Here is a 57,671-nt window from a genome sequence, read left to right as displayed (position 1 = left end):
AAAAGCTCGTGCATGAAATTTTAGCTATAGAGCAGGATTTTTCTCCTTTGAAACTTGCGCCAAAACTTTGTGCACCATCTTCGATCAAAGTGATATTTTTATCTTTTAAAATTTCTTCTAAAGCCCTTAAATCACTCATTTGTCCAAACATACTCACTGCTATAACAGCTTTGGTTTTTGGGGTTATTGCTTTTTGCACTGCTTCAAAATCAAGATTGTAATTTGATAAATTTATATCTACAAAAACAGGTTTTGCGCCTACTAAGGCCACAACTTCAGCTGTTGCTATGAAAGTAAAACTAGGCACTATAACTTCATCATCTTTGCCAATATCTAAGGCTCTTAAGGCAAGATATAAAGCACTGGTTCCACTTGAACAACCTATAGCGTGTTTAACACCTAAAAAATGAGCTAAATTTTGCTCAAATTCGTTAAGCTTTGTACCGCCTATAAAAGAAGAGCTTGATAAAACGCTTTCAATTTCAGCATTGATTTCATCTTTGTATGCGAGATATTGGGCTTGAAGATTGATAAAATTCATAAAAAACCTTAGAGAAATAAAATTAAATAAAAATGTTTATTGTATTTTAGTTTTACTTAATTTAAAGTAATTTTGGTATGATATGTTTTTATAAAAATTTCTTTAGGAAAATTCATGGATATTAGAAAAGCTTATTTGGATTTTTTTGCATCAAAAGGACATGAGATAACCCCGTCAAGTCCTTTAGTTCCTGATGATGCAACTTTACTTTTTACTAATGCGGGTATGGTGCCTTTTAAAAGTATATTTACAGGAGAAATTCCACGCCCAAACCCTCCACGCAAAACAAGCTGTCAAACTTGTATAAGAGCGGGTGGAAAGCACAATGACTTAGATAATGTAGGATATACCGCACGCCATCATACTTTTTTTGAAATGCTTGGGAATTTTAGTTTTGGAGATTATTTTAAAGAACAAGCCATAGCTTATGCTTGGGAATTTGTAACTGAAGTTTTAAAACTACCTAAAGACAGACTTTATGTAACTGTGCATGAAAACGATGATGAAGCTTTTAATCTATGGCAAAAACACATTCAAAAAGAAAGAATTTACAAATTTGGTGATAAAGATAATTTCTGGCAAATGGGCGATACTGGTCCTTGTGGTCCTTGTAGTGAGATTTTTTATGACCAAGGAGAAGAGCATTTTAACTCAAGCGAAGATTATATGGGCGGAGATGGAGATAGATTTTTAGAAATCTGGAATCTTGTTTTTATGCAATACGAAAGAAGTGCTGATGGAGTGCTTAGCCCACTGCCAAAGCCAAGTATTGATACAGGAATGGGGCTTGAAAGAGTAACTGCAATTAAAGAAGGTAAATTCAGCAATTTTGATAGCTCGCTTTTTATGCCAATCATCAATGAAATTTCAAAACTTTGCAATAAAACTTATATTTATGAAAGCGGAGCAAGTTTTAGAGTCATAGCTGATCATATAAGATCAAGTGTATTTTTGCTTGCACAAGGGGTAAGTTTTGATAAAGAAGGTAGAGGTTATGTTTTGCGTCGTATTTTGCGTCGTGCTTTAAGACATGGATATTTGTTAGGTTTTAAACAAGCTTTTATGTATAAACTAGTTGATGTTGTATGCGATTTAATGGGCGGACATTATAGCTATCTTAATGAGAAAAAAGACTTTATAAAAGAACAAATTCGCCTTGAAGAAGAAAGATTTTTAAGCACTATAGAAAATGGGATTGAAATTTTTAATGAAGAGCTTAAAAACACTAAAGAAATTTTTAGCGGAGAAGTAGCCTTTAAACTTTATGATACTTATGGTTTTCCGCTTGATTTAACGGCTGATATGCTAAGAGAAAAAAATCTTAAAGTTGATGAAGAAAAATTTGAACTTTTAATGAATGAGCAAAAAGCACGTGCTAAGGCTTCTTGGAAAGGAAGTGGAGATAAAACTGCAAGCGGAGATTTTAAAAACTTGCTTGAAAAATTTGGAGAAAATCATTTCGTAGGTTATGAAAAAGCAGAATGCGAAAGTAAAATTTTAGCCCTTTTAGATGAAGATTTTAAAGAAGTTTCCACCCTTAAAGATGCGGGTTGGGTGATGCTTGAAAACACACCTTTTTATGCAACAAGTGGGGGGCAAAGTGCTGATAGTGGATTTATAGCTAAGCGTGAAGTTTTAGATACGCAAAAGTTTTTTAATCTCAATCTTAGCTTTGTAAAAGCAGGCGAAGAACTAAAAGTTGGCGATATAGTTCATGCAAGAATCGATACAGAAAAAAGAGAGCAAATCGCACGTCACCACTCAGCTACTCATCTTTTACACCATGCTTTAAGAGAAATTTTAGGTTCTCATGTAAGCCAAGCAGGATCTTTGGTTGAAAGCAATAAACTAAGATTTGATTTTACTCATCATAAAGCTTTAAGCAAAGAAGAGCTAGAAAGCATTGAAAAAAGAGTCAATGAAATGATTATAAACTCAAGCGAAGCTATCTTAGAAAATATGCCTTTAGAAGAAGCTAAAAAAAGCGGTGCTATAGCATTGTTTAATGAAAAATACCAATGCAATGTGCGTGTTTTAACTCTAGGTGAAAGCAAGGAGCTTTGCGGAGGAACCCATGTTAAAAATACTGCTCAAATAGGAAGTTTTTACATAGTTAAAGAAAGCGGTGTGAGTGCTGGAGTTAGACGCATTGAAGCTGTGGTTTCTAAAGCGGCTTTAGAATTTGTAAAAAATCAATTTGAAGAACTTTTTAAAGCAAAAGATGAACTTAAAAATAATGATATTTTAAGCGGGGTTAAAAAGCTTAAAAATGAAATTTTAAGTTTAAAAAATGAGCTTAAAAATTCAAGTAAAACCGAGCTTGATTCTAAAAATATCCAAGGTGTTGAAATTTGCGTAAAACGCGTAGATAATGGCGATATTAAAGCTATGATTGATGATTTTAAAAATAAATTTGCTAAAGCGGTGATTTTACTTATTCAAGTAAAAGATGAAAAAATCACTTTAGCAGCTGGTGTTAAAGATGCACCTTTAAAAGCAGGAGCTTTGGTTAAAGAAGCGGCGCAAATTTTAGGTGGAAATGGTGGCGGAAGAGATGATTTTGCTACTGCAGGTGGAAAAGATTTAAGCAAAATCAATGAAGCTTTAAAACAAAGCTTAGAAACGATAGAAAAAGCACTTTAATGTTAATTCTTGCTTCAAGTTCCATTTCAAGAGCTAACTTGCTTAAAACCGCAAAGATTGATTTTAGGCAAGTTAGTTTTGATTATGATGAAAATTTAAATAAAAATATTTCACCTTTTTTATATGTTCAAAAAATAGTTCTTGAAAAAGAAAGACAATTTTTAAGTACTTTAGGCAAAGATTTTCAAAACCAAAATTTGCTTTTTGCAGATAGTATAGTTTGTATAGATGAAAAAATTCTTACCAAAGCAAAGGATAAAAAAGAAGCTTATGAAATGCTTGCTTTGCAAAATGGCAAGTATGCAAGTATTTTATCGGCTTTTTTGCTTGTAAAACCTGAAAAAAGAGTTTTTTCTCTTTCAAAAACTACGCTTTATTTTAAAAATTTTGATGAAAATGTTTTAAGAGATTATGTAGAAAATGATCTTTATAAAGGCAAGGCGGGTTGTATTATGTGTGAGGGTTTTCATCAAAATTTCATCACTCAACAAGTAGGAAATCTAAGCACTGCTTTAGGGCTTGATATCCAAACTTTAAAGGCTTATTTATGAAAATATTAAAATATATTTTTTCATTTTTTACTCTTTTGTTTATAGCTGGATTTATTTATGTGGCTTATCTTTTCACAAGTGCTGATACTGAGGGTTATACTTTTAAAGAATACAAACCTCCTCTTACAACACAAATTTACGATAGAAATGGCAAGCTTGTGGCTAATATTTTTGAACAGCATCGTTTTTACGCTCCTTATGAAGAGCTTCCTCCACGCCTTATAGAAGCTTTAGTTGCTATAGAAGATACAAGCTTTTTTGAACATAATGGAGTTAATATCGATGCCATTTTTAGAGCTGCTGTAAAAATCATAAAAAGCGGTGGAAAAACCATGGAGGGAGCTTCCACTCTTACCCAGCAATTTATTAAAAACACAGAATTAACCCCAGAAAGAACTATTACGCGTAAAATTCGCGAAGCTTTGCTTGCTTATAAAATGGAAACCATTTTAACTAAAGAGCAAATTTTAGAAAGGTATTTAAATTTTATCTTTTTTGGACATGGGTATTATGGAGTAAAAACCGCAGCTTTGGGGTATTTTCATAAAAATTTAAATGAATTAAGCCTTAAAGAGATTGCTATGTTAGTAGGTATGCCAAAAGCACCTAGCAGTTATGATCCTACAAAGCATTTAGATCTTTCCATCTCAAGAGCAAATAATGTTATTTCAAGAATGTATAATCTAGGTTGGATTTCAAAAGCAGATTATGATACAGCCATTAAAGAAATTCCGCAAGTTTATGATGATACGCTTACTCAAAATGCTGCTCCTTATGTCGTAGATGAAGTGATTAAACAATTAAGCCCTAATATCAAAGACTTAAAAACAGGTGGATATAAAATCATTTTAAATATAGACTTAGATGTTCAAAATATGGCGCAGAATGCTTTGAAATTTGGTTATGATGAGATAGTAAAACGCGATAAAGATGCAAATTTAAGCACTTTAAACGGAGCTATGGTCGTGGTAAATCATCAAAGTGGCGATGTTTTAGCTTTGGTAGGTGGGGTTGATTATGAAAAAAGTAATTATAACCGTGCTACTCAAAGTATGCGTCAACCTGGAAGCTCTTTTAAACCTTTTGTGTATCAAGTGGCGATTAATTTAGGATATTCGCCTATGAGTGAAATTGCTGATATTTCTAGAATTTTTGAAGGTGGAGCGGGTAATAATGAGGATTGGAAACCTAAAAATGAAGGGGGTAAATTTTTAGGTTTAATTACCTTAAAAGAAGCTTTAACAAGATCAAGAAATTTAGCTACCATTAATCTCGCACTTGATATGGGGCTTGATGTTCTTTATTCTAAACTAATGGAATTTGGATTTAAAGATATACCGCCTAATTTATCAATCGTATTGGGAAGTTTTGGTATTTCTCCTTTGGAGTATTCGAAATTTTATACCATGTTTGGGAACTATGGTACGATTAAAGATCCTCAAATTATCAGACAAGTTCAGGATAAAACCGGTAAAACCATCATGGAATTTAACTCAAATGAGCGTAAAGTCAGCGATGAAGCGCAAAGTTTTCTGGTTTTAGATATGATGAGAAATGTTGTTGAAAAAGGCACAGGACGTAATGCAAGAGTAAAAGATATAGAAATAGCAGGAAAAACAGGAACAACGAATAAAAGTGTTGATGCTTGGTTTTGTGGACTTACGCCTGAAATAGAAGCAATCATTTGGTATGGAAATGATAACAACAAGCCTATGCGTTATACAGAAGGTGGGGCTAGAACAGCTGCTCCTGTGTTTAGAGAATTTTTAACTCAATATATAGAAAAATTCCCTGATACAACTAGAAAATTTAGCATTCCTAATGGGGTTTATCGTGGAAATTATAAAGGAGAAAGTGCTTATTATACCACCAAATCACCATTGCCAAAAGCAAATATGAAATTTAATGAAAGCGAGATTATATTTTGAAAGTAGAAAGATCTACTTTCAAAATGATTAAGCTTTTTTGATGATTATTTCATCATCTTTTGCATCAATGATAATGCTATCATTTTCATGAAGTTCATCAGCAAGTATCATATCGCTTAATTTATCTTCTATAAGATCATAAATAGCTCTTCTTAAAGGTCTAGCACCAAAATCAGGATCAAAACCATTTTTAGCGATTAAAAGGGCTGCATTTTCGCTTAAACTTGCTTTTATTCCCTTGTTTTCTAAGCTCATTTGCAAATCTTTAAATAAAAGCTTAACTATTTCATAAGCTTCATCTTTTCCAAGTGGATTAAAGGTGATAATATCATCTAAGCGGTTTAAAAACTCAGGTTTAAAGAAATTTTTTAACTCATTTTTTACCGCATCTTCTTGTTCTTTTCCGCTTAAATTCATAATAGCACTTGAGGCAATATTAGAGGTCAAAATAATAATAGTATTTTTAAAATCCACTGTTACACCTTTGCTATCGGTTGCTCTACCATCATCTAAAATCCCTAAAAGCACATTAAATACATCTTTATGTGCTTTTTCAACTTCATCAAACAAAAGCACGCTATAAGGTTTTCTTCGCACAGCTTCAGTAAGCTCTCCACCTTCTTCATGTCCTATGTACCCTGGAGGTGCACCTAAGAGTCTTGAAACACTATGTTTTTCCATAAATTCACTCATATCAAAGCGAATCATTGCTTTTTCATCGTCAAATAAAAATTTCGCCAAAGCTTTAGCTGATTGTGTTTTTCCTACCCCTGTTGGCCCTAAAAATAAAAAGCTTCCTATAGGTTTATTGTCCGCATTAAGCCCTGCTTTGTTGCGTTTAATGGCTCTAGCTAAAGCACTTAAGGCCTTATCTTGTCCTATGACACTTTCTTTTAAATGTTTTTCCACTTCTAAGAATTTTTGTTTTTCAGAAGTTAACATTTTTTGCACGCTAATACCCGTCCATTTGCTTAAAATTCCAGCAACTAAATCCTCATCTACTTGATTTTTAAGTAAAACTTCATTTTCGCTCATTTTTTTCCATTTATCTTCTAAGATTTCTACTTCTTTTTCAAGACTTGGAATTTTTCCATATTCTAGCTCGGCTGCTTTTTGAAATTCACCTCTAGTTTTAGCTAAAGAAGCTTCATTTTTAAGCAGATCAATTTCTTTTTTCTTAGTGCTTATACCATCAAAAACACTTTTTTCATTTTCAAACTGTGAATTTAGGGCATTTTGTTTTTCTTTTAAATTGGCTAGTTCTTTTGCGATTTCATCGAGTCTTTTTTGATTTTTCTCATCATTTTCCATTTTTAAAGCTTCATTTTCAACTTCTAAAGTTTCTATATCTTTGCGTACTTTTCTTAAAGAACTTGGTTCACTTTCAATCTGCATTTTCAGTTCAGCTGCAGCTTCATCGATTAAATCAATAGCCTTATCAGGTAAAAAACGATCCGCTATATAACGCTTTGAAAGTTTAGCTGCAGTTACTAAAGCGCTATCATTTATGGTTATATTATGATGAATTTCAAGCTTTTCTTTTATACCTCTTAACATAGCCAAAGCCTCATTAACACTTGGTTCACCCACATTTACAGGTTGAAAACGGCGTTGCAAGGCTGCATCCTTTTCAAAATATTTATGATATTCTTTTAAAGTAGTTGCGCCTATGGTATGGAGTTCACCTCTTGCAAGAGCGGGTTTTAAAATATTTGCCGCATCCATGCTGCCTTCACTCGCTCCAGCTCCTACTATAGTGTGAATTTCATCGATAAAAAGAATGATATTTTCACTTTTTATCACTTCATTAACCACAGCTTTTAATCTATCTTCAAATTCTCCTCTGTATTTTGCACCTGCAATTAAAGCACTCATATCAAGAGCGATAACTTTTTTATTTTGCAAAGATTTTGGAACATCTTTTTTAATAATTCTTTGTGCTAAAGCTTCTACTATAGCTGTTTTTCCTACGCCTGGTTCACCTAAAAGTATAGGGTTATTTTTGGTTTTGCGTATTAAAATTTGCATCAAACGCTCGATTTCTTCTTCTCTGCCTATAACAGGATCAAGTTTACCCTCGCTTGCTTTTAAGGTTAAATCTATACCAAATTTATTTAAGCTATCTAAGGTTTCATCGCTTGTTTTGCTATCGATTTTGCGTCCCGCTCTTAGACTTTCAAGCTCTTTTTGAAATTCTCTTAAATCTAAAAATTGCGCCAAAATTTCTTTAATAGGACTTTTTTGACTTTCACTTATAAGCCAAGTATCCACACTTAAATAACTATCTCCATTAGCACTCATCAATCCTTTAGCATTTTCTAATGAATTTATAAGTTCATTGGAAAAGCGTATATTTTCACGGTTTACATTTGAACTCGTTGCAAGTTTTGAAATTCTGCTTTTAATTTCAAGTTCTAAGGCTTCTTTAGAAATATTTAATTTATTTAAAATTTGATTTAAAATACTTGCATTATCTACGCTTAAAGCCCATAAAAGATGTAAAGGTACAACTTCATTATTTTTAGAATGTATAGCTAAAGATGCTGCACTTTCAAGGTTTGAAAGCATATTATCAGTTAAAAAATCTTGTATATTTGCCATGTTTTATCCTTTATTTAGTTTATATACTTGACATTATATAACTTTAGTCATATAATGTCAAGTTAATTGAGTAAAATTTTTTAAATAATAGGACAAATGACTAATTTTAGATTATTTCATAAACATATCTATAGCCTTGTTTAATTCTTCTATACTTTGAATATCATTTTCTTCTACAGCATGTACCATACAATGAGCTAAATGTTCTTTTAAAACTACTTTTGCAGTATTGTTAACTTCGGCTTTTACGGCAGCAAGCTGGATTAAAATTTCACTACAGTCTTTGTCATTTTCAACCATTCTTTTAATAGCGCTTAAATGCCCTATGGTTCTACTTAGACGATTGCAAACTGCTTTAAGATGTTTTTGAGAATGTGTATGAGTATGTTTTTCTTGGCACATTGTATTAACTTTCTTTTTGGAATTTTTAGTCTATTTTAACATATTTTTAAGAATTTAAATTTATTTACGAAGTTTTAAGCAATTTTTATTAAAATTTACTCTTTAAACTAAAACTCAATGATGGAGCTTATTTTGAAAACAAAACGATTTTTTGCGGGTCTTGCAGGCTTTGCCACTACTTTTATTTTATGTCTATTTTTAACAAGTCATTTACAAGCTAAAGTTGATCAAAAAGAAGAGCAGGTTCAAAAACGCCTAGAAGCTTTAGATAAGCTTACAAAAACTCTTGCTATAGTAGAGCAATACTATGTGGATGATCAAAATATCAGCGATTTGGTGGATAAATCTTTATCAGGACTTTTAAGCAATCTTGATGCGCATTCTTCTTTTTTAAATGAAAAAGATTTTAATGATATGAAAATTCAAACCAATGGCGAATTTGGTGGCCTTGGTATAACCGTAGGTATGAAAGATGGTGCTTTAACAGTTGTTTCTCCTATAGAAGGAACACCAGCAGATAAAGCAGGGATAAAATCGGGAGATATTATTTTAAAAATTAATGATGAGGCCACTTTAGGAATTAATCTCAATGATGCGGTAGATAAAATGCGTGGTAAGCCAAAAACTCAAATCACTTTAACCATTTTTAGAAAAGGTGCAACAAAACCTTTTGATGTTACACTTACAAGAGAAATTATTAAGATAGAAAGTGTTTATGCAAAAATGATAGAAAATGAAAACATTCTTTATCTTAGGGTTACAAATTTTGATAAAAATGTTGTAGATGTGGCAAGTAAAGAACTTAAAAAATATCCTAATGTTAAAGGAGTTGTTTTAGATCTTAGAAATAATCCTGGTGGACTTTTAAATCAAGCTATAGGACTTGTAAATTTATTTGTAGATAAAGGTGTTATTGTTTCTCAAAAAGGACGCATCGCAAGTGAAAATCAAGAATATAAAGCCGATCCTAAAAACAAAATTTCTAATGCTTCTTTGGTTGTGCTTGTAAATGGTGGAAGTGCTAGTGCAAGTGAAATTGTAAGTGGAGCTTTACAAGATCTTAAACGCGGTGTTATTGTGGGTGAAAATACTTTTGGAAAAGGTAGTGTTCAGCAAATCATACCTATTAATAAAACTGAAGCTTTAAGGCTTACTATTGCAAGATATTATCTTCCAAGCGGGCGTACTATTCAAGCAGTGGGTGTAAAACCTGATATTGAAGTTTTTCCAGGTAAAGTAAATACTCAAGAAGATGGTTTTTCTATAAAAGAAAGCGACTTAAAACAACATTTAGAAAGTGAGCTTGAAAAAATAGATAAAAATAAAAAAGAAGATAAACAAGAAAATAAAGACAATAAAAATCTAATCAGTCAAAAACAAATCAATGATGACGCACAGTTAAAATCAGCTATTGATACTATTAAAATTTTAAATATCAAACAAGGACAATAAAATGACAAAAAAAGAAATGCTCTACGAAGGAAAAGGTAAAAAACTTTTCAAAACTGATGATGAAAATTTACTAATTAGTGAGTTTAAAGATGATTTAACTGCTTTTAATGCAGAAAAAAGAGGCAATGAAAGTGGAAAAGGTGCATTAAACTGTAAAATCAGTACTGAAATTTTTCATTTGCTCGAAAAAAATGGGATTAAAACCCATTTGGTAGAAACTATAAGCGATACAGAACAAGTGGTTAAAAAATGTAAAATTGTTCCTATTGAAGTTATAGTACGCAATGTTGCAACAGGTTCTCTTATAAAAAGACTGGGTATTAAAGATGGTACTGTGCTACCTTTTGCTTTGGTGGAATTTTGTCTTAAAGATGATGCCTTAGGCGATCCTTTTATCAATGATGAGCATTGTTTGATTTTAAATTTAGTGCAAAATGAAGCTCAAATTAGTGAAATTAAAAATATGGCTAGAAAGATTAACTCTATTTTAACTCCATTTTTTGATAATAAAAATTTAAGGCTGATTGACTTTAAAATCGAACTGGGTTTAACTAAAGATAATGAGCTTGTTTTAGCTGATGAAATAAGCCCTGATAGTTGTAGATTTTGGGATAAATTTAGCAATGAAAAATTAGATAAAGATAGATTTCGTCAAGATCTAGGTAATGTAAAAATGGCTTATGAAGAAGTTTTAAAAAGAATATTAAATTAAGGAAAAATATGGAAGTTATTGTAAATATTTCTTTAAAAAATGGGGTTTTAGATCCACAAGGCAAAGCGGTGGAAAAAGCTTTGCATTCTTTAAATTTTAATAGTGTTAAAGAAGTAAAAATAGCAAAACAAATCAAAATTTCTCTTGATGAGAAAGATGAAAAATTAGCCAAAGAACAAGTAAAAAAAATGTGTGAAGAGTTGTTGGTAAATAGCGTCATTGAAGATTATGAGCTTGTAATTGAGAAAGAGTAAAATGAAAGTTGCTATTATTAGATTTCCAGGGACAAATTGTGAATTTGATACAGCTTATGCCTTTGAAAAACTTGGAGTAAAAACGCAGATTGTTTGGCATGAAGAAAAAGAATTTGATGCAGATTTGGTTGTTTTGCCAGGCGGATTTTCTTATGGAGATTATCTAAGATGTGCAGCTATTGCAAAACTTGCTCCTGCTATGCAAGGTGTTTTTAATCATGCAAAAAAGGGAGGATATATCTTAGGCATTTGCAATGGTTTTCAAATTTTACTTGAAAGTGGTCTTTTAAAAGGTGCAATGAAGCATAACAACAATCTTAGTTTTATCTCAAAAAACCAAAATTTAAGAGTAGTTTCTAATGATAATGCCTTTTTGAAAAATTTCAAAAAAGATGAAATTATTAATTTGCCAATTGCTCATGGAGAGGGAAATTATTATGCTGATGAGGCCACTTTAAAAGAATTGCAAGATAAAGATCTTATTACTCTAAAATACGAGCCAAATCCAAATGGTTCTGTATTTGATATCGCAGGAATTTGTGATGAAAACAAAAAAATCTTTGGACTCATGCCACATCCTGAGCGTGCTTGTGAAAAAGTCCTAGGTAATGATGTAGGTTTAAAAATGCTTAAAGGCTTTTTATTTTGAAAATTTTATTAACTTTAATTTTTAGCGTTGTTGTATTGTTTGGCAGGGGTGAAATTTCTGTATTTAGTGGCCAAGATGAAAATATGCAAAAAGAATTACAAAAATTACCCCAAGAAGAACAAAAAATTTATCAAAATATTCCGCCAAGTGATGAAAACAATGACTTTGAAAGCAATGTAGATGATCCTTTTGTAGCTAAAGGGAGTTTGGTTCTTACAAATGATGAATATCCAAGTAGGGTATATGTTGGAGAAGTTTTTCCTATTACGATCTATGCTCGCACTACGGAAAATACAAAATTTGATTTTAACATAAGCGTAGAAAAAACCAACTTATCTTTTTTAAATCCAGATGCAAAATGGGAATTTATCAATAACGAATATAAAACAACTTTATGGTTTGAAGCTAAAAATTCAAACGCTAGTTTGAGTAAAATTTCTATCAAACTTCTTAGAAATAATGAAGCTTTTCAAGAGGCTAATATCAATCTTAATCCTATCAAATTTGAAAATACTTTATCCAATAAAGATTTTTCACACCTTGTGGCAAGTTCTTTGGAAATTAAAAAGGTTAAAGCGAGTTATTTTGATGATGCTAATATCATTATGATGGTAGAACTAAACGCAACCAATACAAATCTTAAAAGCTTTTTTATAGAAGGAATTCAAAAGCAAGGTATTGAAAATTTAAAAGGGGATTTTAATGCCTCTAGTGCTTTTTATTATGCTATTTTGCCATTAAGTAAAACAAATTTTGAATTTTCGTATTTCAATAAAGATAGTAAAAAGCTTGAAAATATAAATTTAAAATTAAAAATTAGTGACGATGAGATTAGCACTCAGAGTGATTTAAATCCTGTAAATAAAGACTTAAATATTTATAAACAATATACCTTATGGTTTTTAGCGATTTTATTTGGAGCTTTATTTGTATGGAGAAAAAATTACATTATTCTGGCTTTGGCAGTTGTTTGTTTTGCACTTAGTTTTCTTGTAGATACCAATACTCAAAATGCAATTATCAAGGCTGGTTCTAGGGCTAAAATTTTACCTACAGAGCCTTCAACTTATTTTTATACGGCAAATGTAGATGAAAAAGTAGAAGTTTTAGGCAAACGACAAAATTATATTAAAGTACTGTTTTCTGATGGAAAAATAGGTTGGGTTAATAAAGATGATTTACAAAAAAATTAAAGCTCTTTATTTTTGGATTTTTTTTGTTTTAAGCGTTGCTTTGGTGGTTTTTTGTTTTTGCTTTACAAAATCTCAAAACACACTTTGGAAAATCCGAAAAATTTGGGCTAAATTTCAAAGATATACCATCTCTTATAAACAAGAAATCATTGGTACTTTTAATCCACAAGCTCAGATGATTTTAATGAATCATCAAAGTGCTTTAGATATCATCGCTTTAGAAGAGTTATATCCTAAAAATTTATGCTGGATTGCCAAAAAAGAATTAGGAGAAATTCCTATTTTCAAAGTTGCTATGAAAAAACCAAAACTTCTTTGTATAGATAGAAAAAATCCGCGTGATTTAGTACGAGTTTTAAAAGAAGCAAAAGAAAGAATTAGTGAAGATAGGGTTTTGGCTATTTTTCCAGAAGGAACTAGATCTAAAAATGAAAAAATGCTTAAATTTCAAAGTGGAGCAAAAATTTTAAGTGAAAAATTAAATCTTAAAGTTCAACCCATTTTAATTGTGGATTCTGCAAAAATTTTAGACACAAAAAGTTTTAGTGCAAGCAGCGGAGTGCTTAAAATCATTTGTATGGATTTAGTCGATATAAATGATGACAAATGGCTTGAAAAGACCAGAAAAAAAATGCAAGAATTACTCGATCAAGAAAGAGCTAAGCTTTGCTAAATACCCTTTTAGTTGTTGGTTTTGGGGGATTTATAGGAGCAATCTTAAGAATGCTTTCTATTAATTTAGTGAATAAATTTTTTCCTTATTCTATCAGCTTTGGAACTCTTTTTGTTAATGTTTTGGGTTCTTTTATCATAGGATTTTTGTTTTCTTATGCACAAAATAAAGGTTTATCTCCTTTACTTAAAAGCTTTATAAGTACAGGTTTTTTAGGAGCTTTTACAACTTTTTCTACTTTTTCTTATGAAAATTTACTTCTTTTGCAAAGTGGAAGTTGTTTTCATTTTGCGTTAAATATTATCTTAAATGTCTTTCTTTGTTTATTTGCCGCATGGCTTGGTTTTATAATTTTCAAATAAATCTTTAAATTTACTTTAGAATTTGTATTTTTTGCTAAAATACCACTTTAAAAAATCACAAAGGAGACTAAAATGCAATTTCAAACCGAAGTAAATCAGCTTTTACAGCTTATGATACACTCTTTATATTCTAATAAAGAAATTTTTTTAAGAGAACTTATTTCAAACTCAAGTGATGCTTTAGATAAGCTTAATTTTTTAAGCGTAAGTGATGATAAATATAAAAGCTTAAAATTCGAACCTAAAATTGAAATCAAAATTGATAAAGATAAAAAAACTTTAAGTATTAGTGATAATGGTATAGGTATGGATAAAGATGATCTTATCAACAACCTTGGAACCATAGCAAAAAGCGGTACTAAAAGCTTTTTAGAAAATTTAAGCGGTGATGCTAAAAAAGATTCTCAACTCATAGGACAATTTGGAGTAGGTTTTTATTCTGCTTTTATGGTGGCTAGTAAAATCGAAGTTTTAAGCAAAAAAGCTTTAGATGATAAAGCTTATCTTTGGAGTTCTGATGCAAATGGTTATGAGATTGATGACGCAAGCAAAGAAGAACAAGGCACAAGCATTACTTTATACTTAAAAGATGATGAGTTTGCTAATACTTATAAAATCGAAAGCATTATAGAAAAATATTCCAATCATATTCAATTTCCAATTTTCATGGAAAAAGAAGAATTTACTCCTGCTAAAGAAGGCGAAGAAGAAGGAAAAACTGAACTTAAAATTTCTCAAATCAATAAAGCCAATGCTTTATGGAGAATGCAAAAATCAAGCCTTAAAGCAGAAGATTATGAAAGATTTTATGAGCAAAATTTTCATGATTCAAACAAACCTTTATTTTATCTTCACACTAAAAGTGAAGGAAAATTAGAATACAATTCTTTATTTTTCATACCACAAAATGCACCTTTTGATTTATTTCGTGTGGATTATCAAAGTGGCCTAAAACTTTATGTAAAACGTGTATTTATCAGTGATGACGATAAAGAACTTTTACCAACTTATTTGCGTTTTGTGCGTGGGATTATCGATGTAGAAGATTTGCCGCTTAATGTAAGTCGTGAAATTTTACAAGAAAATCAAATTTTAAAAGGTGTTAAAGAAGCTAGCGTTAAAAAGATTTTAGGTGAACTTGAAAAACTCAAAAACAATGATAAAGAAAAATACTTATCTTTCTTTAAAACTTTTGGTAAGGTATTAAAAGAAGGACTTTATGGTTTTGGCGGAGAAAAAGACAGTCTTTTAAAACTCATGCTTTATAAAAGCACTAAAGGTGAAAATTTACGCTCTTTAGAGGAGTATAAAAATGACCTTCAAGGCGAACAAAAGGAAATTTTTTATATAGCAGGAAATAATGAAAGTTTATTAAGAACTTCTCCTTTACTTGAAGAGTATAAACAAAAAAATATAGAAGTTTTACTTATGGATGATGAGATTGATTCTTTGGTAACTCCTATGCTAGAATTTGAAGGTTTAAAATTTGTAGCCATCAATCAAGTAGAAGATAAAAATGAACTAAGCGATGAAGAAAAAAATATTTTTGCTCCACTTGTAGCTAAATTTAAAGAACTTCTAAAAGATCAAGTTGAAGATGTAAGACTAACCAGTCGTTTAAAAGATAGCCCAAGTTGTATAGTTTATGATAAAAATAAACCTGATTTTGCTATGCAACAACTCTTAAAACAAATGGGTCAAGAGCAAAATTTCAAACCTATTTTAGAAATCAATCCAAAACACGCTATTTTTACAGGTCTTAAAAACAACGAAAATTTTAGTGCAGATATAGCAACACTAGTTTTAAATATGGCAAAACTAAGCGAAGGTATGGGGGTGGATAATCCTGCTGAATTTAATGCAAGTCTTACAAAAATTATCAATAAGGCTTTTTCATGATAGAAAATATCCCTGCAAGTCTTTGGACAAAGCAAGATTTAAACGCATATCAAATTTTTGATGTGCGTACTCCTTTAGAATGGGAAGAAGGTATTTTACCTAATGCGCAATGTGTGGCTTTATATGATAATCAAGGGCTTTTAAATGCTAAATTTTTAGATGAATTTCAAAGCAAAAGAGATGAAAGTAAAAAACTTGCTTTTATTTGTCGTAGTGGCCATAGAAGCATGGTTGCAGCTGAATTTATAGCTGAAAAATTGGGACTTGAAAGCATCAATTTAGATGGCGGAATGCTAGCCCTTAAGGGTTATTAATGCTAGGAATTTATTTACTCATAGCAGCTTTGTCTTTTTTAGCTCTTTATTTTGCTGTTAAAAAGCTTACTTTAAATATAGACGAGCAAACCCTTTTAGAGCCTATTAAAATGGATGTTTATCCGAAATTTTGCGATTTAATCGATGAAAAAATCAGAGAATTTAAAGAAAATGTCCAAAATACTAATTTAGCATTAAAAAATTCTGATCAAAAAGATGAATTTTTAGAAAAACTTGGGGATTTAAGCAGAGAGTTGACTTTCATACAAACCATGAATTTAAGCAATAAAAACGATAGTATCTGGCAAAATGAACTTTTTTCTTTTTTAAAGGAATTAGAAAATTTATTGCTTGAGTATCTAGAAAAAGGCGAAGAAGAAGCCGAAAATTTAAGAGAATTTCTGATGAATGAATTTGAAAAACTAAAAGGTTAGGCATTGCAAGAGGAAAGAAATTCTTTAAAATATTTTAAATTTATTTCATGGAGTATTTTTACTTTAGTTCTGATTTTTATTTTAATTCGTTATGACGAGCTTGCCAATCTTTTAGCAGGAGTGGCAATACTTCTTATTGGAATGACTAATTTAGGTATAGGTTTTAAAGCTTTTAGTGGTGGTTTGCTTGAAAAAATTTTAGCGAAGTCAACCGATACAAAGATAAAAAGTATACTTTTTGGTACTTTAAGTACTTTAATTATGCAATCTTCAACTTTAGTTTCTATTATTACGATTTCTTTTTTGAGCGCAGGGCTTATTTCTTTGGGTGCGGGCATAGGGATTATTTTTGGAGCAAATTTAGGAAATACGACAAGTTCTTGGCTGATTGTTGGTTTGACAAATATTAAAATTTCAATGCTAGCTATCCCACTTTTGATTATTGGAGTATTATTTTTCTTTCAAAAAGATAGTGTTTTAAAAGGTTTAGGTAATATTTTTATTGGTATAGGATTTTTCTTTTTGGGTGTGGATTATATTAAAAGTGGTTTTGAAAATTTTAAACATATAATTGATCTTTCTCGTTTTGATTTTGCTGGGTTTAAAGGAGTTTTTGTTTTTTTAGGATTAGGTGCTTTGCTTACAGGAGTTATACAATCAAGCACAGCTACAATGGCTATTATTGTCGCTGCTTTACTTGCAGGACAAATCAGTTTGGAAAATTCCTTAGCAGCAACTTTAGGCACTAGTGTTGGAGGAGTTGTAACGGCTGTTTTAGCTTCTTTAAGTACCAATATTGAAGGAAAGAAATTAGCGTTTGCAAATTGTATTTTTAATTTTGGTATAGCTTTTTTAATAGTGCTTATTTTTCCTTATTTTATACATTTTCTTAATTTTTTATCCATTGTATTAAACATAGAAGATATAGCTTTGAAAGTAGCATTATTTCACACTTTGTTTAATTTAATTGGTGTTGTGCTTTTTTCATTCTTTACTCCTCAAATTGTTCTTTTTTTAAATAAGATAGTAAAAGCTCCTAAAGATAAGAATAAAGACAAGCCTTTATATCTTGATAGTAGTTTGGTTAAGTTTAGTGACACAGCCATCGAAGCTTTAAGGAAAGAAAGCGAGCATCTTTATAACAATACCTATGCAATTGTTGCTCATGCTATAGGTTTTAGTCGTAAAGATATACAAAGTGATAAAAGTTTTAAAGAAATTTTAGAAAATAAAAAGTGGTTTAGTAAAAATGTGGATTTGGACTATTTGTATCAAACTAGGATAAAGGTTCTTTTTGAAGCTATTATCGATTTTTCAACTAAAGCACAAGTTTATATTAACGATGAAACAAAGAATCATAAAATTTTTACCTTTAAGATGGCAGCTAAAAATTTAGCCGAAACAACTAAAAATTTAAAAATTATCCAAGCAAATATTAAGAAATATTCTAGTTCTTCTAATGAATTTTTGGCTTTAGAGTACAATAAAATTAGATCGAATTTAGGAGAGCTTTTAAGAAGTATTGAAGAGCTTAGAGTGGTTGAAGATCGTGAAAAGCTTTATTTGATTATTAAAAATCTTCAAAAAGGAAAAGAAATTTTAAAAGAAATCGATACTTTAACCTTGAGCAATGTTGAACATCTTATTGCAGTAAGAAAAATCACAACAGCTGAAGGAATTTCAATACTTAATGATACAACTTTTGCTGCTAAGATTGCTGAAGAACTTATAGGTGCTGTTGAGGTGATATTTTCTAAAGATATATCAAACTAGTTGTTTGTGCTAGTTTGGTTATTGTCTTGTATAGGCGTTAGAAATTCTTCATTGATTAAAATATCAACAACATCTTTAAACATAGGCAAAGCACTTTGTGCAGCATAATAACTATAAGGTTTAGTAGGATGTCTTACGAGAACTCCTATGGTATAGGCGTGATTTAAATCATTTGCAAAACCAAAAAAGGATGCATTGTAGCGATTTGAGGTATAACCTTGTCTTTCGGCTATTCTTGCCGTTCCTGTTTTACCTCCTGCAATAATACCTTGTGTAATTGCCTTTTTTCCTGTTCCTTTTTCTATAACATTTATAAGAACATTTTGCATCGTTTTAGCGGCTTCGCTAGAAAGAATTTTTTCTTTTTTTATATCATCATCAAGATTTGTAAAGCGTCCATTTTGATAGAATTTTTCAGCTAAACGTGGTGTGATATAAAACCCATCATTGTTGAAAACATTATAAGCTGCAAGGAGTTGTATAAAGGTTGTTTTAAGTCCATAGCCATAACTTAAAACAGATTTTTCTATATCTCTTAAGCGCTTAGAATTTGGAATTTCTCCTTTTTGTTCATAGGGTAGATCAATACCACTTTTTTCGCCAAATTTAAATATTTTAAGTCCTGATACGATTTCTATATTGTTAAGCCTTTTAGCAATTTGTATCATGCCTATATTTGAAGAATATCTTATAACTTCCTCCATAGTCATTTTGTCCATTTTGTGATCGTCTTTGATGGTGAAACGTCCTAGCTTGTAAGAACCGCCATAAGTATTAATCACTTCATCCATTTTTATTTTACCAAGTCTTAAGGCTGTTGTAAAGATAAAAGGTTTGATAACAGAACCTGCTTCATAGCCGTATTCTATAGCGCTTGCATTAAGAACTGATAGATCTTTTCCACGATTTTGCGGATCATAGCGCCTTGAGCTTGCTAGAGCTAAAATTCTTCCTGTTTTGCTTTCCATTACTCCAACTATGATTTCATTGGCTTTTAAATCCTCATTTCTTTGATCTATAGCTTTCTCTATACTTTTTTGTAGTTTTAAAGAAAGATTTAAATATAAATCACAACCATTGATCTTTTTTTGTTGTAGTGAATTTAGATTTAAAATAATATTTCCACCTATATCTTTAAGTCCTTGAATTTTTTCATTTTGAACAGGACTTAGACATTCATCGTAGTATTTTTCTAAACCTTTAACTCCTATATTTTTTAAAATTCCACTTTCTGGATCTAATATCATTTTGGTATAACCGATAATAGGAGTAAAAGAATCTTTTGACATGTAAATTCTATCTTCTTCATGTTCGATGATATTTAATCCTCTTGTTTCAACTCTTCCAGAGTTGTTTGTAAAAGCTTTGAAAAAACCTTGTATATAAAGTTTTTTAGCAAGGTCTTTAAGATAGCTTGCTTGCTTGGAATCTAAGTTTTGCAAAAGAACAAAATTATAAGAGCGTTTTTTTTGATTTTGCATTCTTTTTTTAATATCTGCTACTTGATCGTTACTTATCCCACTATAAATTTGAAAAAGCTTTAAAAATAGATCAAATTTATCTTTGTTAATACTTCTAAGATCAATTTCAGCGCGATAAATTTGTTTAGAACTTGTGATAGTAAAATTATCTTTAGTTATAATCGATCCTCTTAGAGCAAGAGCGTATTGATCTTTTTCGGTGTTAGGTATATGACGTTTTGATGTAAGAAAAAAAGTAGAGCTGATAAAAATAATCATAAACAAAAGTGCCATGCAGTAGGCAAAGGCAACTTTTGAAACCCTATTTTTTTTATATTCTTGCATTAGGGTTTAAATTTGAGTTCTTGTGATTTCTTTATAAGCACTGATCGCTTTATTTCTTACTTCTAGCATAAATTTCATGCTGCTTTCAGCTTTAGTGATAGCTATAGCTGCTTGATGTAAATCTTTTACTTGTCCTGTGGCAATGTCCGTCATTGCAGCTTCTCCACTTTCTTGTGCTTTATTTAAATCATCGATTTCATTTTTAAGCATCTTGGCAAATTCATCACCAATTCCTCTGGAATTTTGACTTTTGTTGGTATTTGAAATATTATTATTTAATCTTAAATCATTAATATTGTTCATTTTTTATTATCCTCTTAATAAATCAATCGCACTTTGAGCTATAGTTTTTGCACTTGTAAAAGCACTTACATTGGCTTGATAAGCTCTTGTAGCTTCAATTAAATCTGCCATTTCAATAACAGGGTTTACATTTGGATACGCTACATAACCTTCAGCATTTGCATCAGGATGGCTTGGATCATACTTCATACGAAAATCTTTGTCATCTCTGACCACTTTATCCACTACAACACTTTGAATAGCGGGTTTAGCCTCTTCTGGTGAACTTGGATCATTTAAAGGATTTTCATATTTTAAAAAATTATTATCTTTGTTAATTTGCTCATTTAAAAGCTTATCAAAATCTGTTGCTTTAAAGATCACTTCGCGTCTTCTATAAGGCCCACCTTCAGCTGTTCTTGTAGTGTTTGCATTAGCTATATTAGAGCTAATAACATTCATTCTAAAACGTTGAGCACTTAAACCATAACCACTAATATCAAAATCACTTAAGTATGCCATAATTTACCTTTAACTTAATTTAGAGCTTGCATCAAGTATAGAGCTAAAGATATTGCTTTGTCTTCTTAAAACTCCATCAAGAGCTGTTATCATAACTGTATTTTTACTCATTTCTGTAGTTTCTACATCTAGATCAACAGTATTTGCATCATTTCTTGCTAAATGACCATCTCTTAAGTAAATAGTAGATTTATTAGGATCAGGGAATTTCCAAGGTTTTTGATGCCCTTCTTCAGTTACAGCTAATTGCAATTCTTTATTGTCATTTTTTTTGAAAATTTCATTTGCACGATTTACCAAAGCTGTTTCAAATTCAATATCTCTTGCTTTATAAAAAGGAGTATCAACATTTGCAAGATTGGCATTGATGAGTTGATTTCTTAGATTTCTACCCGCTAAAGCACCAGTGACTAGTTCTTTTGATTTAAATGGGTTAATCATTTTTTATCCTTTTTATAATTTTTAATATTAACAAGCAAATACCGTTCCAATTTAACTATTTTGTATAAAAATATCAAAATTATTTTCCTTTTTGTAAATTTATGGCTTTATTGTGATCATCTATATTTGTGCTAAAAATATGAACCCCAGTATTTTTATCACGCACAAAATATAAATAATCTGTCTTTAAAGGAAAAATAGCTGCACGAATAGCAGCTAAAGAAACATTGCAAACCGCTTCTTTGGGCAATCCTGTAAATTTATAGGTATTATAAGAGCTATTATCTTGTCTTATTCTTTGTGGGGTAACTTTTACATGGGAGTAAATTCCATAATTTAAAGTTCCATCCATTTGAAGCTTCATACCTTTTTTAAGTCGATTGTAAATTACACTTGCAACTATAGGCATTTCATTTTCATTAGCAGCTTCTTTTTGTATTACAGAAGCGATGATGATATATTGGTGCCATTTTTTTGGATTATAATCACCGAAAATTTTCTCAGAAGTTTTTTTATTGGAAATTTCAGCATAGTTTAAAAGCATTTGAATGAGTAGATTTTCTGTAATGCCTTTTGGGATTTTATAAGTTTCTGGTAAAAAAACTCCTTCATCATAAGGAGCTTGAGCTTGAAATTCTTTTAAAAGTATATCTTTATCAAGTCCAAGTTGTTTGGCTGCTTGTTCTAAAAAGATTACGCTTGTTTCTCCTGGGATAAGAGTAATGGTTTGAAGTGCTGCTTTAGCAATAGTAAGTTTATGTAGAAATTCAGCCCTATTTAAATCTTTAGTACCTATGTTGATCCAGCCTGATTGGGGGTGTCCTAAAAAAAATAAAATATATTTATCAATACTACTCATCTGATATTTATTTTGCTTTAAATATGTTATAATTTGAGAAATTGAACCTTGGGGAATAAATACCACAGAATTGCTTTTTAAAGGCTGAGTTAGATAATAAAAAATCCCCAAAAACAATATCAAAAAGAAGTTGCGTATGAAAAAGAAAATTTTATATATTGTTGTATTTTTTGTTGTGTTTATATTAGCTTTGTTTATAGTGCTTAAAAATGGGATTGTCATCTCTAGTATCCAATTTGATTTTTTAAAATTAGAACAATTATATATTAAATTAGATAAAAAATTAATTGTACGAGCAAAAAATATCACTATAAATGAGACTCAAAATTCCGAAATTTCATCACAAACTCACTCTTCTGATAATGCTTCAACAGAGATTTTAAAAATAACAAAAAATTTAAAATATCTATATACTTTTGTTGAAGAGATTGATATACAAAATTTAAATATAGAAGATAATCATGTGCGTATTTTATTTAAAGATAATGAATTTTTTATAGATAATGATTTATTATTTTTAAAATTAACATTACAGCGTCAAAATAAAGAACTTATAGCTGATATTAAAAAACTTTTATTAAAAGATTATGATTTAAATATTGATGGAAATTTAAGTATCAATACTAAGAGCGAGTTTTATTATTTTCAAGGTAGAGCAAGCGGAGAATTGCTTGACTTTAACGCAAGTATCTCTTACAAAGATAAAAATTTAGCTTATAAAATAGAAGATTTAAACATTAGAAATATTACGGAAATTTTTAAAAGAGTTAATAAAAGAATAGAACTTCCGCAGAGTTTAAATCTCTGGGTGGCATATAAGGCTAAGGGAGAATTTTATCATTTGGATTATTTGCAGGGCTTTATAGATTTTGCTAAAAATAATTATTATTTAGATAATATTAACGCATCAGGTTATGTTAATAATGTCAAAGTTCGTTTGGATGATAAAATGAATGCTATTGAAATTCCAAAACTCGATTTAAATTTAAACAAACAAAAACTTGATTTTGTTTTTAATAAAGCTTTCTATAATGGTGCTGATTTAAGTTCTAGCAAGGTTTATCTATATGATTTGTTCGATGAAAAAAAAGCTGGGATTTATTTGCGTATTAAGTCTGGTAATCTAAAATTTGATGAAAAACTTGCTAAAGCTTTAGAGGATTATCATTTTTCATTACCTTTTTATCAAAAAAGCGGAAAAATTAAAAGTGATTTGGAGCTTAAAATTGATTTTCATGATAAGGGTGAAATTTCTTATAGTGGTATTTTAGCTTTAGAGAATGCTAGTATTTCTTTGGCTGATTTTAATATTACAAAAGCATTTGTAATATTAAATCAAAATGATTTAAATATAGAAAATGCTAGTGTTAAAAATAGCTTTTTAGAGGCTGATTTTAATGCTAAATTTGACTTACAAAAACAGCAAGGAAATTTCAATACTCAGATTTCAAGGCTTTATTTTGATAATGGAGAGCTTTTAGATTTAAAAAATCAAAATGTAGAAGTAAAATTAGATTATTCGCAAAATGTTAACATTAGTATTCCTCAGTGGAATTTGATTTTAAATTTTAAAGATGGATTTGAGGCTAATCTTAATAATCCTAAGATTTTATTTTCATTTTCTCCATTACTTAAAAAGTTTGGGTTTATCGATGCTAAAAATGTTTATTATAAAACTTTAAATTTTAAAGATTTTAATGCAAGCGTTAATGATGCTTATTTTAAAAATAATTTACTTATCAACGGTCAAACTCCTTATGAAAATGATAGCTTTGATATTGTAAAAAATAAGGGCATTATCGAAATTCATACTCAAAGTGATACAGCAAGTGCTAAAATAAGTTCTGATAATAAAGAAATTCATTTAAAAAATTTAAGTTATATTTATAGAGAAGATTCTTCAAATTCAACATTTGATATTTCTACTAATACCCAAAATATTAGTTTTGGTGGAGCAAATGTAGCTTTAATTTTGCCAGATTCTAATAAAACTTTGGCTTTTGATAGGGTAGAGGCTGATTTAAAAGGCAATGCTTTGGATCTTAAAGGTTCTAGAGGAAATGCAAAATTTGATCTTTATTATTCTTCTAATGATTTAAATTTAAACATTAGCAATATTGATGATAATTATTTAAATGAATTTTTGCAAAAACAAGCTGTTCAAGATGGAGTATTTAACTTAAGTATAAAAGGAAGTGGATTGGAGTATTTTGATGGACAGATCGATTTTAAAAATACTTATGTGAAGGATTTAAAAGGTATAAATCAGCTTATTTCCTTTATCGATACTGTACCAAGTTTATTAATGTTTAAATCTCCAACTTTTAATCAAAAAGGTTTAAGCTTACATGATGGAAAGATTATTTTTAATAGAAAAAAAGATCTTTTGAGTGTTTCGGCTATTAATTTAAATGGCGATAGTGTAGATATATATGGTTTAGGATCAGCAAATTTAAGATTAAATACAGTGGATTTTAGCTTAGAGCTTAAAACTTTAAAATCAGCTTCAGAAGCTATATCCAAGGTTCCAATTTTAAATTATGTAATTTTAGGTAAAAATCAAGAAATTAGCACAAACTTAAAAATAGATGGAAGTATAGATGACCCTAAATTTCATACCGAAATTTTAACAGACACTCTAAAAACTCCTTTTAATCTTATTAAAAATATCATACAACTTCCTGCTAATTTACTTAATTAAAAATATTTAAAGTTTGTTTGAAAACTAAAACAAACTTTAAACTTACTCTTGCATTTTTTTTTATTTGTAATATACTTAAAAATGAAAATAAAAATAAGTATTTTAAAGGACTAAAAATGCAAATTACTTATACCTTAACAGATGAGTCGCCAGCTCTTGCGACTTATTCGTTTTTACCTATAGTGAAAGCTTTTTTAAGTAGGGCGCATATAGGAGTAAAAACCTCAGATATTTCTTTATCTGGAAGGATTTTAGCTACCTTTAGCGAGTATTTAAAAGAGGAACAAAGATGTGAAGATGCTTTGGAGCTTTTAGGCGAGCTTGTAAAAAGATCAGATGCAAATCTTATTAAAACTCCAAATATTTCAGCTTCTATTCCTCAGCTTAAGGCAGTGATTAAAGAATTGCAAGATAAGGGTTACATGTTACCAAATTACCCAGATGAGCCAAAAAATGATGAAGAATTGCAAATTAAAACAAAATATCAAAAAGTTTTAGGTTCAGCGGTTAATCCTGTGTTAAGACAAGGAAATTCAGATCGTCGTTCAACAAAAGCGGTAAAAGACTATGCAAAAAACAATCCTTATCGTGTGGTTGAGTTTAATCCAAACTCAAAAACTCGTGTTTCTTACATGAAAGAGGGGGATTTTTTCTCTAATGAAAAAGCGGTTTTAATCGATCAAGATTGTGTGGCTAATATAGAATTTACAAGTATTGATGGTAAAAGTGAAATTTTAAAAGAGGGTTTAAAGCTTGAAAAAAATGAAATTTTAGATGCTACTTTTATGGATGTGCAAAAACTTCAGGAATTTTATGCAAAAGAAATTAAAGCAAGCAAAGATGATGATGTGCTTTTTTCTTTGCATTTAAAAGCTACAATGATGAAAGTAAGCGATCCTATACTTTTTGGTTATGCGGTAAAAGTATTTTTTAAAGAATTATTTATCGAATTTCAAGATGAATTTGAAAAATTAGGTATTAATCCAAATAATGGTTTAAGTGAGCTTTTAAGTAAGATCGAAAATTCAAGCAAAAAAGATGCAATTTTAAAAAAATACAATGAAATTTTAGCTAAATCTGCTGATATTTCTATGGTAAATTCAGATAAAGGCATTACAAATCTTCATGTTCCAAGCGATGTTATCGTTGATGCTTCTATGCCTGCAATGCTTAAAAATGGCGCAAGATTGTGGGATAAGGAAGGTGAGGAAAGAGATACAAATGCCGTAATTCCTGATCAAACTTACGCAACTATTTATGAGGCGGTTATTGAAGATTTACATAAAAATGGCACTTTAAATCCTTCAAAACTTGGCAGTGTATCTAATGTAGGCTTAATGGCTAAAAAAGCTCAAGAATACGGTTCTCATGATAAAACTTTTGTGGCTAAGGAAGAGGGGACTTTTAAAATAGTTTCTAACAGTAAAGTTTTATTAGAACATAAGGTTAGAAAGGGCGATATTTATAGAGCTAATCAGGCTAAATTTGATGCGGTGTTAAATTGGATTGATTTAGGTATAGAAAGATCAGAACTTAGTGGAGCCGAGGCCATTTTTTGGTTAGATAGCAAAAGATCTAGTAATAAAATCATGATAACTTTGGTACAAAATCGTTTAAAAGAAAAGGGTAAAAATATAGCTATTTTAGCTCCAAAAGAAGCTTGTTTAAGAAGTTTAGAGTTAATCCGAGAAGGTAAAGATGTTATTTCTATCACGGGTAATGTTTTAAGGGATTATTTAACTGATCTTTTTCCTATTCTAGAGCTTGGAACAAGTGCAAAAATGCTTTCTGTTGTGCCTATGTTAAATGGTGGAGCTATGTTTGAAACAGGAGCAGGGGGTTCAGCACCTAAACAAGTAGAACAATTAGTCGAAGAAAATCATCTGCGTTGGGATAGTTTGGGTGAATTTTTGGCCTTGCAAGCAAGTTTGGAATTTTATGCAAATAAATGTAGCAATCATAAAGCTAAGGTTTTGGCGGAATGTCTCGATGAGGCTATAGGCGAATGGCTTGAAAATAATAAAGCTCCATCAAGAAAAGTTAAAGAAGATGATAATAGAACAAGTCATTTTTATTTAGCAATGTATTTTGCAAATTATTTAGCAAGACAAGCAAGTGATATGGAGCTTCAAAGCTTTTTTAAAGATATTGCCCTAGAGCTTTCTTCTAATGAAGAAAAAATCAGAGCTGAATTTAACGATGCACAAGGTGTGAAAGTGGATTTGGGTGGGTATTATAAATTTGATGATGAAAAAGCAAATAAAATTATGCGCCCAAGTGCAACTTTTAACGCTATTTTAGAAAAAATAGGACAAAGATGAAAATCACTATTATAGGGGCTGGCAATGTAGGCTCAAGCGTAGCTTATGCTTTGATTTTAAGAGAGATAGCAAATGAAATTGTTTTAGTAGATATCAATGAGGATTTACTTTATGCAAAAGAACTAGAGCTTACTCAAAGCATAGCTGCTTTAAATTTAAATATAGATTTACTTTGCACTAAAGATTATACTTATACTAAAAATTCAGATATAGTGCTTTTTAGTGCAGGTTTTGTTAGAAAAGATGGGCAAAGTAGAGAAGAATTGCTTCAGTTAAATACAAGTATTATGCTTGATTGCGCTAAAAAAATTAAAGATTTTACAGAAGATCCACTTTTTATTATTTTAACCAATCCTGTGGATTTTCTACTTAATACTCTTTATGAAAGCGGAATTTTTTCATCAAAGAAAATTATAGCCATGGCAGGAGTTTTAGACAATGCAAGATTTAAGTATGAGCTTGCCAAAAAACTTAATGTCAAAATGTCAAGCGTGGATACAAGACTTATTGGTTTTCATAATGATGATATGGTTTTGGTAAAATCTTACGCAAGTGTTAAAAATAAAAATATAAGCGAATTTTTAAATGAAGAAGAATTTGATGATTTGGAAAATGAAGTTAAAACAGGTGGAGCTAAAGTAATCAAACATCTTAAAACTTCAGCTTATTTAGCTCCCGCTAGTGCTTGTATAAGAATGCTTGAGTCTATAAGAAGTGGAGAGTTTTTACCTATGAGTGTGATTTTACATGGAGAATTTGGAGTGCAAAACAAAGCCTTAGGAGTGATGGCAAGATTAGGACTTGAAGGTGTGATTGAAATCATGAGATTAGATCTTAGTTTGCAAGAAAAAGACAAATTAGAAAAATCTTTAATCAAATATCAATATAAAGGAGAATAAATGAACATACATGAGTATCAAGCAAAAGCAATTTTTGCAGATAATGGTATCCCTACCTTAAAGGGAAAAGTTGCATTTAGCGTAGATGAAGCTGTGGCTAATGCTAAAGAATTAGGTGGTAGTGTTTGGGCAGTTAAAGCTCAAATTCATGCAGGAGGTCGTGGTCTTGGTGGTGGTGTAAAAATCGCTAAAAATTTAGATGAGGTAAAAGATTACGCAAGTAAAATTTTAGGAATGAATTTGGTAACTCATCAAACAGGAACTGAAGGTAAGCTCGTGCAAAAACTTTATATAGAAAGTGGTGCTAATATAGTAAAAGAGTATTATTTGGCTATTTTATTTAATAGAATGGCAGAGCAAATTACCATTATCGCTTCAAGTGAAGGAGGGATGGATATAGAAAAAGTAGCCAAAGAAAGCCCTGAAAAAATTGCAAAAGTAGGCATTGATCCACAAATTGGATTTAAAATGTTTCATGGACTTGAAGTAGCGAGATTTTTAGGACTTGATAAAGATGAAGGCAAAAAACTCATTTCCATGATAGCTAAACTTTATAAGCTTTACATGGATAAAGATATGAATATGCTTGAAATCAATCCTTTAATTAAAACTGCAGAAGGGGATTTTTATGCCCTTGATGCAAAATGCAGTTTTGATGATAGTGCACTTTATCGTCATCCTGAAATTGCTGAACTTAGAGATATTACCGAAGAAAATCCTGCTGAAAGAGAAGCGGCTGAATTTGGTTTAAGCTATGTGAAATTAGATGGAGATGTAGCTTGCATGGTAAATGGCGCGGGTTTAGCAATGGCAACTATGGATATTATTAATTATAGCGGTGCAAAACCTGCAAATTTCTTAGATGTAGGTGGGGGAGCTTCTCCTGAAACTGTTGCAAAGGCTTTTGAAATCATTTTAAGAGATAAGAATGTAAAAGTTATATTTATCAATATCTTTGGCGGTATTGTTCGTTGTGATAGGATAGCAAATGGAATTTTAGAAGCTACTAAGAATGTTGAGGTAAATATTCCAATTGTAGTGCGTCTTGATGGTACTAACGCAGCAGAAGCAAAGACAATTTTAGATAATTCAAATCTTAAAAATATCAAAGCAGCAACCAATCTTAAAAACGGTGCAGAGCTTGTAAAAAGTTTAGTAGGATAAGGATGGAAAATGAGTATATTGGTTAATAAAAATACAAAAGTAATAGTTCAAGGTTTTACAGGTAAAGAAGCAACTTTTCACGCTGAGCAATGCATGGCTTATGGTACAAATATAGTTGGAGGTGTTACTCCTCATAAAGGTGGACAAACTCATTTAGGTAAACCAGTTTTTGATACTGTTGCAGATGCGGTTAAAGCAACAAAGGCTGATGTGAGCTTGATTTTTGTGCCTGCTTTTGCTGTGGGTGATAGCGTGGTTGAAGCAGCTGATGCTGGTATTAAGCTTGCAGTTGTAATCACAGAGCATACGCCTGTAAAGGATATGATGTTTGCTAAGCAATATGCTAATAAAAAGGGTATGAAGATCATTGGGCCAAATTGTCCAGGTATTATCACTTCTGAAGAATGTAAGTTAGGTATTATGCCAGGTTTTATTTTTAAAAAAGGTTGCGTGGGGCTTATTTCAAAAAGTGGAACTTTAACTTATGAAGCTGCTAATCAGGTAGTTCAAGGTGGTTATGGAATTTCTACTGCAGTAGGAATTGGCGGTGATCCTATTATAGGTCTTGCTTATAAAGAACTTTTAAGTGAATTCCAAAAAGATGATGAAACTAGGGCTATTGTAATGATAGGTGAAATTGGCGGTAGTTTGGAAGTGGAAGCAGCTAAATTTATTAAAGAAAATATTAGCAAACCTGTGGTAGCATTCATTGCAGGTGCAACTGCTCCAAAAGGTAAAAGAATGGGGCATGCAGGTGCCATAGTAGGAAGTGCTGATGAAAGCGCTGCAGCTAAAAAAGAAGCTTTAAAAAGCTATGGAATTCATGTGGTGGATTCTCCGGCTTTAATTGGTGAAGAAATTCAAAAAATATTAGGTTAATAAAGGAAAAAACATGAGTATGACAGCTCCAAAAGATACACCTGTTTGGGTAGATGAGTATAGATGTAAAGCATGCAATATTTGTGTTAGCTATTGCCCCGCTGGGGTTTTAGCTATGCGCGATGATGTGCATGCAGTTTTAGGACAAATGATAGAGGTAGTACACCCTGAATCCTGTATAGGCTGTACCGAGTGTGAGACACATTGCCCTGATTTTGCTATTATGGTGGCAAAAAGAGATGAATTTAAATTTGCCAAACTTACTGCTGAGTCTAAAGATAGAGCTGTAGCCGTAAAAAATAACAAATACAAAAAATTAGCATAGGAAAAATAATGAGAGAAGTTATAGCAACAGGTAATGTTTTAATCGCCAAAGCTGCGATTGATTGTGGATGTAAATTTTTTGGAGGCTATCCTATTACCCCTAGTAGTGAGATAGCTCATGAATTAAGCCATATGCTTCCTGCAAATGATGGAACTTTTATACAAATGGAAGATGAAATTTCAGGTATTAGTGTGGCTATTGGTGCGGCAATGAGTGGAGTAAAATCCATGACTGCAAGCAGTGGTCCTGGAATTTCTTTAAAAGCAGAGCAAATAGGACTTGCATTTATTGCCGAAATTCCACTTGTGATTGTAAATGTTATGAGAGGTGGTCCTTCAACAGGTCTTCCAACCCGTGTAGCACAAGGAGATTTGTTTCAGGCTAAAGCACCAACTCATGGGGATTTTGCAAGTATTGCTATTGCTCCTGCAAGTCTTGAAGAAGCTTATACAGAAACCATTAGAGCGTTTAATTTAGCTGAAAAATATATGACTCCAGTATTTTTACTTATGGATGAAACTGTAGGGCACATGAATGGTAAAGCGGTTTTACCTGATTTAAAAGATATTAAAGTGTATAACCGTAAAAAATTTGAAGGAGATAAAAAGGATTACAAACCTTATGCAGCAGGAGAAAATGAGCCTGCAACTTTAAATCCTTTCTTTACAGGTTATCGTTATCATGTTACAGGACTTCATCATGGAGATATAGGTTTTCCAACTGAAGATGGAGTTATAGTGAAAAAAAATATGGAAAGACTCATAGGTAAAATAAAAAACAATCAAGAAGATATTTGTGCTTATGAAGAGTATATGCTTAATGATGCTGAATTTTTAATCATTGCTTATGGAAGCGTAAGTCGTTCAGCAAAAGAAGCTATACAAAGATTAAGAGAACAAGGGATTAAAGTGGGACTTTTCCGTCCAATTACTCTTTATCCAGTGGCTGAGAAAAAAATTGCTGAAGTTGTAAGCAAATTTAAAAAAGTAATGGTAAGCGAGCTTAATATGGGACAATATCTTGAAGAGATTGAAAGAGTAACTTCGCGTCGCGATTTTATTAGCTTACACCGTGCAAATGGTCGTCCTATCACTCCAAGTGAAATTATTGCTAAGGTAAAGGAGAATATATAAATGGCTTTTAATTATGATGAATATCTAAGAGTAGATAAAATGCCTACTCAGTGGTGCTGGGGATGTGGCGATGGTGTTGTTTTAAAATGTATTATCCGTGCGATAGAAAAACTTGGTTGGAATATGGATGATGTTTGTCTTGTTTCGGGTATAGGTTGTAGTGGTAGAATGAGTTCTTATGTAAATTGCAATACAGTTCATACTACTCACGGTAGAGCAATAGCTTATGCAACAGGTATTAAATTAGCCAATCCTAGCAAACATGTTATTGTAGTAAGCGGAGATGGCGATACTTTGGCAATTGGTGGAAATCATACCATACATGGTTGTCGTAGAAATATTGATTTAACCCACATTGTGATCAATAACTTTATCTATGGACTTACGAATTCTCAAACAAGTCCAACTACTCCAAAAGGTTTTTATACAGTAACAGCTCAATTTGGAAATATTGACCCTAATTTTGATGCGTGTGAATTAACTAAAGCTGCAGGAGCTTCTTTTGTGGCAAGGGGCAATGTGATTGAAGCTAATAAGCTTGAAAATTTAATTTACAAAGCTTTAGCACATAAAGGTTATAGTTTTGTAGATGTTTTTTCAAATTGTCATATCAATCTAGGCAGAAAAAACAAAATGGGTGAAGCTGTGGCTATGCTTGATTGGATTAAAAACCGTGTTGTAGATAAAGCTAAATTTGAAAGCATGGATTTTGAAGAAAGAAAAGATAAATTTCCAACAGGAATTTTACATGAGGATAATTCTCAGCCAGAATATTGCCATGCTTATGAAGAAGTGCGTCGTGCTGCTAAGGAAAAAAGAATGGTGGATTTAGGAGCTTTAAAATGAAATATCAATTAAGATTTGGCGGTGAAGGTGGACAAGGTGTTATCACCGCAGGAGAAATTTTGGCAGAAGCAGCTATTAAAGAAGGTCGCCAAGCTTTTAAGGCTTCTACTTACACTTCGCAAGTGCGTGGCGGTCCTACTAAGGTAGATATTATCATTGATGATAAAGAAATTTTATTTCCTTATGCTGTAGAAGGAGAGATAGATTTTATGCTTTCAACCGCAGATAAGGGTTATAAAGGTTTTCGTGGGGGTGTAAAAGAAGGAGGCATTATAGTTGTAGAGCCAAATTTAGTACATCCTGAAAGTGAAGATTATAAAAAATGGCAAATTTTTGAAATTCCTATTATTACCATAGCTAAAGATGAGGTAGGAAATGTGGCTACTCAATCAGTTGTAGCACTTGCAATTGCTGCTTATATGAGCAAATGTATAGATTTAGATGTTTTAAAAGAAACTATGCTTCATATGGTTCCTGCAAAAACTCGTGACGCAAATGCTAAAGCTTTTGATCTGGGTGTAAAATACGCTACTCAAGCAAAACCACATTCATGATAAATTCCGCACTATGCGGAATTTAACTTCTAAAATTTTATATATTGCAAATAAAATTTAAATTTTAATTATTTTAATTTAGCTACTTTTAACGATTAAAATTTTATAATCAAAAACTTATATTTTCAAGGAAAATTAATGGATTTTTTTGATGAAATGTTTAATAAAACTCCAAAAGAAAAATTTATAGAAATTATACAAAATGGAAATTTAGGAGCCTTAGAAAAAGTTTTTGAGGAATTTTTTGCTGATCATATTGCCATGATAGAACTTTTAGAAAAACAAGGTTTAACAGAAATGGATGTAAAAAATTTCATATTAGAAAATGGTGATTTCATAGAAGAAAGACAAAATGATATTTATATAGAATTAGGCGCAAAAATTTTAGGACACGAAGGCTAAAATTGTTTAAAATAAGCCCCTATCTAATTTGTATTTTTTTTATTTTTGGTAATGTTTTAGCATCTGAACCAACTTTTGATTATACTTATAAATTTATACTTAAAAAAGATGAGAGAGCTAGTGTGCAGATTAAAGAAATAGGCTATGAAGATAAGGTGCAAAATTTTGATTTTTATTGGACTTTGTTTGATAATACTAATATCATCGTACATTCGAAATTTCGCAAATATCCGCGTCAATTTGTGATGAGTTTAAGAAGAAATTTAGATTGGGTAACTCAAACTTTAATACCTGATTATACCAATCCACATATTGATAGAGCAAGACTGATTTTAGAATTTAGTGGTTATAATAAAGGTTTGGCAACTTTTACAGTTTATATAGAAGACAAGGAATCTCGTTTAATGGTAGAATTTTTAGATCCGAGAAAAAAAGCTTTACAAAATCCACCGCAAAACAATCAGGTTGTTCCTATGATTAATTTTAACGAACCTCAGGTAAAACCATTAACAAACAAAGAAAATAATAATAGCAATTAACAAGGAAAAGATAGTGCAAAAAATAGATGAATTAATAAAACAGTTTTTCCAAGAGCTTGACTATGAACCTATTTTAAATATGCTTTCAAATGTAAAATCAGGAAAGAAGTTACGTTCTAAATTATTATTAGCTATCGTAGATGAGAGTGAGATTGCTTTTAAAATTTGTGCAACTATAGAATTGATACATCTTGCTAGTTTGTTACATGATGATATTATCGATGAGAGTGAATTAAGGCGTGGAGCAAGATCTGTCAATGCTGAATTTGGTACAAAAAATGCTCTTATGTTGGGTGATATTTTGTATTCAAAAGCCTTTTATGAATTGAGCAAAATGGATGCTAGATTTGCAAGTATTATTTCAGATGCTGTTGTAAAGCTTGCTATAGGTGAACTTATGGATGTTGATTTGGGAGAGAAATTTAATATCAATAAAGAAGCTTATTTGAAAATGATTTATAATAAAACAGCTGTTTTGATCGAAGCAAGTGCGAGATGCGGAGCTATTTTGGCTGGATTATATGAAAAAGATTTTGCAGAATATGGAAAAAATTTAGGACTCGCTTTTCAGATGATTGATGATATTTTAGATATTAAGAGTGATGAAAAAATTCTTGGAAAACCTGCTATGAATGATTTTAAAGAGGGTAAGACTACCTTACCTTATATTTATCTTTATGAAAATTTACAAGAACAAGATAGGATATATTTGCAGACTTTATTTAAAAAAGATTTAAATGAAAATGAAAAAGAGTGGCTAAAAACTAAATTTGAAGAACAAAAAGCTTTGGAAAAAGCTATTTTAGAAGCTAAAACTTATGCAAAAAAGGCTAGCAAAGCGATTGAAAAATATGATAATAACAAGCTTAATGATATTATTAAAGCTATGATAGATAGGGAATTTTAATGTATTATTGTATATCTTTTACTCATAAAAATACAGATATTGCCTTAAGGGAAAAGTTAAGCTTTTCCAATGAAGCTAAAAAAAGTGAGTTTTTAAAAATTATCAGTACTCATAAAAATATTGAAGAATGTTTGGTTATAAGTACTTGCAATCGTGTTGAAATTGTTGCTTTTGTAAAAATGGCCTGTGCGGAGTTTATTGTTAAATCTTTGGCTTTGCTTTGTGATGTGGATAAAGATATTTTGCTTGAAAAAGCTGATATTTTTGAAGATAGTGGAGCAATCCACCATCTTTTTTCTGTAGCAAGTTCTTTAGATAGTTTGGTGATTGGAGAAACTCAGATAGCAGGGCAATTAAAAGATGCTTTTGCTTTTGCTGTAAAAAATAATTTTTGCGGAGTGCACCTTTCACGAGCAGTGCATAGTGCTTTTAAATGTGCTGCTAAGGTACGTAATGAAACTCAAATTTCTAAAAATCCTATTTCTGTAGCTAGCGTTGCTGTAGCAAAAGCAAAAGAACTTGCAGATTTAACGCAAAAAAAAGCTGTTGTTATTGGAGCTGGAGAGATGGGGGAACTTGCGGCAAAACATTTAATTGCTGCAAGTGCTAAAGTGATTATTTTAAATCGTGATTTACAAAAAGCCAAAGATTTGTGCGAGAGACTTGGTGTTTTAAGCGAATATGATAGTTTAGAAAATTTAAAAAAATATTTAAATCAATACGAGTTTTTTTTCTCAGCTACCAATGCACCAAATGCTATTATTACAAATTCTTTAATAGAAGAACTTCCTTACAAAAGGTATTTTTTTGATATTGCAGTTCCAAGGGATATTGATATCAATGAAAATGAAAATATATCTGTTTTTGCTGTAGATGATCTTGAGATTGTAGTTCAAAAAAATTTAGCACTAAGAGAACAAGAAGCTCGCATGGCTTATGGGATAATAGGTCGTGAAACAAGTGAATTTTTTAGGTATTTAAACGATTTGGCTTTGATGCCTATTATCAAAGCTATACGCTTGCAAGCTAAAGAATATGCAGATAAACAACTTGAAATTGCGTTAAAAAAAGGATATTTGAAAAAATCCGATAAAGAAGAGGCTAGAAAGTTGATTCATCAAGCTTTTAAGGCTTTTTTACACACGCCTACTGTAAATTTGAAACATTTACAAGGTAAAATGCAAAGTGATACAGTGATTAATGCTATGCGTTATGTTTTTGATTTACAAAATAATCTTGAAGGTTTAAATCAATATAAATGTGAATTTGATATGGAGAATAATGATGAGATTTACTAAATTTTATGCACCAAGTTTAAAAGAAGCGCCAAAAGATGCGAGTTTGCCTAGTCATATTTTTTTAACACGTGCGGGTTTTGTAGAACAAATTGGTAGCGGACTTTATAATTTCTTGCCTTTAGGAAAAAGAGTTTTGGACAAAATTAAAAATATAGTTAAAGAAGAAATGGATAAGGCTGGAGCACAAGAAGTAAATCTTAGTTTTATTACTCCTGCAAGTTTGTGGCAAGAAAGTGGGCGTTATAATGTTTTTGGAAAAGAACTTTTGCGTTTTAAAGACAGAAAAGAAAATGAATTTGTTTTAGGTCCAACACATGAAGAAGCTATGCTTTCTTTGGTAAAAAACAAAATCACAAGTTATAAACAACTTCCTTTGCATTTATATCAAATCGGACTTAAATTTCGTGATGAAGCAAGGCCTAGATTTGGACTTTTAAGATGTCGTGAATTTTTGATGAAAGATGGATATAGTTTTCATGCTAATGAAGAAGATTTAGGGCGTGAGTTTGAGCTTATGTATAAAACTTATTCTCAAATTTTACAAAGAATGGGACTTGATTTTAGAGCAGTTGAAGCTGATAGTGGGGCTATTGGTGGAAGCGGTTCTAAGGAATTTATGGTTTTGGCAAAAAATGGGGAAGATGATATTTTAATTTGTGAAAATTGTGATTATGCGGCTAATGTTGAAGCTGCAAAAAGAGCTAAAAAAATTTGTCAAGATGAGCGTCCTGAAGCAAATTATGCAAGTAAATTTCACACTCCAAATATTAAAACTATAGATTCTTTAGCGCAATTTTTTAAAATTAATGCTTTTTATACGATTAAAGCAGTGGTAAAAAAAGCTATTTATGAAAATGAAAGCAAATTAGTTGTGTTTTTTATAAGAGGAAGTGATGATTTACAAGAAATCAAGGCTCAAAATGCTTGCAATGCCCTTGAACTAGTCGATGCAAGCGAAGAAGAATTGGAAAAAGCTGGTTTAGTAGCTGGTTTTATAGGTTTTGTGGGATTAAAAGATATAGATTTTTATATAGATTTTGAGCTTGAAAACGAAAAACAAATGATTATGGGTGCGAATGAAAAAGATTATCATTTAATCGGCATTGATGTTGTAAATTTAAACAAAGATCGTTTTAAAGATTTGATTGAAGTTAAAGAAGGGGATTGCTGTGCTAAATGTGGAGCAAAATTAAAACAAAGCAAAGGTATAGAAGTAGGGCATATTTTTAAACTAGGACAAAAATATTCCAAAGCGATGAATGCAAATTTCTTAGATGAAAATGGCAAAAGTCAGCCTTTTTACATGGGATGTTATGGCATAGGTGTTTCACGCTTGTTGGCTGTAGCTATTGAAGCAAGTCATGATGAAAAAGGATGTATTTGGAATAAAACTTTAGCTCCTTTTGTGCTTGAAATTATTGTTTCAAATCTCAAAGATGAAAAGGCTTTAGAATTTGCCAATAAGCTTTATGAGGATTTAACCAATCTTGGATTAGAGGTATTGCTTGATGATAGAAATGAGCGTTTTGGGGTTAAAATGAATGATTTTGAACTTATGGGCTTTCCTTATGCGTTAGTTGTTGGTAAAGGATTAGAAAAGAATGAAATAGAGCTTATCCAAAGAGAAGGTTTGATAAAAGAACTTATAAAAACTGATGAACTTATGAAAATTCTTAAAAAGAAAGTGTTATGAATTATAAATTAAGTTTAAGTCCTTTGTTTGTACTTGAAATTATTGCAAGTGTGCTTTTTATAGTTTTTTTTGGTTTTGGTAATTTTTTGTTTTTCATACTTTTGAGTATGATTTTTGGGGTGGTTTTATTGGGTGTTTTTTGGAAAAATATGCTTGAATTTCAAATGGGTGGCTTAAAGGATATGTTAACACAATTTTCTTTTGTTATCGCAGGATTTTTGCTTGTTGTTCCAGGGATTATTACAAGTGTTTTTGGAATTTTTGTATTTTTCTTTGGTATTGCTTTGAAATTAATAACTAAATCAAAATATCAATACGCTAAGCAAGAGTATCAAAATTCTAATGAAGAAATCATTGATGTTGAAATTATAGAGGATAGAAAATGAAGCTTATTATCGCAACAAGAAAAAGTCAATTAGCCCTTTGGCAAAGTGAGCATGTAGCCCAAATTTTAAAAAATACACATCAAATTGAAGTGCTTTTAGAAGGTTTTAAAACAAAAGGTGATGTTTTGCTGGATTCTCCTTTGGCAAAAATTGGCGGTAAGGGACTTTTTACAAAAGAACTTGAAGAAAGTATGTTAAGAAAAGAAGCGCATTTGGCGGTGCATAGTTTAAAAGATGTGCCTAGTTTTTTTCCTAAAGGTTTAGTTTTGGCAGCGGTAAGTAAAAGAGAGCAAAGCAATGATGCCATGCTAAGTCAAAATTATAAAGATTTTCTTTCTTTACCAAAAGGTGCAAAAATAGGCACTACTAGTCTTAGACGCAAGATGCAGATTTTATTACTAAGACCTGATTTAGAGATTATTTCTTTGCGTGGCAATGTTAATTCTCGTATAGAGAAATTAAAAAATAATGATTTTGATGCGATCATTTTAGCTATGGCGGGAATTAAACGTTTAAACTTAGATAAGCAAGTGAATTTTGTTTATGAATTTAGCAAGGATGAGCTTATTCCCTCGGCTTCTCAAGGAGCTTTAGGTATAGAAAGCATAAATGATGAAAAAATTTTAGAACTTTTAAAATGTTTAAATGATGAAAATGCTTTGATTGAAACAAGCATTGAAAGAGAATTTATTGCTACTTTAGAAGGGGGTTGTCAAGTTCCTATAGGTATTAACGCAGAGCTTTTAGGAGATGAAATTTGTGTGCGTGCAGTGCTTGGACTTCCTGATGGAAGTGAAATTTTAAAAGATAAAAGAATGATTAAAAAGAATGATTTTAAAGGTTTTGGGGAGAGTTTGGCTAAGGAGTTTATTGCTAAAGGTGCTAAAGAACTTTTAAAAAAAGCTGAGAGCATGCTATGAAAGAATTTATTCAAATTTTAAAAGAAAATGATCTTTTAAGGGTAATTGAAGAGCCTGTAGATGTAGATCTTGAAATCGCTCATTTAGCTTATATAGAAGCTAAAAAAGGAGAAAAAGGTAAGGCTTTATTGTTTAAAAATCCTATAGATAAAAAATTAAATAAACAATATAAATTTCCTGTTTTGATGAATACTTTTTGCAATGAAAAGGCTTTAAATTTAGCTTTTGGGCGTGATTATGAAGAGGTGGCTGAAGAAATTTCAAAACTCACCAAGCTTCATATTCCTACGAGTTTTAAAGCAAAAATGGATTTTTTTATGAATTTGTTAAGTTTTAAAAATGTTCCTCCTAAAAGACTGAAAAAAAATAAAGCTTTGTATGATTATGAAATTTTAAACTCACTTGAAGAACTTCCTATACTAAAAACTTGGGAAGATGATGCGGGTAAATTTATCACCATGGGGCAAGTTTATACACAAAATTTAGATAAAAGTCAAAATAATCTTGGAATGTATCGTTTGCAAATGAGTGATAAAAATGAACTTTTAATGCATTGGCAAATTCATAAAGATGGAGCAAATTTTTATCACGAATATAAAAATGCTGGTTTTAAAAAAATGCCTGTAAGTATAGCTATAGGCGGAGATCCGCTTTATATTTGGTGTTCTCAAGCACCTTTACCTAAAGGAATTTTTGAACTTTTGCTTTATGGTTTTATTAAAAAAACTCCTGCAAAACTTACCCCTTGTGAAAATGGTATTTTTGTACCTTATGATAGTGATGTGGTTATTGAAGGTTATGTGGATTTAGAAGAGTTTAAAATCGAAGGTCCTTTTGGAGATCATACGGGTTTTTACACTCCTGCTGAACTTTTTCCTGTGATGAAAATAGAAAAAATTTATGCTAAAAAAGATGCGATCTATCAAGCAACGGTTGTAGGAAAGCCTCCTTTAGAAGATAAGATCATGGGGCTTGGTACCGAAAGACTTTTTTTACCTCTGCTTCAAACTTCAGTGCCTGATTTAATTGATTGTAATATGCCTGAAAATGGAGTTTTTCATAATCTTATCTTGGCAAAAATTGATGCAAAATATCCAGCTCATGCACAACAAATCATGCATGCATTTTGGGGAGTAGGACAAATGAGTTTTGTAAAACATGCAATTTTTGTAGATAAAAATGCACCTTCTTTGAAAGATTATGATGCTTTAATTCCTTATATTTTAAATCGTTTTGATACAAAGAAAATTTTAATTTCAGAAGGAATTTGCGATCAATTAGATCATGCTTCGCCTAATGCTTGTTTTGGAGGTAAAGCAGGACTTGATGCTTGTAAGGAAACACAAGTAGAAGAGCTTGAAATTTTAGAAGATGAAAAATTGTTAGAACTTTTTAAAACTAAGGTAGAGCTTTTAAATTTAAAGCAATTTTATAAAGAAAGCAAAAGTCCTATAGTTTGTATTTTGCTTGATAAAAAAGAAAAAATCGAACAAAGTTTTAATAAACTTTTAGAATTTAAAAAACATTTTAGGATTTTAGTATTTTTGGATACTGAAAATAAGCTTGAAAACCCTTATATGCTTGTATGGCGTGTGGTAAATAATATAGATGCTAAAAGAGATATTTTTATCAAAGAAGAAAGACTTGGAGTGGATGCAAGTGCTAAGGGTGAAGCCGAGGGTTATTTAAGAACTTGGCCTAAGCAAACAGATTGTACTAAAAGCGTGATAGAAGATTTAATCTTGCGTAATATCTTAGAAAATAATCTAGATCTTTTTAATAAATTTGAAATTTTTTAAGATAATTGAGATTTATTTTAAAATTTTGGCACAGTTTTTGCTTATTGTTTTTTTATATTGAAAAATAATTTTTTCTTTACTAGGTATTCATAAATTTATAAATTTGTCGATATAAGCTTTTAACTAGCAATAGGAAATTTTAAAAAGGATTTTAAAATGGAAATATCGAAGGCAAATGGGCAAATGGATACAGCTTTGGCAAACATTAGCCAAAGAACAAGTGAGACACAGGCTAGTTCAAACATTCAAACCGATAGAAGTCAAAGCCAAGGAGGCGATGATGGACAGCAACAAGGTGTGAATGAAAAGTTAGCTGATATTACAAAAAAGCTAAATGAACAAATGGATTCTTTAGATACTAATGTTCGTTTTGGTTATAGCGATAAAATTAATTCTATGTATATTAGCGTGACTGAAAAAAGTACTGGAAGGGAAATTCGTCAAATTCCTAGTGAAGAGGCTATGAGACTAGCTGAGTATTTTAGGGATGTGATAGGAATGATATTTGATAAGGAGAGTTGAAAATGGCATTTGGTAGTTTATCTAGTTTAGGATTTGGTTCAGGGGTTTTAACTCAAGATACTTTAGATAAGTTGAAAGAAGCTGAACAAAAAGCTCGCATTGATCCTTATACTAAAAAAATTGAAGAAAATACAACAAAACAAAAAGATTTAACTGAGCTTAAAACCAAACTTTCTACTTTTCAAGCAGCTGTATCGTCTTTAGGAGACTCTACGGCTTTTGCAAAAAGAAAAGTTGTTGCGAGTATCACTGATAATCCTCCTGCAAGCCTTAGTGTAACTTCAGGTGTTGCTTTGCAAAGCATGAATATCAATGTGACTCAACTTGCCCAAAAAGATGTTTATCAAAGCAAGGGTTTGGTAAATGATACAGGAATTATCAATGCAAATTTAAAAGAAGCTACAAATCTAACCTTTTTTTCTAACGGAAAAGAATACAGCGTTACTATAGATAAAAATACAACTTATAGTGATTTAGTAGATAAGATCAATACCGCTACAGGCGGAGAGATTGTTGCTAAGATGGTAAATACAGGAGAAAAAGGCGCACCTTATCGTTTAACTCTAACTAGTAAAGAGACAGGTGAAGATAGTGCTATAAGTTTTTATCCAGGTGCAAAAAATGCTGAGGGAAAATATGAAATAGATAATAAAGCAACAGAAGTTTTTGAAAGTCTTGGTTGGAAACTCGATGAAGAAGCTTTAAAGGATAAAGACTTTGATCCTGCTAAAAGCAAAAAAGGTGTTGGTATCATTGATGACGAAGAAAACCCTTTGCATATACAAAAAGCCCAAGATGCTAAATTTACCATGGATGGTATCAAGATGACAAGATCGAGCAATACTATAACTGATCTTGGAGTAGGGATTACTTTAACCTTAAACAAAACAGGTGAAATCAATTTTGATGTTCAGCAAGATAGTGAGTCTGTTACTAAAGCTATGCAAGATATGGTTGATGCCTATAATGACTTAGTGTTAAATCTTAATGCCGCTACAGACTATAATAGTGAAACAGGAACTAAGGGTTCATTACAAGGTGTGACAGAGGTAAATTCTATACGATCTAGTATCATTTCTGTGCTTTTTAAAACCCAATCGGTTGATGGTACTGTAGAAGATGATAATGGTAATAAGGTAAATACTAAAGTAATGCTTTCTTTGCAAGATTATGGTCTAAGTATGACTGACTCAGGGACTTTAAATTTTGACTCTTCTACTTTTGAAAGCAAGATGAAGGAAAATCCTGATTTAACTGAAAGCTTTTTTTCAGGCGTTACTCAGTATAAAGACATAAACTATACTGGTGATTTAATTAAAGAGGGCAGTCTTAGTGAGTATTTAGGGAGCAAAGATGAAGAAGGTAAAGGCATAAGTTTTGAATCTGGAAAATTTCAAATTGTTACGAATTTTGAAACTTATGATTTATCTAAAAATGCTGATGGAACTGATTTTAAATTAACAGGAAAAACAGAACAAGAAATGCTTCAAAATTTGGCTAATCATATCAATAGTAAAGGCATTGAAGGTTTAACAGTTAAAGTTGAATCTTATGATAAAGATGGAGAAAAAGGATATAAGCTTAATTTTAAAACCGATGGAAGTTCTGATTTTGCCATAAAAGGAGATAGTGAATTTCTTAAACAATTTGGCTTAAGCCAAACGAGCATTGCCGCTGAGGCAGTTGAAGGTGTGGGTGTTTTTGCTCAGCTTAAAACAACTTTACAAGGCATAACTGGTACAAATGGATCTTTAACAAAATACGATGAGAGTTTAACAAATGATACTAAGTCTTTAACTCAAACCAAAGAATCAACTCAAACTTTGATTGATACAAGATATGAAACTATGGCAAATCAATGGTTGCAATATGAGAGCATCTTAAATAAACTTAATCAGCAATTAACAACTGTAACTAATATGATTAACGCAGCGAATAATTCTAATAATTAAGGATAAAAAAGATGCAAAATAGTTTAGCTTATAATGCTTATTCTCAAAATCAAGCGGGGATAGAATCTCCGCAAAAACTTATTGAAATGCTTTATGAGGGGATTTTGCGTTTTTGTGCAAGAGCTAAAGTAGCTATAAGAAATGAAGATATAGAGCAAAGAGTGTATTTTGTAAAAAGGACAACGGCTATTTTTATAGAACTTATTAATACTTTAGATTATGAAAAAGGTGGAGATGTGGCGCATTATTTAAGTGGGCTTTATACAAGAGAAATTCAACTTTTATCTTTGGCAAATTTAGAAAATAACGAAGAAAGAATTAATGAAGTTATAAATGTAACCAAAGGTTTACTAGAGGCTTGGAGAGAAGTGCATAGTAATGAAACAATGGCTCAATGATTTTAAACTCGCATTAATTCAAGAAGATGTTAACAAACTTAAAAATTTACTTGATGAACTTGATATGAAAGCTTTTGTTAAAAATTTAGCCAAAAAATCGCCTTCAGAAGATTTTTTAAAAGAAAATGCAAATGATGTATTTTATCAAATTCAAGCTCTTTTACAAGAAGCTGTTGTACTAATTGAGCAAAAGAAAAAAACAAAAGCTGTTGAAATTCAAAAATTTCAAAAAGCGTTGACATATTTTAAATCTTAAAAAGCATAGCGATAAGCCGAGTTCTGTCTTGAATGCTCATTTATCTAGTTTTGTTTTTGCAAACAAAATCAAGCGAAGGGTTAAAACAAAGACGCTAACCATCCCTTCTTGCTGCACATTGGGTTTACATAGCCGAAATTGTTACCAAAATCGCTGGTGGGCTTTTACCCCGCCGTTTCACCTTTTCCACTTGTGTGGTAGTTTTCTTTCTGTTGCACTATCCCTTAGGTTGCCCTAGCCATCTGTTAGATGGAATGCTTGTCTTTAGCAGCTCGGACTTTCCTCTTCTAAAAAGAAGCGAGCATTTACTATGCTTTAAATTTAAATTTTAGCGTAATTTTACTTATTTTTTCATCAAATAAAATAATTTTATTGCGATATCAATCAAAATTTGATAAAATTATTTTTTATTTTTTAACAAAGGAAATTTATGGCATCTTATTCAATGGGTGATTTAAAAAAGGGACTTAAAATAGAAATTGATGGAATTCCTTTTAAAATAGTTGAGTATCAGCATGTAAAACCAGGTAAAGGCCCTGCTTTTGTGCGTATTAAAATCAAATCTTTTATTGATGGTAAAGTGCTTGAAAAAACTTTCCATGCAGGCGATAAATGCGAAGCTCCAAATCTAGAAGATAAAACCATGCAGTATCTTTATGATGATGGTGAAAATTGCCAGTTTATGGATACACAAACGTATGAGCAAGTAGCTATAAGTGATGATGATGTGGGTGAGGCAAAAAAATGGATGCTTGATGGTATGATGGTAGATGTGCTTTTTCACAATGGTAAAGCTATCGGCGTAGAAGTTCCACAAGTTGTTGAACTCAAAATCATCGAAACAGCTCCAAATTTTAAAGGTGATACTCAAGGATCAAATAAAAAACCAGCTACATTAGAAACAGGTGCGGTAGTGCAAATTCCTTTTCATGTGTTAGAAGGTGAAGTTATACGTGTTGATACTGTGCGTGGTGAGTATATAGAAAGAGCGAACAAATAATACAAAAAAAGCTTTTGGAGTATTCCAAAGCTTTTTTAAATTTATATAAAATTTATTTTGTTACTTAATTTCTCATTCTATTCTTAAAAATATTTTTTTAAACTTTTCTTCAATTTAAAATTTCTATAATATTCCTAATTTATATTGTGGAGATGGTTGATGGAATGGTTACTTCTTGCTTCTATACCTTTGATTGTTTTAGGTTTTGCTTTAAAGATTAATCCTTTTTTAGTGGTAACTTCAGTTGGAATTTATGCTGGACTTGTTTCAGGTTTTGATTTTGTTAAGGTTGTTAGTGATATAGGAAAATCTTTTGTAGATAATCGCTATGTTGCTATAATTTGGCTTATTTTACCTTTGCTTGCTGTTTTGGAACGCAAAGGCTTAAGAGAGCAGGCTAAAAATTTAATATCCAAAATAAAAGTTGCCAGTACGGGACGAATTTTAATGTGTTATTTTATTTTTAGACAAGTTACTGCAGCTTTAGGGCTTTTATCTTTAGGTGGACATGCGCAGATGATAAGACCTTTAATAGCCCCTATGGCAGAAGCTGCAGCTAAGCTTAAATTTAAAAACTTAACACATAAAGATAGTCAAAAAATCAAAGCTTTTTCTGCAGGAACGGATAATGTTGCTGTATTTTTTGGAGAGGATATTTTTATAGCCGTGCATTCTATTTTATTTATTAAAGCTTTTTATGAGAGCAATGGTATTATTGTTGAGCCATTGCATTTATCAGTTTGGGCTATACCAACTGGAATTTTGGCTTTAATTATCCATTGTTCTAGACTTTATTTATTTGATAAAAGATTAGAAAAAACTTATAAAGGGTTGAGTGATGATAAGTCTTGATTTACTTTATTATATTGTAGGAATTTTATTTTTAATTTTTGGAATTTTAAGTTTTTCTAATCAAGCTAAAGATATAAAATCAAGAATAAGCGGCGGGGTATTTTGGATAAGTTATAGTTTTACTTTTTTGCTAGCAGGAGTTTTGCCTCATTTTGTGATGGGTTGTATAGTGATTTTACTAGCACTTATAGCAGGGTTTAATTTATTAAAACCAGCAAAGATTGAAGTTAGCAAAGAAGAAAAAGAATACGAGATAAAACATGCAAATATTTATAAAAATAAACTTTTTATTCCTGCTTTAATGGTTCCTTTGATTACACTTATTGGGACTTTTTTATTTCCCCATTTGAGTTTTTTTGAAAATAAAAATGCTACATTGATGGCTTTGATTATAGGTATAATTATTTCTTCAGTGGTTGCTTGTTTTATGTTTAAGGCTTCTCCTAAAAGAGCCGTTAAAGATGCAGCACATACTATGGATCACATTAGTTGGGCGGCGCTTTTACCGCAAATTTTGGCTACACTTGGGGTAGTTTTTGTTTCTGCAGGAATGGGCGATCAAGTATCTAAACTTTTATCTAGTTATATTAGTTTAGATAATGCTTTTATTGCAGTAGCTGTGTATTGTATCGCTATGGCGATTTTTACTATAGTAATGGGCAATGCTTTTGCAGCTTTTCCTGTGATTACTGCTGCCATTGCTTTGCCGGTTTTAATCATACAAATGTATGCAAATCCTGCTATTATAGGTGCGATTGGAATGCTTAGTGGATTTTGCGGAACTTTAATGACGCCTATGGCTGCAAATTTTAATATAGTTCCTGCAGCACTTTTAAATTTAGATGATAAAAATGGCGTAATTAAAGCCCAGTTTATGTCAGGACTTGTTTTGCTTGTAGCTAATATCTTTTTAATGTATTTTTTAGCTTTTAGATTTTAAGGAGAAACAATGGAAAAATTTATAAAACAATTTAGCTTTATTGCGCTAGAAAATATTTTTAGAGAATTGCCAAATAAAATCACACATTCTTTTAATGATATCAATGATATTAAACCACCAAAACTTATGTATCCTATATTTTATGGTTCTTATGATTGGCATTCTAGTGTGCATTCTCACTGGCTTTTGGTGAAAATTTTAAAAGATTTTTCTCATTTTGCTCCAAAGGATGAAATCATCAAAGCCCTAGATTCTCAATTTACCAAAGAAAAAGCAGAAGGAGAGCTTAAGTATCTTCAAAACCCTGCGCACAAAGGTTTTGAAAGACCTTATGGATGGGGATGGTTTTTAAAACTGGCTTTGGAGATAAATTTACTTACTAAGGAAAATGACAAAGCTGAAATTTGGGCTAAAAATTTAGAAGGTATAGCTGATTTTTTTGTTAAAGAATTTAAGGAGTTTTTGCCTAAGATGGATTATCCTATACGAGTTGGAACTCATTTTAATAGCTCTTTTGCTTTGTATTTTGCTTTAGAATATGCAAGATTTAAAAAAGATCAAGAATTGGAGTATTGCATTATCCAAAGTGCTAAAAAGTGGTTTTTAAATGATAAAAATATGCAAGCTTTAGAGCCTTGTGGAGATGAGTTTTTATCTCCTGTTTTGATGGAAGCGGTGCTTTTAAGTGCTGTTTTACCTAAAAATGATTTTGTAAAATTTTTTAAAGCATATTTGCCAAATTTAGAAACAAAAGAACCTGCAACTTTATTTACCCCTGTGAGTGTGAGTGATAGGAGCGATGGTAAAATAGCACATTTAGATGGGCTAAATTTAAGTCGTGCTTGGTGTTTTAAAATACTTTCAAATTTTTGCGATGAAAATTTAAAAATTCTTTTAAGAAACAATTCTACAGAGCATTTTGATAAAGCCATAGCTCATATAGAAGATGATTATCTTGGGTCGCATTGGCTAGGAAGCTTTGCTTTGCTTGCTATGGATGTGGATATTTTATAAAAAATTTCATAAGATGAGTAAATTTGTTACTAAATAGATATTTTTTAAATTTATATTTTGTTTTTATGCTTTGAAAAATATATTTTTTGATATTATAAGCCCAATAATATTTTAAAGGATGATAATGGTTTTTTTAATCATCTCTAGTATTATAGTAGCCATCATTTTAGGCTATATTACTAGACATAATGTTGGAATTTTTGCTATGATTTTTGCTTATGTTATAGGAGCTTTTTTTATGGATTTGGCTCCTAAAAAAATCATAGCTTTTTGGCCTATTTCTATATTTTTTGTTATTTTTGCTGTTTCATTGTTTTATAATTTTGCAACCGTAAATGGAACTCTTGAAAAATTAGCTGGACATTTGATGTATCGTTTTGCTAATCATCCTTATTTGCTTCCTTTTGTTATTTTTGTGGTTAGTGCTATTATAGCTGCTTTAGGAGCGGGTTTTTATACGGTTTTGGCTTTTATGGCACCACTTACTTTTTTACTTTGCGATAAAATCGGTTTAAGTAAAATTGCTGGAGCTATGGCTATAAACTATGGTGCTTTGGGAGGAGCAAATTTTATGACTTCTCAAAGTGGGATTATTTTTCGAGGATTGATGGAAAATTCAGGTATTGAAGCAAATGAAGCTTTTGTAAATTCTAGTATTATTTTTGCTTTTACTATAATTTTGCCTATTATAGTATTATCTTTTTTTGTGTTTAATGCTTTTAAAAATAAGATGCAAATCAGTGTTATTTCAAAACCTGATCCATTTGATTATAAACAAAAAACTACTTTAATTCTCATGTTTATGATGATTATTGTTGTTTTAATCTTTCCTGTGTTAAATATTATTTTTCCACATAATGAGACAATTAGTTATTTTAATAAAAAAATAGATATAGCCATGATAGCCATGATTTTTGTTGCCATTGCTTTATTTTTAAAATTAGCCGATGAGAAACAAGTTGTTGCTTTAATTCCTTGGGGAACCTTGATAATGATTTGTGGAGTAGGGATGTTAATTAGTATAGCGGTTGAAGCGGGGGCTATAAAATTATTTTCAGATCTTGTAGAAAATGAGATCAATGTGATTTTTATTCCGTTAATAATGTGTGCTATTGCAGCTTTTATGTCGCTTTTTTCAAGTACTTTGGGTGTGGTTACTCCAGCGCTTTTTCCTATAGTTCCAAGCATTGCTGCAAGCAGTGGATTAAGCGAGGCATTGCTTTTTTCTTGTATTGTTATAGGGGCTCAAGCTTCTGCTATTTCTCCTTTTTCTTCTGGAGGAAGTTTAATTTTAGGATCTTGTCCTGATAAATATAAGGAAAAATTATTTAAAGATTTGCTTATTAAAGCTGTGCCTATAGGATTTATGGCGGCGATTTTAGCCACTATTATAATGAGTTTTATTTTATAAGGATAATTTAGTGAAGATTGATACTCATGCACATATATTTTTGAAAAAGTTAAATACGGTTGCAAATGCAAGATATAAACCTGATTATGACGCTAGTTTTAAAGATTATAAAGCAAATTTAGATCATTATGATTTTGATAAAGGGGTTTTAGTTCAGCCAAGTTTTTTAGGTGTTGATAATGAATTTTTGCTTCAGAGTATCGAAAAAGATGAAAATATAAAAGCTATAGTTGTGGTTGATGAAGGTATTAAATTTGATGAGCTTAAAAAACTAAAACAAAGAAAAGCTTGTGGAGTTAGATTAAATTTAATTGGCAAAGAATTGCCAAATTTTAAAAGTACGGTTTGGACTCAATTTTTTGAAAATTTAAGTAAGCTTAAAATGCAAATAGAAATTCAAAGAGATTTAGACAATAATCTTGTTGATATTGTTGAAAATTTAATTCCTTATGGTTGTAATATTGTTATCGATCATTTAGCAAGAGCTAATACAAACTTAACAAATTTAGAGGATCTAATTTGTTTAAAAAACTCTAGAATATTTTTTAAAATTAGCGGTTTTTATAGGGCAAAAATAGATTATGCTAATAATGAACAAGCTGTAAAATTTGCAAAGAAAATATATGAAATTTTAAAAGAACATTTTCCACTTAGCAATTTTGTTTTTGGAAGCGATTGGCCGCATACAAATTTTGAAGTAAATGTTAATTTTTCATCGGCTCTAGTAGCTTTCAATGAAGTTGTCGCATCTAAAAAAGAACAAGAGCAAATTTTGGGGGATAATGCTTGTGCTTTATTTGACTTTTAAGCTTTTTGTTTTATCCTAAAGATGTATTTTGCAATGCGTTCAAAATGTACCCTTAGATAAGGTTTATAAATTACAAAACCACCCAAAAGTCCTAAAATGCTTCCTATTACGACATCAATCAAACGAGCGAGTATCAATGTATCTGCATTTTCACTCATAAAATTAGCTGCTTCTGAAAGATAAGTAGCATAAGGAGTAAAGAAAATCATAGCTAAAGCATAGTTTCGATTGACTAAAAATTGTCCTATAAAAAACAAAGACATCATAAGTAAAACAAGCTCTATATTGTGAAATTGTTTAGATAAAAGCCACCATGCAAAACATACTCCTAAGGCCGTTCCTATGATACGTTGAATTTGTTTAATCCATATAGAGTTTAAAGTTACACCTTGCATAATAGCTGTGCAAGAAATGGCTATCCAATAACTTCTTTCAAGTTCTAAAAAAGTTCCTAAAAATATAGAAAAAGCCACAAAAGAACCCATAATCAAAGAATCCACAAAAACTGCATCAAAACCTATGTATTCTCTAGGTGGAATTTCGCCAGGTAAAGCATTTTTAAATCCATAAATCACAACGATAGAATATAACAAAGCCATTAAATTAGCCACCATTGCTCCAAGAAAAACAAGACCCACTAAAAAAATAAAATCCTTAGCTTCAAAAGGAGAATAAGCTCCTAAAACACAAGAAAATACAAAGAAGAAATATCCAGGTGCGCCAATGTTATAATATCTAATTAAAACAGAACTTCCCATGGCCACAAGTCCTATAGGGATGAAGGCAAAAACTGAAGGCAAAAAATGAGTTAAAATTCCTAAGAAAAAACTAGAAACTATGCCAAAAGAACAGCACATCACAACAGCCATTCTATGATATAAAGGAGTGTTTGGAACATATAAAAAAGATAAAGCTCCTATCATGGCAATGAGCCCATAGTTTAATTTTCCAAAAAATACACTAAACCCTAAAACTATACCCACACCCAAAGCCGCAAAAAAAGGCATTTGCCAAACTTGTTCGCTTGAATTTAGTTTAGCAATTTCTTTAAAGTGTTGCTTTAGTATTTCTAATTTATTCACTCTCGAATTTGTCCTTCCCCATTGATTATATATTTATAAGTGCAAATATCTTCAACCCCCATAGGACCTCTAGCATGCAATTTGTTAGTTGAAATTCCAACTTCTCCACCAAAGCCAAATTCTCCTCCATCACTAAAACGCGTTGAAGCATTAGCATAAATACAAGATGAGTTTATAAGGCGTTGAAATTTAGCGATATTTGAAGCATCATTTGAGATAATGCTTTCAGAATGCAAGGAGCTGTGTTTGTTGATATGCTCTATAGCTTCATCGCAATCTTTTACTAATTTTACACTTAAAGCAAAATCAAGCCATTCTGTATCAAAGGTATTTTCATTTGCTTTAAAAACTTCTAAATTTGAGTTGTTAAAATAAGCCAAAGCATTTTCATGAGCGTGAATTTTTACCTTAAATTTTTTAAATTCAGGGATTAAAAGACTTATAAAATTTTTAGCAATTTTTTCATGGATTAAAAGCGTTTCTAAAGCATTGCAAACACTTACTCTTTGACACTTTGCATTAAGGATTATTTTTAAAGCCATATCTAAGTTAGCACTTTGATCTACAAAAGCATGACACAAGCCCTTATCTTGCTTAATGAGAGGAATTTTAGTATTGTTTGCAATTTCTTGTATCATATTTGAACTACCGCGAGGTATGATCACATTGATTAAATCATCAAAAGTTAGAATTTGTTTGATCTCGTCTCTTTGAGTAAGCATGGCAAAACAATCTTGCAAACTAAATTCCTTAAGTGCTTTGCTAACAAGAGTAAATATAGCTTTGTTTGTAAATTTTGCTTCACTTCCACCTTTAAATACACAAGCATTAGAACTTTTTATCATTAAAGCTGCAATTTCAGCACTAAGACTAGGCCTTGCTTCGTAAATAACACAAATAAGTCCTAAAGGAATGCTTATTTTTTGTATGCTCAAACCCGCATAATTTTTCCAAGCTTTAGAAATTTTGCCTATAGGATCCTCGATGCAAGCGATTTTTTCTAGGCCTTCACAAAGAGTTAAAATGCGTTTTTCATCTAACAAAAGCCTATCTTTTATTGCTTCACTTTTTGTGAAATTTGCTATATCTTTTTCATTTGCTTCTAGGATAATTTTGAAATTTTCTCTTAAATTTTGAGCTAATTTTAAAATAATTTTTTCTTTATCTTTGGGTGTTAAGTTAAGTAGTTTTTGAGAATTTTTCTTAATATTTTCAAGCAAATTTCGCATTTTTAATCCTTTATTTACAAAAAACTTGATAAATTATACAAAAAAAATCAGAATTGAAAGGTAAATATAAATGAAAAAAATAGATTTAATTATAGTAGGTGCAGGTCCAACAGGCATAGGCTGTGCGGTTGAAGCCAAGCTTAAAAACAAAGAAGTTTTGATACTGGAAAAATCAAATAACATTTGCCAAACTTTAATGCAATTTTATAAAGATGGCAAGAGAGTAGATAAAGCTTATAAGGGATGCGAAGGAACTAATCATGGACATGTTCCTTTTGAAGATGGCACCAAAGAAAGCACTATAGAAACTTTTCAAAACGCATTGAAAGAGCACAATATAGAAATTGAATTTGGCTCTGAAGTTGAGAGTGTTAAAAATGAAAATGGAGTTTTTTTAGTAAGCACAGCTAAAGGTGTTTATGAGTGTAAAAACATTATCGTTGCTATAGGTAGAATGGGCAAACCTAATAAGCCTGATTACAAACTTCCTATGACTTTAACAAAAATCATTAATTTTAATGCCAATTCAGTTTTGGGAAATGAAAAAATTCTTGTTGTAGGTGGCGGAAATTCAGCAGCAGAATACGCTGTGGATTTGGCTAATTCAAATCAAGTTAGCCTTTGTTATCGTAAAAAAGAATTTACAAGATTAAATGATATCAATCTTAAAGATATTCACGAAGCTGGAAATTCGGGTAAAGTAGAGTTAAAACTAGGAATCGACATTAATGAAGTAGAAGATGATAGTGGCAAGGCTAAGGTAAATTTTACCGATGGTACAAGCGATATTTATGATAGAATCATTTATGCTATTGGTGGTTCTACTCCACTTGATTTTTTACAAAAATGCGGGATTAATGTTGATGATAAAGGTGTGCCTTTAATGGATGAAAATAAACAAAGCAATGTTAAAGGTATCTTTGTAGCAGGAGATATTGCTACTAAAAATGGAGCAAGTATAGTTACAGGGTTAAATGACGCTGTAAAAATTCTTTCCGTGCTTTAAAATTTAGCCTTTGGGCTAAATTTGACTTATTAATAAGTAAATTTTATAATTCTTATTATTTTAATTTAAATCTATGAAAATGCAAAATAAAATCAATACAAAAACAACAATAAGAACTTATCGTCTAAATTTCTATATTTTAGGACTTCAAGCACTATACTAGCGTCTTTAAAAATATTTTATTTTAATATTTTTAAAGGATTTATATGTCAAATATTTTTAGCACTTTAAGCCCTTTTAGGCTTTTTATAAAATGCGCCGTGCCAAATGTTATAAGCATGGCTTTTATTTCTTTTTATTATATAGTTGATGGAATTTTTGTTGGAAAATATCTAGGAAGTGATGCTTTAGCGGCACTAGCCTTGATTATTCCCTTTATTATGATGTCTTTTGCTTTGGCTGATATGATAGCTATAGGTTCAGCAGTGCAAATTTCTATGCATTTGGGTTTGGGCAAGAAGAATTTAGCTAGAAAGATATTTAGTTCTAGTATATTGATTATTTTTCTAATCTCTTGTTTTATTGGAATTTTGGAGTATTTTTTAGGACCTGTTTTGATTGATTGTCTAAATGTTAGTGATGAGATTAAAACTATGGCTAAAAAATGTATGTTTGTTTTTGCTTTATTTGCACCTTTTACCATGCTTTCTTTTGCCTTGGACAATTATTTAAGAATTTGTGGAAAAACAACCTATAGTATGATTATGAATATAATCATAGCTTTAAGTAATATTGTATTTGATTATCTTTTTATAGTTGTATTTGGTTGGGGCTTGTTTTCGGTAGCCCTTGCAACTTGTTTAGGAATTGTTTTAAGTGGTATTTTTGGAATTATTCCTTTTTTATTTCAAAATTTAGAGCTTAAATTCTCAAGTTTATATATAAATTTGAGAATTTTTAAAAATATTCTTTATAATGGAAGTAGCGAGTTTTTTGGCAATGTTTCGGGTTCTTTATATAGTATTTTTGCAAATTTTGTTTTATTAAAAATTTCTACCACTCAAGCCGTGGCAGCTTTTTCTATTATTTTATATATTGATAGTTTTATCATAATGCTTATTATTGCTATGGGGGATGCGATGCAACCTGCGCTTAGTTATAATTATGCTAAAAAAGATTTTTTAAGGATTAAAGCCATTATAAAAGTGGTATTTTTTGCAGGGGGAATTTTATCTTTATTTTCTATAGTGTTTATATTGATATTTGGAGAAAATTTGATAACACTTTTTGCAAAAGAAAATGATCAAGAATTTAAAACTTTTGCTTATACAGCTTTGATGCTTTTTGCTTTTAATTATCTTTTTGCATGGTTTAATATTCTAAGCGGTTCTTTTTTGACAGCTTTTAATAAGGCAAGCTTTTCTTTGGTTCTAAGTTTAACGCAAAATTTATTCATGCCTTTATTTTTTCTTTTGCTTTTATCCTATTTTATAGGTTTAAATGGAGTATGGTTAAGTCCATTTTTTGCTGAATTTTGTGTTTTGATTTTAGCTTGGATTTTTTTTAAAAGGATTTTTAAAGATCTATCTTTATAGTGGATAGATCTTTTTTAAATTTTATCAAAGGAGCTTTTTTAGAATTTATATCCTATTCCAGTTAAAACAACTTGATAGGTTTCATCATAAAATCCTATATCGCTATTTCTTTTTTCTATACCATAATTTGCAAAACCATAAAGTCCGTTATAGCCCAAAAATTGATTTTTAACAACTTTTAGATTAAGCTTAACTATATTACCGTCTTGTTTTTTGTGGAAGATAGGATCTGTTCCTACTGCTTCATATTTGCTAAGACTTAAATTTGGGGTGAAGATATAGTCATTAGCAAAAGCTAAATTTGCTCCCATGCTTAAACCATATCTTGAGTAACTTTGAGCTTTTCCATCTGCATCATTATAATCATAACTTAGTCCTAAATTTAACAAACTGTAATTGTAATTTAATTCAAACTCGTGATAATACCCCTCTCTTTTTAAAGAGCTGTACTCAACTGCGTCTTTATCATATTTGTTTTTGCTAAATAAATATGAAGCTGTAAATTTTCCTAAATCACTTTCGTAAAGTTGAGAGATTTTAAAACCATATCTATCAACACCAGTTTCTTCTCTATTGCCTGTTTGATAAGGATTTGCATAAGCTTTTTCTCTTAAAGAAGAGATTACAGAAAAAGAAGTGCTAAAACGCTCTAAATAAGCTTTTTCGTAACCTAAAGCTATACCGCTGATATCTCTTCCATTATAGTTTTTGATAAAAACTCTATCATTGTCTATAAGGTTGCCATAGTAAAGTTCTACACCGATAAAAGGAATAAAAGAAGAGTCCGAATTATCAGCATCATAACCACCTAAGTAATCACTATCTGCTAAAGTTGAAATATTACTTTTAATATCTCTTGCACCTACACCTATGCTTAAATTTCCACTAAAACCTTCTTGAAAATCTACAGCCATAGCTGACTGGGCTAAAATGGAAGCTAAAATACATGAAAATAAATGTTTTTTCAAGCGTTCTCCTAATAAAATAAATGTTATGATGATAATTGTAACTAACATTACTTTAAATATTTATAAAAAATTAAAGTTTATAATTTTAAGTTTTTTTAGATAAAATTTTTAAAACTATTTATAAGGAAATTTAGTGCAACAAGAATATTATGACTTGGATTTAGAACGAGCTATTTTAAGCAGTTGTATCATGAGTGAAGAAGCTTACGCTAGTATAGCAGGCGATATTAGCCCAAAAGATTTTAGTCTTAAAGCTCATGAAGATATTTTTAAAGCAATTATAGCTTGTAGCAACAACAAAGAGCCTATTTCTATAAGTTTTTTAAAAAAACATAAAAAAATAGATGAAGAGATTTTAGCAGAAATTCTTGCTACTCCTTCTATGATAGATTTGTCTGCTTATGTAAATGAACTTCGTGAAAAGTCCGTAAAAAGACAACTTTTGAGTTTTGCACATCTTTTACCAACTCGTATCAATGAAGATCGTGCCGTAAGTGAAATCGCAGATGAAATTGGTAAAGAAATTTTTAGCATTACAAATCGTGTGAATTCTAGAGATATTAAAGATGTTGATATGGTAATATCAGAACTTTTTGAAGAATTTAAAAAGCAAAAAACTTTAGAAAATAAAGGTATTATAGGGCTTGATACAGGTTTTGAAGGTTTAAATAAAATGACAAAAGGTTTTAAAGGGGGTGAACTTATAATAATCGCTGCGCGCCCAGGTATGGGAAAGACAACTCTTTGTTTAAATTTCATTGATAAGGTTTTAAGACAAAATAAAGGCGTGGCTTTGTTTTCTCTTGAAATGCCTGCAATTCAAATCATGCAAAGAATGCTATCTTCCAAAACTTCCATTCCTTTGCAAAAAATTTTAACTGCAGATTTAAACGATGACGAATGGGAGCGTTTAGGAGATGCTTGTAATGATTATAGTCAAAAGAAATTATATATTTACGATAGTGGTTATGCAACTATTGCTGATGTAAGGGCTATTTTAAGGCGTTTAAAATCCCAAGATGAAAATATAGGACTTTGTGTGATTGATTATATAGGGCTTATGATGAGTAATTCAAATTTTAATGATAGGCATTTGCAAGTGAGTGAAATTTCAAGAGGACTTAAGCTTTTGGCCAGAGAGCTTGATATGCCTATTATCGCACTTTCGCAACTTAATCGTGGTTTAGAACAAAGGGCAAATAAGCGTCCTTTGATGAGTGATTTGCGAGAAAGTGGAGCTATAGAGCAAGATGCGGATGCTATTTTGTTTGTATATCGCGATGAGGTTTATAGAGAACAAGAAGAAAAAGAAAGAGAGAATAAAGCTAAAGCTGAAGGCAAAGCTTATCAAAGGCTTTTTATACCAAATCCTATGCAAGAAAATGCTGAAATTATTGTTGGAAAAAATAGAAATGGACCTGTTGGAACTATAGAAGTTGTATTTTTAAAAGAAAAATCTTGTTTTGTAGATAAACCTATAGGTTATGAAACTACCGAATTTACAGGCTAGCTTTAATTAATATATATTAATTAAAAATATCTCACAAATAATTTCAATATTTAATCAAAATTTACTCTCATTAAATCAATTTTTTCTATAAAATAAAATTTAAATTCAAACCATATAGTTTTATAATAGTTA

The 57,671-nt window shown here is 30.8% G+C and carries 54 protein-coding genes, 1 other RNA gene and 1 pseudogene (1 of these 56 running past the window's edge); 44 read left to right on the top strand and 12 right to left on the bottom strand.

All coding sequences use genetic code 11. From position 1 onward, the window contains the following. On the bottom strand, window positions 1-541 hold the 5' portion of the coding sequence (locus ELQ07_RS07340; protein WP_088303900.1) for a DegT/DnrJ/EryC1/StrS aminotransferase family protein. The gene continues 533 nt to the left of window position 1, outside the view; only the first 541 of its 1,074 coding nucleotides appear in the window; the start codon lies at window positions 539-541; its stop codon lies beyond the left edge, outside the window. Between the two features lie 114 nt (window positions 542-655). Here ELQ07_RS07340 and alaS point away from each other — a divergent pair, with 114 nt between their 5' ends. The 3 genes from alaS to ELQ07_RS07325 are packed head-to-tail and all read left to right on the top strand — an operon-like array spanning window position 656 to window position 5,663. Beyond that, on the top strand, window positions 656-3,184 hold the full coding sequence (alaS, locus tag ELQ07_RS07335) for an alanine--tRNA ligase (RefSeq protein WP_134224946.1): 2,529 nt from the start codon (window positions 656-658) through the stop codon (window positions 3,182-3,184). Next, complete coding sequence (gene maf, locus ELQ07_RS07330) at window positions 3,184-3,735, top strand: septum formation inhibitor Maf (protein WP_070299690.1); 552 nt, start codon at window positions 3,184-3,186, stop codon at window positions 3,733-3,735. Before alaS ends, maf begins: the two co-directional genes overlap by 1 nt. Further along, entirely contained in the window at window positions 3,732-5,663 is a 1,932-nt protein-coding gene (locus ELQ07_RS07325; protein WP_002867666.1) for a penicillin-binding protein 1A, read from the top strand. The genes maf and ELQ07_RS07325 overlap by 4 nt, the downstream gene beginning before the upstream one ends. A 27-nt stretch (window positions 5,664-5,690) precedes the next feature. Here ELQ07_RS07325 and ELQ07_RS07320 read toward each other — a convergent pair whose 3' ends face one another. Both ELQ07_RS07320 and ELQ07_RS07315 read right to left on the bottom strand, forming a co-directional pair. Then, window positions 5,691-8,264, bottom strand: coding sequence for an AAA family ATPase (locus ELQ07_RS07320; protein WP_134224945.1), 2,574 nt, complete (start codon window positions 8,262-8,264; stop codon window positions 5,691-5,693). 111 nt (window positions 8,265-8,375) lie between these two features. Then, window positions 8,376-8,666 (bottom strand): metal-sensing transcriptional repressor, encoded by a 291-nt coding sequence (locus ELQ07_RS07315; protein ID WP_002855280.1) that lies wholly within the window; start codon window positions 8,664-8,666, stop codon window positions 8,376-8,378. Window positions 8,667-8,783: 117 nt separating this feature from the next. Here ELQ07_RS07315 and ELQ07_RS07310 point away from each other — a divergent pair, with 117 nt between their 5' ends. From ELQ07_RS07310 to ELQ07_RS07260, 11 genes and pseudogenes are all read left to right on the top strand, one after another. Next, window positions 8,784-10,118, top strand: a complete 1,335-nt coding sequence (locus ELQ07_RS07310; RefSeq protein ID WP_040966503.1) for a S41 family peptidase — start codon at window positions 8,784-8,786, stop codon at window positions 10,116-10,118. 1 nt (window position 10,119) lies between these two features. Beyond that, window positions 10,120-10,830: a phosphoribosylaminoimidazolesuccinocarboxamide synthase gene (purC, locus tag ELQ07_RS07305; protein WP_134224944.1), complete on the top strand. Its 711-nt coding sequence runs from the start codon at window positions 10,120-10,122 to the stop codon at window positions 10,828-10,830. Window positions 10,831-10,838: 8 nt separating this feature from the next. Further along, window positions 10,839-11,084 (top strand): phosphoribosylformylglycinamidine synthase subunit PurS, encoded by a 246-nt coding sequence (gene purS, locus ELQ07_RS07300; RefSeq protein ID WP_002857003.1) that lies wholly within the window; start codon window positions 10,839-10,841, stop codon window positions 11,082-11,084. Window position 11,085: 1 nt separating this feature from the next. Continuing rightward, a pseudogene (gene purQ, locus ELQ07_RS07295) lies at window positions 11,086-11,758 on the top strand (phosphoribosylformylglycinamidine synthase I). Further along, a complete protein-coding gene (locus tag ELQ07_RS07290) occupies window positions 11,730-12,926 on the top strand; it encodes an SH3 domain-containing protein (RefSeq protein ID WP_134224943.1) in 1,197 nt (398 codons plus the stop codon). The pseudogene purQ and the gene ELQ07_RS07290 overlap by 29 nt, the downstream one beginning before the upstream one ends. Next, on the top strand, window positions 12,907-13,599 hold the full coding sequence (locus tag ELQ07_RS07285; RefSeq protein ID WP_070316895.1) for a lysophospholipid acyltransferase family protein: 693 nt from the start codon (window positions 12,907-12,909) through the stop codon (window positions 13,597-13,599). Before ELQ07_RS07290 ends, ELQ07_RS07285 begins: the two co-directional genes overlap by 20 nt. Further along, window positions 13,593-13,961, top strand: a complete 369-nt coding sequence (gene crcB / locus ELQ07_RS07280; protein ID WP_134224942.1) for a fluoride efflux transporter CrcB — start codon at window positions 13,593-13,595, stop codon at window positions 13,959-13,961. Before ELQ07_RS07285 ends, crcB begins: the two co-directional genes overlap by 7 nt. 72 nt (window positions 13,962-14,033) lie before the next feature. Then, window positions 14,034-15,860: a molecular chaperone HtpG gene (gene htpG / locus ELQ07_RS07275; protein ID WP_070316894.1), complete on the top strand. Its 1,827-nt coding sequence runs from the start codon at window positions 14,034-14,036 to the stop codon at window positions 15,858-15,860. Beyond that, entirely contained in the window at window positions 15,857-16,174 is a 318-nt protein-coding gene (locus tag ELQ07_RS07270; RefSeq protein ID WP_002870957.1) for a rhodanese-like domain-containing protein, read from the top strand. The genes htpG and ELQ07_RS07270 overlap by 4 nt, the downstream gene beginning before the upstream one ends. After that, window positions 16,174-16,608: a hypothetical protein gene (locus tag ELQ07_RS07265; protein ID WP_002893739.1), complete on the top strand. Its 435-nt coding sequence runs from the start codon at window positions 16,174-16,176 to the stop codon at window positions 16,606-16,608. The genes ELQ07_RS07270 and ELQ07_RS07265 overlap by 1 nt, the downstream gene beginning before the upstream one ends. A 3-nt stretch (window positions 16,609-16,611) precedes the next feature. After that, window positions 16,612-18,381 carry a Na/Pi cotransporter family protein gene (locus ELQ07_RS07260; protein ID WP_134224941.1) on the top strand — a complete coding sequence of 590 codons (1,770 nt, stop codon included), beginning with the start codon at window positions 16,612-16,614 and terminating at the stop codon, window positions 18,379-18,381. Here ELQ07_RS07260 and ELQ07_RS07255 read toward each other — a convergent pair. The 5 genes from ELQ07_RS07255 to mltG form a co-directional block, all read right to left on the bottom strand. Then, window positions 18,378-20,186 (bottom strand): penicillin-binding protein 2, encoded by a 1,809-nt coding sequence (locus ELQ07_RS07255; RefSeq protein WP_070316892.1) that lies wholly within the window; start codon window positions 20,184-20,186, stop codon window positions 18,378-18,380. The genes ELQ07_RS07260 and ELQ07_RS07255 overlap by 4 nt on opposite strands. 6 nt (window positions 20,187-20,192) lie before the next feature. Continuing rightward, the gene (gene fliE / locus ELQ07_RS07250) at window positions 20,193-20,489 is read right to left on the bottom strand and encodes a flagellar hook-basal body complex protein FliE (protein ID WP_070316891.1); all 297 of its coding nucleotides are present in this window, start codon (window positions 20,487-20,489) and stop codon (window positions 20,193-20,195) included. Between the two features lie 6 nt (window positions 20,490-20,495). After that, window positions 20,496-20,990, bottom strand: coding sequence for a flagellar basal body rod protein FlgC (gene flgC, locus ELQ07_RS07245; protein ID WP_002855235.1), 495 nt, complete (start codon window positions 20,988-20,990; stop codon window positions 20,496-20,498). Window positions 20,991-20,999: 9 nt separating this feature from the next. Next, complete coding sequence (flgB, locus tag ELQ07_RS07240) at window positions 21,000-21,431, bottom strand: flagellar basal body rod protein FlgB (RefSeq protein ID WP_070316889.1); 432 nt, start codon at window positions 21,429-21,431, stop codon at window positions 21,000-21,002. Window positions 21,432-21,510: 79 nt separating this feature from the next. Continuing rightward, window positions 21,511-22,512: an endolytic transglycosylase MltG gene (mltG, locus tag ELQ07_RS07235; protein ID WP_052785373.1), complete on the bottom strand. Its 1,002-nt coding sequence runs from the start codon at window positions 22,510-22,512 to the stop codon at window positions 21,511-21,513. On the opposite strand from mltG, the gene ELQ07_RS07230 reads away from it, so the two are divergent. The 21 genes from ELQ07_RS07230 to ELQ07_RS07130 all read left to right on the top strand — a co-directional run bounded on the left by ELQ07_RS07230 (window position 22,427) and on the right by ELQ07_RS07130 (window position 44,184). Continuing rightward, window positions 22,427-24,991: a DUF3971 domain-containing protein gene (locus tag ELQ07_RS07230; protein WP_134224940.1), complete on the top strand. Its 2,565-nt coding sequence runs from the start codon at window positions 22,427-22,429 to the stop codon at window positions 24,989-24,991. The two genes, mltG and ELQ07_RS07230, sit on opposite strands and share 86 nt — an antisense overlap. A 116-nt stretch (window positions 24,992-25,107) precedes the next feature. Beyond that, window positions 25,108-27,312: an NADP-dependent isocitrate dehydrogenase gene (locus tag ELQ07_RS07225; protein ID WP_134224939.1), complete on the top strand. Its 2,205-nt coding sequence runs from the start codon at window positions 25,108-25,110 to the stop codon at window positions 27,310-27,312. After that, window positions 27,309-28,211 carry a malate dehydrogenase gene (locus ELQ07_RS07220; protein ID WP_052785375.1) on the top strand — a complete coding sequence of 301 codons (903 nt, stop codon included), beginning with the start codon at window positions 27,309-27,311 and terminating at the stop codon, window positions 28,209-28,211. The genes ELQ07_RS07225 and ELQ07_RS07220 overlap by 4 nt, the downstream gene beginning before the upstream one ends. Next, entirely contained in the window at window positions 28,212-29,375 is a 1,164-nt protein-coding gene (gene sucC, locus ELQ07_RS07215) for an ADP-forming succinate--CoA ligase subunit beta (RefSeq protein WP_052782882.1), read from the top strand. It abuts the gene before it with no gap. 9 nt (window positions 29,376-29,384) lie between these two features. After that, window positions 29,385-30,254: a succinate--CoA ligase subunit alpha gene (sucD, locus tag ELQ07_RS07210; RefSeq protein WP_052782881.1), complete on the top strand. Its 870-nt coding sequence runs from the start codon at window positions 29,385-29,387 to the stop codon at window positions 30,252-30,254. A 13-nt stretch (window positions 30,255-30,267) separates the two neighbouring features. After that, on the top strand, window positions 30,268-30,579 hold the full coding sequence (locus ELQ07_RS07205; protein WP_052782880.1) for a 4Fe-4S binding protein: 312 nt from the start codon (window positions 30,268-30,270) through the stop codon (window positions 30,577-30,579). Window positions 30,580-30,587: 8 nt separating this feature from the next. Next, window positions 30,588-31,712 carry a 2-oxoglutarate synthase subunit alpha gene (locus ELQ07_RS07200; RefSeq protein WP_002921590.1) on the top strand — a complete coding sequence of 375 codons (1,125 nt, stop codon included), beginning with the start codon at window positions 30,588-30,590 and terminating at the stop codon, window positions 31,710-31,712. Further along, on the top strand, window positions 31,713-32,558 hold the full coding sequence (locus tag ELQ07_RS07195) for a 2-oxoglutarate ferredoxin oxidoreductase subunit beta (RefSeq protein WP_002854895.1): 846 nt from the start codon (window positions 31,713-31,715) through the stop codon (window positions 32,556-32,558). It abuts the gene before it with no gap. After that, the gene (locus ELQ07_RS07190; RefSeq protein ID WP_002870949.1) at window positions 32,555-33,112 is read left to right on the top strand and encodes a 2-oxoacid:acceptor oxidoreductase family protein; all 558 of its coding nucleotides are present in this window, start codon (window positions 32,555-32,557) and stop codon (window positions 33,110-33,112) included. Before ELQ07_RS07195 ends, ELQ07_RS07190 begins: the two co-directional genes overlap by 4 nt. A gap of 138 nt (window positions 33,113-33,250) precedes the next feature. Next, a complete protein-coding gene (locus ELQ07_RS07185) occupies window positions 33,251-33,514 on the top strand; it encodes a DUF2018 family protein (protein WP_052782879.1) in 264 nt (87 codons plus the stop codon). A 2-nt stretch (window positions 33,515-33,516) separates the two neighbouring features. Beyond that, the gene (locus ELQ07_RS07180) at window positions 33,517-34,053 is read left to right on the top strand and encodes an exporting protein (protein ID WP_070316887.1); all 537 of its coding nucleotides are present in this window, start codon (window positions 33,517-33,519) and stop codon (window positions 34,051-34,053) included. A gap of 13 nt (window positions 34,054-34,066) precedes the next feature. Continuing rightward, on the top strand, window positions 34,067-34,960 hold the full coding sequence (locus tag ELQ07_RS07175; protein WP_070316886.1) for a hexaprenyl-diphosphate synthase: 894 nt from the start codon (window positions 34,067-34,069) through the stop codon (window positions 34,958-34,960). Continuing rightward, window positions 34,960-36,258 (top strand): glutamyl-tRNA reductase, encoded by a 1,299-nt coding sequence (hemA, locus tag ELQ07_RS07170; protein ID WP_052794794.1) that lies wholly within the window; start codon window positions 34,960-34,962, stop codon window positions 36,256-36,258. Before ELQ07_RS07175 ends, hemA begins: the two co-directional genes overlap by 1 nt. Next, window positions 36,242-37,951 carry a proline--tRNA ligase gene (locus tag ELQ07_RS07165; protein ID WP_079462241.1) on the top strand — a complete coding sequence of 570 codons (1,710 nt, stop codon included), beginning with the start codon at window positions 36,242-36,244 and terminating at the stop codon, window positions 37,949-37,951. The genes hemA and ELQ07_RS07165 overlap by 17 nt, the downstream gene beginning before the upstream one ends. Continuing rightward, the gene (locus ELQ07_RS07160; protein ID WP_052794795.1) at window positions 37,948-38,337 is read left to right on the top strand and encodes an FxsA family protein; all 390 of its coding nucleotides are present in this window, start codon (window positions 37,948-37,950) and stop codon (window positions 38,335-38,337) included. The genes ELQ07_RS07165 and ELQ07_RS07160 overlap by 4 nt, the downstream gene beginning before the upstream one ends. After that, a complete protein-coding gene (hemC, locus tag ELQ07_RS07155; protein ID WP_134224938.1) occupies window positions 38,334-39,257 on the top strand; it encodes a hydroxymethylbilane synthase in 924 nt (307 codons plus the stop codon). The genes ELQ07_RS07160 and hemC overlap by 4 nt, the downstream gene beginning before the upstream one ends. Further along, complete coding sequence (locus ELQ07_RS07150) at window positions 39,254-41,056, top strand: menaquinone biosynthesis decarboxylase (protein ID WP_134224937.1); 1,803 nt, start codon at window positions 39,254-39,256, stop codon at window positions 41,054-41,056. Before hemC ends, ELQ07_RS07150 begins: the two co-directional genes overlap by 4 nt. Before the next feature lie 156 nt (window positions 41,057-41,212). Further along, window positions 41,213-41,578, top strand: coding sequence for a FlaG family protein (locus ELQ07_RS07145; RefSeq protein WP_002933458.1), 366 nt, complete (start codon window positions 41,213-41,215; stop codon window positions 41,576-41,578). A gap of 2 nt (window positions 41,579-41,580) precedes the next feature. Then, a complete protein-coding gene (gene fliD, locus ELQ07_RS07140; RefSeq protein WP_134224936.1) occupies window positions 41,581-43,530 on the top strand; it encodes a flagellar filament capping protein FliD in 1,950 nt (649 codons plus the stop codon). A gap of 11 nt (window positions 43,531-43,541) precedes the next feature. Beyond that, window positions 43,542-43,928: a flagellar export chaperone FliS gene (gene fliS, locus ELQ07_RS07135; protein ID WP_002933464.1), complete on the top strand. Its 387-nt coding sequence runs from the start codon at window positions 43,542-43,544 to the stop codon at window positions 43,926-43,928. After that, window positions 43,909-44,184: a hypothetical protein gene (locus ELQ07_RS07130; RefSeq protein WP_002933471.1), complete on the top strand. Its 276-nt coding sequence runs from the start codon at window positions 43,909-43,911 to the stop codon at window positions 44,182-44,184. The genes fliS and ELQ07_RS07130 overlap by 20 nt, the downstream gene beginning before the upstream one ends. Here ELQ07_RS07130 and rnpB read toward each other — a convergent pair. Next, window positions 44,181-44,501, bottom strand: an RNA gene (gene rnpB, locus ELQ07_RS07125) — RNase P RNA component class A. The genes ELQ07_RS07130 and rnpB overlap by 4 nt on opposite strands. Window positions 44,502-44,614: 113 nt before the next feature. On the opposite strand from rnpB, the gene efp reads away from it, so the two are divergent. The 6 genes from efp (at window position 44,615) to ELQ07_RS07095 (ending at window position 50,209) form a co-directional block, all read left to right on the top strand. Beyond that, the gene (efp, locus tag ELQ07_RS07120) at window positions 44,615-45,184 is read left to right on the top strand and encodes an elongation factor P (RefSeq protein ID WP_002855210.1); all 570 of its coding nucleotides are present in this window, start codon (window positions 44,615-44,617) and stop codon (window positions 45,182-45,184) included. A 159-nt stretch (window positions 45,185-45,343) separates the two neighbouring features. Beyond that, window positions 45,344-46,036: a DUF969 domain-containing protein gene (locus ELQ07_RS07115; protein WP_070316880.1), complete on the top strand. Its 693-nt coding sequence runs from the start codon at window positions 45,344-45,346 to the stop codon at window positions 46,034-46,036. Then, complete coding sequence (locus tag ELQ07_RS07110; protein WP_134224935.1) at window positions 46,023-46,976, top strand: DUF979 domain-containing protein; 954 nt, start codon at window positions 46,023-46,025, stop codon at window positions 46,974-46,976. Before ELQ07_RS07115 ends, ELQ07_RS07110 begins: the two co-directional genes overlap by 14 nt. A 9-nt stretch (window positions 46,977-46,985) precedes the next feature. Next, on the top strand, window positions 46,986-47,990 hold the full coding sequence (locus ELQ07_RS07105) for a DUF2891 domain-containing protein (protein ID WP_070316878.1): 1,005 nt from the start codon (window positions 46,986-46,988) through the stop codon (window positions 47,988-47,990). A 118-nt stretch (window positions 47,991-48,108) separates the two neighbouring features. Next, window positions 48,109-49,401 (top strand): SLC13 family permease, encoded by a 1,293-nt coding sequence (locus tag ELQ07_RS07100; protein WP_075888367.1) that lies wholly within the window; start codon window positions 48,109-48,111, stop codon window positions 49,399-49,401. Between the two features lie 10 nt (window positions 49,402-49,411). Continuing rightward, window positions 49,412-50,209 (top strand): amidohydrolase, encoded by a 798-nt coding sequence (locus tag ELQ07_RS07095; RefSeq protein ID WP_052785384.1) that lies wholly within the window; start codon window positions 49,412-49,414, stop codon window positions 50,207-50,209. On the opposite strand, the gene ELQ07_RS07090 is transcribed toward ELQ07_RS07095, so the two are convergent. Next, window positions 50,206-51,291 carry an FUSC family protein gene (locus ELQ07_RS07090; protein ID WP_052785385.1) on the bottom strand — a complete coding sequence of 362 codons (1,086 nt, stop codon included), beginning with the start codon at window positions 51,289-51,291 and terminating at the stop codon, window positions 50,206-50,208. The two genes, ELQ07_RS07095 and ELQ07_RS07090, sit on opposite strands and share 4 nt — an antisense overlap. Continuing rightward, complete coding sequence (locus tag ELQ07_RS07085) at window positions 51,288-52,520, bottom strand: glutamate-5-semialdehyde dehydrogenase (RefSeq protein WP_002933483.1); 1,233 nt, start codon at window positions 52,518-52,520, stop codon at window positions 51,288-51,290. Before ELQ07_RS07085 ends, ELQ07_RS07090 begins: the two co-directional genes overlap by 4 nt. 70 nt (window positions 52,521-52,590) lie before the next feature. Between ELQ07_RS07085 and ELQ07_RS07080 the strand changes: the two genes are divergently transcribed. Both ELQ07_RS07080 and ELQ07_RS07075 read left to right on the top strand, forming a co-directional pair. Then, the gene (locus tag ELQ07_RS07080; RefSeq protein ID WP_070316876.1) at window positions 52,591-53,526 is read left to right on the top strand and encodes an NAD(P)-binding domain-containing protein; all 936 of its coding nucleotides are present in this window, start codon (window positions 52,591-52,593) and stop codon (window positions 53,524-53,526) included. A gap of 206 nt (window positions 53,527-53,732) precedes the next feature. After that, a complete protein-coding gene (locus tag ELQ07_RS07075) occupies window positions 53,733-55,061 on the top strand; it encodes an MATE family efflux transporter (RefSeq protein ID WP_134224934.1) in 1,329 nt (442 codons plus the stop codon). A gap of 38 nt (window positions 55,062-55,099) precedes the next feature. Here ELQ07_RS07075 and ELQ07_RS07070 read toward each other — a convergent pair whose 3' ends face one another. After that, window positions 55,100-56,029, bottom strand: a complete 930-nt coding sequence (locus ELQ07_RS07070; protein ID WP_070316875.1) for a DUF2860 family protein — start codon at window positions 56,027-56,029, stop codon at window positions 55,100-55,102. Between the two features lie 133 nt (window positions 56,030-56,162). On the opposite strand from ELQ07_RS07070, the gene ELQ07_RS07065 reads away from it, so the two are divergent. Further along, a complete protein-coding gene (locus ELQ07_RS07065; protein ID WP_096702611.1) occupies window positions 56,163-57,539 on the top strand; it encodes a replicative DNA helicase in 1,377 nt (458 codons plus the stop codon). The last annotated feature ends 132 nt before the right edge of the window (window positions 57,540-57,671 follow it).

The organism is Campylobacter sp. US55 (assembly GCF_004378955.1).
Lineage (GTDB): Bacteria > Campylobacterota > Campylobacteria > Campylobacterales > Campylobacteraceae > Campylobacter_D > Campylobacter_D jejuni.
This window is presented reverse-complemented; position numbering and strand designations above follow the sequence as displayed.

Coding starts and splice junctions, on each gene's coding strand:
- purC (WP_134224944.1), top strand. CDS start 10,120: ATGACAAAAAAAGAAATGCTCTACGAAGGAAAAGGTAAAAAACTTTTC.
- hemA (WP_052794794.1), top strand. CDS start 34,960: ATGTATTATTGTATATCTTTTACTCATAAAAATACAGATATTGCCTTA.
- ELQ07_RS07145 (WP_002933458.1), top strand. CDS start 41,213: ATGGAAATATCGAAGGCAAATGGGCAAATGGATACAGCTTTGGCAAAC.
- ELQ07_RS07150 (WP_134224937.1), top strand. CDS start 39,254: ATGAAAGAATTTATTCAAATTTTAAAAGAAAATGATCTTTTAAGGGTA.
- ELQ07_RS07110 (WP_134224935.1), top strand. CDS start 46,023: ATGATAAGTCTTGATTTACTTTATTATATTGTAGGAATTTTATTTTTA.
- ELQ07_RS07315 (WP_002855280.1), bottom strand. CDS start 8,666: ATGTGCCAAGAAAAACATACTCATACACATTCTCAAAAACATCTTAAA.
- ELQ07_RS07185 (WP_052782879.1), top strand. CDS start 33,251: ATGGATTTTTTTGATGAAATGTTTAATAAAACTCCAAAAGAAAAATTT.
- ELQ07_RS07085 (WP_002933483.1), bottom strand. CDS start 52,520: ATGCGAAATTTGCTTGAAAATATTAAGAAAAATTCTCAAAAACTACTT.
- ELQ07_RS07160 (WP_052794795.1), top strand. CDS start 37,948: ATGAATTATAAATTAAGTTTAAGTCCTTTGTTTGTACTTGAAATTATT.
- flgC (WP_002855235.1), bottom strand. CDS start 20,990: ATGGCATACTTAAGTGATTTTGATATTAGTGGTTATGGTTTAAGTGCT.
- ELQ07_RS07205 (WP_052782880.1), top strand. CDS start 30,268: ATGAGTATGACAGCTCCAAAAGATACACCTGTTTGGGTAGATGAGTAT.
- ELQ07_RS07325 (WP_002867666.1), top strand. CDS start 3,732: ATGAAAATATTAAAATATATTTTTTCATTTTTTACTCTTTTGTTTATA.
- htpG (WP_070316894.1), top strand. CDS start 14,034: ATGCAATTTCAAACCGAAGTAAATCAGCTTTTACAGCTTATGATACAC.
- ELQ07_RS07100 (WP_075888367.1), top strand. CDS start 48,109: ATGATAATGGTTTTTTTAATCATCTCTAGTATTATAGTAGCCATCATT.
- ELQ07_RS07130 (WP_002933471.1), top strand. CDS start 43,909: ATGAAACAATGGCTCAATGATTTTAAACTCGCATTAATTCAAGAAGAT.
- hemC (WP_134224938.1), top strand. CDS start 38,334: ATGAAGCTTATTATCGCAACAAGAAAAAGTCAATTAGCCCTTTGGCAA.
- ELQ07_RS07200 (WP_002921590.1), top strand. CDS start 30,588: ATGAGAGAAGTTATAGCAACAGGTAATGTTTTAATCGCCAAAGCTGCG.
- sucC (WP_052782882.1), top strand. CDS start 28,212: ATGAACATACATGAGTATCAAGCAAAAGCAATTTTTGCAGATAATGGT.
- efp (WP_002855210.1), top strand. CDS start 44,615: ATGGCATCTTATTCAATGGGTGATTTAAAAAAGGGACTTAAAATAGAA.
- ELQ07_RS07105 (WP_070316878.1), top strand. CDS start 46,986: ATGGAAAAATTTATAAAACAATTTAGCTTTATTGCGCTAGAAAATATT.
- ELQ07_RS07220 (WP_052785375.1), top strand. CDS start 27,309: ATGAAAATCACTATTATAGGGGCTGGCAATGTAGGCTCAAGCGTAGCT.
- ELQ07_RS07265 (WP_002893739.1), top strand. CDS start 16,174: ATGCTAGGAATTTATTTACTCATAGCAGCTTTGTCTTTTTTAGCTCTT.
- ELQ07_RS07310 (WP_040966503.1), top strand. CDS start 8,784: ATGATGGAGCTTATTTTGAAAACAAAACGATTTTTTGCGGGTCTTGCA.
- ELQ07_RS07230 (WP_134224940.1), top strand. CDS start 22,427: ATGAAAAAGAAAATTTTATATATTGTTGTATTTTTTGTTGTGTTTATA.
- ELQ07_RS07320 (WP_134224945.1), bottom strand. CDS start 8,264: ATGGCAAATATACAAGATTTTTTAACTGATAATATGCTTTCAAACCTT.
- ELQ07_RS07255 (WP_070316892.1), bottom strand. CDS start 20,186: ATGCAAGAATATAAAAAAAATAGGGTTTCAAAAGTTGCCTTTGCCTAC.
- mltG (WP_052785373.1), bottom strand. CDS start 22,512: ATGACAATCCCATTTTTAAGCACTATAAACAAAGCTAATATAAACACA.
- maf (WP_070299690.1), top strand. CDS start 3,184: ATGTTAATTCTTGCTTCAAGTTCCATTTCAAGAGCTAACTTGCTTAAA.
- ELQ07_RS07270 (WP_002870957.1), top strand. CDS start 15,857: ATGATAGAAAATATCCCTGCAAGTCTTTGGACAAAGCAAGATTTAAAC.
- ELQ07_RS07225 (WP_134224939.1), top strand. CDS start 25,108: ATGCAAATTACTTATACCTTAACAGATGAGTCGCCAGCTCTTGCGACT.
- ELQ07_RS07115 (WP_070316880.1), top strand. CDS start 45,344: ATGGAATGGTTACTTCTTGCTTCTATACCTTTGATTGTTTTAGGTTTT.
- flgB (WP_070316889.1), bottom strand. CDS start 21,431: ATGATTAACCCATTTAAATCAAAAGAACTAGTCACTGGTGCTTTAGCG.
- ELQ07_RS07285 (WP_070316895.1), top strand. CDS start 12,907: ATGATTTACAAAAAAATTAAAGCTCTTTATTTTTGGATTTTTTTTGTT.
- ELQ07_RS07075 (WP_134224934.1), top strand. CDS start 53,733: ATGTCAAATATTTTTAGCACTTTAAGCCCTTTTAGGCTTTTTATAAAA.
- fliD (WP_134224936.1), top strand. CDS start 41,581: ATGGCATTTGGTAGTTTATCTAGTTTAGGATTTGGTTCAGGGGTTTTA.
- sucD (WP_052782881.1), top strand. CDS start 29,385: ATGAGTATATTGGTTAATAAAAATACAAAAGTAATAGTTCAAGGTTTT.
- purS (WP_002857003.1), top strand. CDS start 10,839: ATGGAAGTTATTGTAAATATTTCTTTAAAAAATGGGGTTTTAGATCCA.
- fliS (WP_002933464.1), top strand. CDS start 43,542: ATGCAAAATAGTTTAGCTTATAATGCTTATTCTCAAAATCAAGCGGGG.
- ELQ07_RS07190 (WP_002870949.1), top strand. CDS start 32,555: ATGAAATATCAATTAAGATTTGGCGGTGAAGGTGGACAAGGTGTTATC.
- fliE (WP_070316891.1), bottom strand. CDS start 20,489: ATGAACAATATTAATGATTTAAGATTAAATAATAATATTTCAAATACC.
- ELQ07_RS07165 (WP_079462241.1), top strand. CDS start 36,242: ATGATGAGATTTACTAAATTTTATGCACCAAGTTTAAAAGAAGCGCCA.
- alaS (WP_134224946.1), top strand. CDS start 656: ATGGATATTAGAAAAGCTTATTTGGATTTTTTTGCATCAAAAGGACAT.
- ELQ07_RS07195 (WP_002854895.1), top strand. CDS start 31,713: ATGGCTTTTAATTATGATGAATATCTAAGAGTAGATAAAATGCCTACT.
- ELQ07_RS07080 (WP_070316876.1), top strand. CDS start 52,591: ATGAAAAAAATAGATTTAATTATAGTAGGTGCAGGTCCAACAGGCATA.